Origin of the sequence: Oceanimonas smirnovii ATCC BAA-899, from assembly GCF_000381965.1 — a bacterium.
In the GTDB taxonomy this organism is placed as follows: domain Bacteria; phylum Pseudomonadota; class Gammaproteobacteria; order Enterobacterales; family Aeromonadaceae; genus Oceanimonas; species Oceanimonas smirnovii.
Window position 1 is genome coordinate 1 of sequence record NZ_KB908469.1, and the last position, 57,671, is coordinate 57,671.

At 53.6% G+C, this 57,671-nt stretch carries 49 protein-coding genes and 1 tRNA gene (1 of these 50 running past the window's edge); 29 read left to right on the top strand and 21 right to left on the bottom strand.

The features are described from left to right. The first annotated feature begins 99 nt into the window (after window positions 1-99). From G364_RS0114105 to pglZ, 9 genes are all read left to right on the top strand, one after another. A tRNA-Asp gene (locus tag G364_RS0114105) sits at window positions 100-176 on the top strand. A gap of 373 nt (window positions 177-549) precedes the next feature. Next, window positions 550-978 carry a hypothetical protein gene (locus G364_RS17240; protein ID WP_169336655.1) on the top strand — a complete coding sequence of 143 codons (429 nt, stop codon included), beginning with the start codon at window positions 550-552 and terminating at the stop codon, window positions 976-978. A 16-nt stretch (window positions 979-994) separates the two neighbouring features. Continuing rightward, window positions 995-1,930: a metallophosphoesterase gene (locus G364_RS0114110; protein ID WP_019935794.1), complete on the top strand. Its 936-nt coding sequence runs from the start codon at window positions 995-997 to the stop codon at window positions 1,928-1,930. A 48-nt stretch (window positions 1,931-1,978) separates the two neighbouring features. Further along, window positions 1,979-2,590, top strand: coding sequence for a hypothetical protein (locus tag G364_RS0114115; RefSeq protein WP_019935795.1), 612 nt, complete (start codon window positions 1,979-1,981; stop codon window positions 2,588-2,590). 418 nt (window positions 2,591-3,008) lie between these two features. Next, a complete protein-coding gene (locus G364_RS0114120; protein ID WP_156816524.1) occupies window positions 3,009-3,716 on the top strand; it encodes a hypothetical protein in 708 nt (235 codons plus the stop codon). Beyond that, window positions 3,709-4,257: a BREX protein BrxB domain-containing protein gene (locus G364_RS0114125; protein WP_019935797.1), complete on the top strand. Its 549-nt coding sequence runs from the start codon at window positions 3,709-3,711 to the stop codon at window positions 4,255-4,257. The genes G364_RS0114120 and G364_RS0114125 overlap by 8 nt, the downstream gene beginning before the upstream one ends. Before the next feature lie 15 nt (window positions 4,258-4,272). Then, window positions 4,273-7,713 (top strand): BREX system P-loop protein BrxC, encoded by a 3,441-nt coding sequence (brxC, locus tag G364_RS0114130; RefSeq protein WP_019935798.1) that lies wholly within the window; start codon window positions 4,273-4,275, stop codon window positions 7,711-7,713. A gap of 48 nt (window positions 7,714-7,761) precedes the next feature. Next, a complete protein-coding gene (locus G364_RS0114135; RefSeq protein ID WP_245541434.1) occupies window positions 7,762-11,280 on the top strand; it encodes an Eco57I restriction-modification methylase domain-containing protein in 3,519 nt (1,172 codons plus the stop codon). Next, a complete protein-coding gene (gene pglZ, locus G364_RS0114140) occupies window positions 11,277-13,307 on the top strand; it encodes a BREX-1 system phosphatase PglZ type B (protein ID WP_019935800.1) in 2,031 nt (676 codons plus the stop codon). The genes G364_RS0114135 and pglZ overlap by 4 nt, the downstream gene beginning before the upstream one ends. Before the next feature lie 97 nt (window positions 13,308-13,404). Here pglZ and G364_RS17500 read toward each other — a convergent pair whose 3' ends face one another. After that, window positions 13,405-13,530 carry a hypothetical protein gene (locus G364_RS17500; RefSeq protein ID WP_281163107.1) on the bottom strand — a complete coding sequence of 42 codons (126 nt, stop codon included), beginning with the start codon at window positions 13,528-13,530 and terminating at the stop codon, window positions 13,405-13,407. A gap of 712 nt (window positions 13,531-14,242) precedes the next feature. Between G364_RS17500 and G364_RS16635 the strand changes: the two genes are divergently transcribed. Together G364_RS16635 and G364_RS0114160 are read left to right on the top strand one after the other, a co-directional pair. Continuing rightward, window positions 14,243-14,875, top strand: a complete 633-nt coding sequence (locus G364_RS16635; protein ID WP_019935803.1) for a type II toxin-antitoxin system MqsA family antitoxin — start codon at window positions 14,243-14,245, stop codon at window positions 14,873-14,875. Then, on the top strand, window positions 14,868-15,335 hold the full coding sequence (locus G364_RS0114160) for a hypothetical protein (RefSeq protein ID WP_019935804.1): 468 nt from the start codon (window positions 14,868-14,870) through the stop codon (window positions 15,333-15,335). The genes G364_RS16635 and G364_RS0114160 overlap by 8 nt, the downstream gene beginning before the upstream one ends. 201 nt (window positions 15,336-15,536) lie before the next feature. On the opposite strand, the gene G364_RS0114165 is transcribed toward G364_RS0114160, so the two are convergent. The 4 genes from G364_RS0114165 to G364_RS0114180 form a co-directional block, all read right to left on the bottom strand. After that, a complete protein-coding gene (locus G364_RS0114165; protein ID WP_019935805.1) occupies window positions 15,537-17,399 on the bottom strand; it encodes a DEAD/DEAH box helicase family protein in 1,863 nt (620 codons plus the stop codon). Then, window positions 17,399-19,399 (bottom strand): DEAD/DEAH box helicase family protein, encoded by a 2,001-nt coding sequence (locus G364_RS0114170; protein WP_019935806.1) that lies wholly within the window; start codon window positions 19,397-19,399, stop codon window positions 17,399-17,401. The genes G364_RS0114165 and G364_RS0114170 overlap by 1 nt, the downstream gene beginning before the upstream one ends. A gap of 75 nt (window positions 19,400-19,474) precedes the next feature. Continuing rightward, window positions 19,475-19,912 carry a hypothetical protein gene (locus tag G364_RS0114175; RefSeq protein WP_019935807.1) on the bottom strand — a complete coding sequence of 146 codons (438 nt, stop codon included), beginning with the start codon at window positions 19,910-19,912 and terminating at the stop codon, window positions 19,475-19,477. A 43-nt stretch (window positions 19,913-19,955) separates the two neighbouring features. After that, window positions 19,956-20,165: a helix-turn-helix domain-containing protein gene (locus G364_RS0114180; protein ID WP_019935808.1), complete on the bottom strand. Its 210-nt coding sequence runs from the start codon at window positions 20,163-20,165 to the stop codon at window positions 19,956-19,958. 125 nt (window positions 20,166-20,290) lie between these two features. Between G364_RS0114180 and G364_RS0114185 the strand changes: the two genes are divergently transcribed. From G364_RS0114185 to G364_RS0114195, 3 genes are read left to right on the top strand one after another with little or no spacing between them, the layout of a single operon-like run. Next, on the top strand, window positions 20,291-20,506 hold the full coding sequence (locus tag G364_RS0114185) for a hypothetical protein (protein ID WP_026344925.1): 216 nt from the start codon (window positions 20,291-20,293) through the stop codon (window positions 20,504-20,506). Between the two features lie 10 nt (window positions 20,507-20,516). Then, window positions 20,517-21,695 (top strand): site-specific integrase, encoded by a 1,179-nt coding sequence (locus tag G364_RS0114190; protein WP_019935810.1) that lies wholly within the window; start codon window positions 20,517-20,519, stop codon window positions 21,693-21,695. Continuing rightward, window positions 21,692-22,561, top strand: a complete 870-nt coding sequence (locus tag G364_RS0114195) for a TraI domain-containing protein (protein ID WP_019935811.1) — start codon at window positions 21,692-21,694, stop codon at window positions 22,559-22,561. The genes G364_RS0114190 and G364_RS0114195 overlap by 4 nt, the downstream gene beginning before the upstream one ends. 100 nt (window positions 22,562-22,661) lie before the next feature. Here G364_RS0114195 and G364_RS0114200 read toward each other — a convergent pair whose 3' ends face one another. The 3 genes from G364_RS0114200 to G364_RS0114210 form a co-directional block, all read right to left on the bottom strand. Further along, window positions 22,662-23,195, bottom strand: coding sequence for a hypothetical protein (locus tag G364_RS0114200; protein ID WP_019935812.1), 534 nt, complete (start codon window positions 23,193-23,195; stop codon window positions 22,662-22,664). Window positions 23,196-23,598: 403 nt separating this feature from the next. Further along, a complete protein-coding gene (locus G364_RS0114205; protein WP_019935813.1) occupies window positions 23,599-26,694 on the bottom strand; it encodes a tyrosine-type recombinase/integrase in 3,096 nt (1,031 codons plus the stop codon). After that, window positions 26,679-28,784, bottom strand: coding sequence for a hypothetical protein (locus G364_RS0114210; RefSeq protein ID WP_019935814.1), 2,106 nt, complete (start codon window positions 28,782-28,784; stop codon window positions 26,679-26,681). Before G364_RS0114210 ends, G364_RS0114205 begins: the two co-directional genes overlap by 16 nt. A gap of 1,189 nt (window positions 28,785-29,973) precedes the next feature. Between G364_RS0114210 and G364_RS0114215 the strand changes: the two genes are divergently transcribed. After that, window positions 29,974-30,669: a phosphatase PAP2 family protein gene (locus G364_RS0114215; protein WP_019935815.1), complete on the top strand. Its 696-nt coding sequence runs from the start codon at window positions 29,974-29,976 to the stop codon at window positions 30,667-30,669. On the opposite strand, the gene G364_RS0114220 is transcribed toward G364_RS0114215, so the two are convergent. The 3 genes from G364_RS0114220 to rnk all read right to left on the bottom strand — a co-directional run bounded on the left by G364_RS0114220 (window position 30,655) and on the right by rnk (window position 33,065). Then, window positions 30,655-31,572 carry a LysR family transcriptional regulator gene (locus tag G364_RS0114220; protein WP_019935816.1) on the bottom strand — a complete coding sequence of 306 codons (918 nt, stop codon included), beginning with the start codon at window positions 31,570-31,572 and terminating at the stop codon, window positions 30,655-30,657. The two genes, G364_RS0114215 and G364_RS0114220, sit on opposite strands and share 15 nt — an antisense overlap. Continuing rightward, window positions 31,572-32,528 carry an AEC family transporter gene (locus G364_RS0114225; RefSeq protein WP_019935817.1) on the bottom strand — a complete coding sequence of 319 codons (957 nt, stop codon included), beginning with the start codon at window positions 32,526-32,528 and terminating at the stop codon, window positions 31,572-31,574. The genes G364_RS0114220 and G364_RS0114225 overlap by 1 nt, the downstream gene beginning before the upstream one ends. 129 nt (window positions 32,529-32,657) lie before the next feature. Continuing rightward, window positions 32,658-33,065, bottom strand: coding sequence for a nucleoside diphosphate kinase regulator (gene rnk, locus G364_RS0114230; protein ID WP_019935818.1), 408 nt, complete (start codon window positions 33,063-33,065; stop codon window positions 32,658-32,660). 246 nt (window positions 33,066-33,311) lie between these two features. Here rnk and G364_RS0114235 point away from each other — a divergent pair, with 246 nt between their 5' ends. Then, on the top strand, window positions 33,312-33,929 hold the full coding sequence (locus G364_RS0114235) for an OmpW family outer membrane protein (protein WP_019935819.1): 618 nt from the start codon (window positions 33,312-33,314) through the stop codon (window positions 33,927-33,929). 91 nt (window positions 33,930-34,020) lie between these two features. Here G364_RS0114235 and lhgO read toward each other — a convergent pair whose 3' ends face one another. Next, window positions 34,021-35,232, bottom strand: coding sequence for an L-2-hydroxyglutarate oxidase (gene lhgO, locus G364_RS0114240; RefSeq protein WP_019935820.1), 1,212 nt, complete (start codon window positions 35,230-35,232; stop codon window positions 34,021-34,023). 104 nt (window positions 35,233-35,336) lie between these two features. Then, complete coding sequence (gene glaH, locus G364_RS0114245; RefSeq protein ID WP_019935821.1) at window positions 35,337-36,305, bottom strand: glutarate dioxygenase GlaH; 969 nt, start codon at window positions 36,303-36,305, stop codon at window positions 35,337-35,339. Between the two features lie 166 nt (window positions 36,306-36,471). Here glaH and csiR point away from each other — a divergent pair, with 166 nt between their 5' ends. After that, window positions 36,472-37,161, top strand: coding sequence for a DNA-binding transcriptional regulator CsiR (gene csiR / locus G364_RS0114250; RefSeq protein ID WP_019935822.1), 690 nt, complete (start codon window positions 36,472-36,474; stop codon window positions 37,159-37,161). A gap of 215 nt (window positions 37,162-37,376) precedes the next feature. Then, window positions 37,377-38,282 carry a methylenetetrahydrofolate reductase gene (gene metF / locus G364_RS0114255; protein WP_019935823.1) on the top strand — a complete coding sequence of 302 codons (906 nt, stop codon included), beginning with the start codon at window positions 37,377-37,379 and terminating at the stop codon, window positions 38,280-38,282. A gap of 48 nt (window positions 38,283-38,330) precedes the next feature. Here metF and G364_RS0114260 read toward each other — a convergent pair whose 3' ends face one another. From G364_RS0114260 to G364_RS0114275, 4 genes are all read right to left on the bottom strand, one after another. Next, the gene (locus G364_RS0114260) at window positions 38,331-40,493 is read right to left on the bottom strand and encodes a heavy metal translocating P-type ATPase (protein WP_019935824.1); all 2,163 of its coding nucleotides are present in this window, start codon (window positions 40,491-40,493) and stop codon (window positions 38,331-38,333) included. A 73-nt stretch (window positions 40,494-40,566) separates the two neighbouring features. Further along, window positions 40,567-41,835 carry an O-acetylhomoserine aminocarboxypropyltransferase/cysteine synthase family protein gene (locus G364_RS0114265; protein WP_019935825.1) on the bottom strand — a complete coding sequence of 423 codons (1,269 nt, stop codon included), beginning with the start codon at window positions 41,833-41,835 and terminating at the stop codon, window positions 40,567-40,569. Window positions 41,836-41,908: 73 nt separating this feature from the next. Continuing rightward, window positions 41,909-43,282, bottom strand: a complete 1,374-nt coding sequence (locus G364_RS0114270) for an ATP-binding protein (RefSeq protein WP_019935826.1) — start codon at window positions 43,280-43,282, stop codon at window positions 41,909-41,911. Then, entirely contained in the window at window positions 43,272-43,997 is a 726-nt protein-coding gene (locus G364_RS0114275; RefSeq protein ID WP_019935827.1) for a response regulator, read from the bottom strand. The genes G364_RS0114270 and G364_RS0114275 overlap by 11 nt, the downstream gene beginning before the upstream one ends. Window positions 43,998-44,175: 178 nt before the next feature. Between G364_RS0114275 and G364_RS0114280 the strand changes: the two genes are divergently transcribed. Further along, on the top strand, window positions 44,176-44,640 hold the full coding sequence (locus tag G364_RS0114280) for a hypothetical protein (protein WP_019935828.1): 465 nt from the start codon (window positions 44,176-44,178) through the stop codon (window positions 44,638-44,640). Here G364_RS0114280 and asnC read toward each other — a convergent pair whose 3' ends face one another. Next, complete coding sequence (asnC, locus tag G364_RS0114285; protein ID WP_019935829.1) at window positions 44,641-45,117, bottom strand: transcriptional regulator AsnC; 477 nt, start codon at window positions 45,115-45,117, stop codon at window positions 44,641-44,643. A gap of 136 nt (window positions 45,118-45,253) precedes the next feature. Between asnC and asnA the strand changes: the two genes are divergently transcribed. Continuing rightward, the gene (gene asnA, locus G364_RS0114290; protein WP_019935830.1) at window positions 45,254-46,246 is read left to right on the top strand and encodes an aspartate--ammonia ligase; all 993 of its coding nucleotides are present in this window, start codon (window positions 45,254-45,256) and stop codon (window positions 46,244-46,246) included. Window positions 46,247-46,316: 70 nt separating this feature from the next. On the opposite strand, the gene G364_RS0114295 is transcribed toward asnA, so the two are convergent. Next, entirely contained in the window at window positions 46,317-46,700 is a 384-nt protein-coding gene (locus tag G364_RS0114295; protein WP_395536458.1) for a CBS domain-containing protein, read from the bottom strand. Between the two features lie 238 nt (window positions 46,701-46,938). Here G364_RS0114295 and G364_RS16640 point away from each other — a divergent pair, with 238 nt between their 5' ends. The 9 genes from G364_RS16640 to birA all read left to right on the top strand — a co-directional run bounded on the left by G364_RS16640 (window position 46,939) and on the right by birA (window position 56,432). Further along, window positions 46,939-48,378 carry a sensor histidine kinase gene (locus G364_RS16640; RefSeq protein ID WP_019935832.1) on the top strand — a complete coding sequence of 480 codons (1,440 nt, stop codon included), beginning with the start codon at window positions 46,939-46,941 and terminating at the stop codon, window positions 48,376-48,378. Next, window positions 48,371-48,868, top strand: coding sequence for a hypothetical protein (locus tag G364_RS0114305; RefSeq protein WP_019935833.1), 498 nt, complete (start codon window positions 48,371-48,373; stop codon window positions 48,866-48,868). Before G364_RS16640 ends, G364_RS0114305 begins: the two co-directional genes overlap by 8 nt. Then, window positions 48,865-50,205, top strand: coding sequence for a sigma 54-interacting transcriptional regulator (locus G364_RS0114310; protein WP_019935834.1), 1,341 nt, complete (start codon window positions 48,865-48,867; stop codon window positions 50,203-50,205). Before G364_RS0114305 ends, G364_RS0114310 begins: the two co-directional genes overlap by 4 nt. Window positions 50,206-50,264: 59 nt before the next feature. After that, window positions 50,265-51,281, top strand: coding sequence for a protein-methionine-sulfoxide reductase catalytic subunit MsrP (msrP, locus tag G364_RS0114315; RefSeq protein WP_019935835.1), 1,017 nt, complete (start codon window positions 50,265-50,267; stop codon window positions 51,279-51,281). After that, window positions 51,281-51,877, top strand: a complete 597-nt coding sequence (locus tag G364_RS0114320) for a protein-methionine-sulfoxide reductase heme-binding subunit MsrQ (RefSeq protein ID WP_019935836.1) — start codon at window positions 51,281-51,283, stop codon at window positions 51,875-51,877. Before msrP ends, G364_RS0114320 begins: the two co-directional genes overlap by 1 nt. Window positions 51,878-51,946: 69 nt before the next feature. Then, window positions 51,947-52,408: a hypothetical protein gene (locus tag G364_RS0114325; RefSeq protein WP_019935837.1), complete on the top strand. Its 462-nt coding sequence runs from the start codon at window positions 51,947-51,949 to the stop codon at window positions 52,406-52,408. A 34-nt stretch (window positions 52,409-52,442) separates the two neighbouring features. After that, window positions 52,443-54,359, top strand: a complete 1,917-nt coding sequence (locus tag G364_RS0114330) for a DNA topoisomerase III (RefSeq protein ID WP_019935838.1) — start codon at window positions 52,443-52,445, stop codon at window positions 54,357-54,359. 94 nt (window positions 54,360-54,453) lie between these two features. Next, a complete protein-coding gene (murB, locus tag G364_RS0114335) occupies window positions 54,454-55,482 on the top strand; it encodes a UDP-N-acetylmuramate dehydrogenase (protein WP_019935839.1) in 1,029 nt (342 codons plus the stop codon). After that, a complete protein-coding gene (gene birA, locus G364_RS0114340; protein ID WP_019935840.1) occupies window positions 55,470-56,432 on the top strand; it encodes a bifunctional biotin--[acetyl-CoA-carboxylase] ligase/biotin operon repressor BirA in 963 nt (320 codons plus the stop codon). Before murB ends, birA begins: the two co-directional genes overlap by 13 nt. Here the strand turns inward: birA and G364_RS0114345 are convergent. Both G364_RS0114345 and G364_RS0114350 read right to left on the bottom strand, forming a co-directional pair. After that, on the bottom strand, window positions 56,429-57,502 hold the full coding sequence (locus G364_RS0114345; protein ID WP_019935841.1) for a DUF1513 domain-containing protein: 1,074 nt from the start codon (window positions 57,500-57,502) through the stop codon (window positions 56,429-56,431). The genes birA and G364_RS0114345 overlap by 4 nt on opposite strands. Further along, on the bottom strand, window positions 57,502-57,671 hold the 3' end of the coding sequence (locus G364_RS0114350) for an imelysin family protein (RefSeq protein WP_019935842.1). It continues 829 nt past the right edge of the window; only the last 170 of its 999 coding nucleotides appear in the window; the start codon falls outside the window, past its right edge — the gene reads right to left on this strand; its stop codon occupies window positions 57,502-57,504. The genes G364_RS0114345 and G364_RS0114350 overlap by 1 nt, the downstream gene beginning before the upstream one ends.

Below are 57,671 nucleotides of genomic sequence, written 5' to 3' on the forward strand. Positions count from 1 at the left end.
AGTGAAACGCAACCGCGCCGATGATAGTGTGGCAGCTGCCATGTGAAAGTAGGTCACTGCCAGGCACCCAATTTAGTACTCTGACTATACAGCTTTTGCGGAGCGGTAGTTCAGTTGGTTAGAATACCGGCCTGTCACGCCGGGGGTCGCGGGTTCGAGTCCCGTCCGCTCCGCCACATTTAAGAAGCCCTTAGCTAGTTGATAGCTAAGGGCTTTTTGCTTTTCTAGTTTCAGTAAATCCACACGCCTGCATTCTGTCAAATTCCCTCTCGTGACCAAACCGTGACCATTTTGTGACCCAGCCCCTGTTTTGACCGGAGGTCAAAATTTCCCCAGTGACCTGGCTGAGCATGTGACCCGTGACTGGCATTTTTTATTGTCTCCTTATGGTCATGGTGTTAGTTTTGATTCACATGGAGCCTAAAAGCCCTAAGTGCCGAAAAATTGCCAGTATTAAGATACAAAAAGGCTCTGTTGTTGCGGTAAAACATAGGCCAATCATTTTTCATTGTTAACTACTTGTCTGAAAGTGGTATAGAGAGGCGATGCTTGAAATCTACTTGTGAAGAACGTTATGGCGTGGATGCACTTGATGAGCCGGATAAGCAGTACAGTAAAGCAATGATGACAGGGCCAGATGGAACACGAACATATATAAATGCGTCGATTGGTCCGTGTACAGACATTTTTGAAAATGCTTATAGGACTCTGGTGCGGAGAGAGACAGCGGAAGGTGCGTTAGCGCTGTTCCATGAAATGCGCAAAGAGCATCCTGAAACATGTATGCGCTATATGTACAATGATCCCGAATTGGGTTTTCCTCCATATTGGGAGATCGATCCCGACCCCAAAGCACTAAGAAGACGAATTCATGGTGCTGAGCCTGGCCATGCAACCATGTATGCACTGTTCAAAGCTGGCCTTTCTAAAGAAGAAGCCACAGAGCTTTCTTTGCCATTGCTAGAAGCCAAAGAATAGCGAAAGAGCAGTCAGCATGTATGACCTTATCGGTGATATTCACGGCCATGCCGCTGCGTTGGAGTCTTTGCTGGTAACTATGGGGTACCAGCAAAGTTCAAATGGTTGGTGCCACCCTGAGCGAAAGGTGATCTTTTTAGGTGACTTTATTGATCGTGGGCCGGAGCAGTGCAAAACCGTGGAGATAGCCCGTAACATGGTGGAAAACGGTCAGGCACTGGCAGTAATGGGAAATCACGAGTTCAATGCCGTGGCCTATGCAACACCTGAACCAGACAATCCAGAGCAGTATCTACGTCCACATACAGTCAAGAACTACGAACAGCATCAAGCCTATCTGAGTCAGGTTGGTGAGGGCAGTGACTTGCATCGGGAGCACATTGCCTGGTTCAAGAACCTGCCACTATATCTGGATTTGCCAGAGTTCAGGGTTGTACATGCCTGCTGGCATCCAGCGCAGATACGGAACATAAAACCTTATCTCGACGATAAGCAACGTATCTTGGAGGCTTCCTGGCCCGAACTTACTCGACAAGGTAGCTCGGGCTTTGATGCACTGGAAACCCTGCTTAAAGGGCTGGAAATTATCCTACCCCAAGGGCATCAGTTTTTTGATAAGGATCGCAACCCTCGCTGTCACATCCGTACCGAATGGTGGAATCTTGAGGCTCTTACCTACCGGGAGCTTGCTATGGTGCCGAGTGATGCCATTCCCCAGATACCGGATACTCCTGTGCCAACAGATATGTTGCCGGGCTATGATGGCCATAAACCGGTATTTGTCGGTCACTACTGGCTAACAGGAGAGCCCACCCCGCTTAATGAGCATATCGCCTGCTTGGACTTCAGTATTGCAGCCAAATCCGACGGTAAGCTTTGCGCCTATCGATGGGATGGACAACCACGCTTAACAGCCAAGCAGTTTTGTTGGGTTCCGTATAGAGCAGAGTGACAAGCTTGTTTATATAAAAATAATGAAAAAGACAGAAAGGATATATCTGTGGCAGCACTCATAAAAGAACGAATTTCGGCGTTGCCGGCCGATAAGCAATCAGGCCTGTTGGAGTGGTTGGGTATGATGGACAATGCACCCACCATGGCCTCCGAGCTTGTAGATATTTTGTGCGCGGGTGAGCCTGTGTTCCCTGGCCCAAGTCGGAGTTTGCTTCTCGAAGTGGCAGGCGCTGAGGAGCTAATGTCGCTCGCAACTAGGCTTACAGACATAACCGATGGCTCTACTCGTGAGAGCATATACAGGGTTATCGAAGCTGGAGTACACAGACTCAAGCCCTTGGTCGCGGCTAAAATTTACACGCTGGTGGCAACTTCTCTTTGCACCGACATAGCTAAATTTGATTGTGGCGATAATGTGGAAAAACTGACGATCGTCGCTGGTGTGACTGCTGCAGTAACATCTTGCATCTGTGCTCGTGGTTCTGTGAAACAACCTGAAAATCAGTGTCCGCTTTCTGATGAATTGAAGTCAGAACTTTTTGAAAATATTAAAAACCGTGAGCTGTGGGTAGAAAGTGGAAGTGAAGATCCATGGAAGTTCTGGGGCCTTATTGGCGCTTTGCTGGCCAGTGAAAAAGTAAACTGGCTACTGAAATAGCTCTAAGTCAGCATCATCACGGCACAAGCTCACGGCGCGACACTGACACAAGTTGCCTGCACCCCCTGTATCACGAGAAACACAAGGGCATGCTTCGCAACAGGGCCGCCGAAGAAGCGCCTGAGTCCTTGCTGAAGTGCATGAGCCATCCGTCACTAAATCATTATCAAATCTGATAAGATCGGCCGATGCTTCGGACCTATCCATATAAGGAATATGGACATTTTTAGAGGCAAATTACAGTATATGTTACTTTGCCACCAAGCTCGGTGTGGGATGTTTCAGGTTGCAGGTGTTCGTGTAAAGCACGGATCGAACGTTGTTTTTGAGGATTTGTGCAGTGTCAGTGAGTGAACAGGTGTTAGAACAGCTCGGCTTTAAGTACGGTGTTAGCGGGGCCCATGCTGCGCGAAGCATCATGATTGCAGACCTGAACGAGCTACTGGAACTGCACCCACAAGGTGCGCCACTGCATACTGTTAAAGAGGATATCGTTCACTTTAACGTGCTACACAAAGACACAGCGAATAGTCGTAAGCTCACCTATCGTCACCTGGTTGACTTATACAGCCTTGATACCTGTGTCTGCCTGTATCGTAACTTTTTGAGGGTTTGGGCACAGACCCCCTCTCAGAGCCGGCCTCTGCTGGCTCTTCAGCTGGCATTTTGTCGTGATGCTCTGCTGCGAATTTCAATGCCCATGTTACAGACTGTTGCTCCAGGCGAGACCTACAGCAAACAGCAAACGATAGAGTTGCTGGAGCAACATAACTCTGGTGCCTATAGTCCTTCCTCTATGAATTCGTATGCCCAAAATATCAACGGTAGCCTTACTCAAGCTGGCTTCCTTCAAGGGCGAACAAAAAAAATACGCAGTCAGCCCCGTGTAGCCGCCAGCAATGTGGCCTTTGCTCTGTTTGTAGCCCACTTGCATGGCGAAGATGGCAGCATTGCCTTCAACAGCCGGTGGCTAAAGTTGCTTGGGCTAAATCGAGACGAACTCATAGCGCATGCCCACAGTGCGCACAGCCGAGGGCTTATTAAATTCACACATTCTGGCGACGTTATGGAAATTCGTTTTCCTAACTGGCTAACCGCACACGAGAAGGACATTCTTAATGGCTGACCGTATCAGTAACTTGCTTAGTGAATATGAAAACCATATTAGCCTGAGTTGGCCAGTTGTTGCTTCAGGTGAAGAGCGTTCAATCTTCGCCATTTACAAGCCTGAAGATGAATTGAAATTGCGCGCCAGGGTGGAGGCTTTTGAGCACTTTACTAAGGTACATGGCTACTACTGGCAACTACTCGATATCACACATGCATTTGAACAATGGCTTACAGATCAAGACTATGCTGAAGCCTACTTTGAAAATCCAGAATACTTAGAAGCAAACTACGAGTTCTTCGCAGAAGATCTCGCCCAACAGCTCCGTGAACAGATAAAAAAAGAGAGTGAAAATGATGCCAGCAAGACAGTCGTAGCTTTACTTGGCTGCGGCACATTGTTTGGTATTACTTCCGTTTCAGGATTGGTACGCCAGCTCGCCGACGTGATTCAAGGACGTTTGTTAGTTTTTTTTCCAGGAGAAAAAGACGACAACACCTATCGTTTGCTCGACGCTAAAAATGGTTGGGGCTACTTGGCAACGGCATTAAAGGGTTAAGGATAAAAACTGCTCATGTTAAACAAAGACATTTATTATAACGATCCGACCACTCACCTATTAAAAAACCAGGGTGTGGCCAAGGTAAGTGACAGCCGCGATGCTGAGTCGTTGGCCACACTGGAATATGAACTAAAAACCTTTGTTTGTGATGGTAAATATCAAGAAGGTATTGAGGAGATTTTAAGCCAGTTTGTTAGCTTTTTTAACAGCCGTGATGAGCAGCCTGGCGTATGGATCTCCGGCTTCTTCGGTTCAGGTAAATCTCATCTAGCCAAAATGCTGGCCGCGCTCTGGACCAATGACGATATTGATGGTCAAAACGCCCGTTCATTAGCGGAGCTGCCAGACAGCACCTTAGCGCTTTTTAATAAACTAGATGACATTGCGCTGCAAACGCCAGGTAAACACCATGCGTCTGGCACCATTGGCAGTGCTGGAACTAAAAACGTTCGCTTGGCCGTGCTGGCTCTTTTGTTCCGCTCTCTGGGGTTGCCAGAGCAATATCACCTAGCACGTTTTTGTGTTTGGCTTAAGCAGCAAGGTTTGTTAACTACCATTCAACAGGAGCTGGGAGCGCAACAATGGCGTAAAGCACTGCGTAACCTTTATGTGGCTCCAGATTTACATAAGGCCTTGTTGAAACACATCCCTGATCTGGCCGAATCACCTGTTGCGGTGGGCAAACTGCTGGCTAGCCAGTTTAAGTTAACCAATGAAATCAGTGACGACGACCTACAGCAAACCTTCTTTGATGTGCTTGAAGAAAATGGCGAAGTGCCATTAACGTTGATCGTCATGGACGAAGTACAGCAGTTTATTGGTAATGAAATAGACCGTGCTCATGATGTACAGCATGTGGTTGAGAAGCTTTGTGAGGCACCACAATTAAAATCACGGGTTATTTTTGTGGCAACCGGCCAGAGTGCACTAAGCAGTAACGAAAACCTGCAACGTTTGTTGGGGCGTTTTCAACTGAAAGTACAACTTGAAGATACCGATGTTGACTCTGTAATTCGCAAAGTAATTTTGCAAAAGAAAGAGTCAGCTCGGTCAGCAATTGAAAACGAGCTGAATGGTCACCTGGGTGAAATATCACGCCACCTGCACGGCACTGTGATTGAAAGCCACGCAGCTGACGAGCAACACTTGGTGGCAGACTATCCGCTGTTACCGGTACGCCGCCGCTTCTGGGATAGAGTACTGCACGCGCTGGATGCGACCGGTACCGTATCTCAGTTGCGCACTCAACTGCGAATTGTTCACGACGCCTGTAAAACCACAGCTAATAAACCGCTGGGCAATGTGCTACCGGCTGACTTTATCTACGACCAACTGAAAACGCAGTTGGTGCAAGCCCAGGTTATCTCTAAAGACATTCACGAAACTATTAGCCGCAAAGCCGATGGTGATGCAACCGAGCAGCAACAAGCGCGTGTTTTGGCGTTGGTGCTGTTAATTGGAAAGTTACCAACGGATGTTGATCATGGCATTAGCGCCACAGCGGATTACCTGGCCGACTTAATGATTGAAGACTTGGCCGGTGAAAAATCCACCATACGCCAGCAAGTGCCAAGCTTACTGGAAAGCTTGGTAAAAGAAGGTCTGCTAATGACCTTTGAAAACAGCCTTGGCCATAACGAATATCGCTTACAAACTGCCGAAAGCGCCCAGTGGTACGATCACTTTAAAGCTGAGCGAAACCAGTTAACCGGTAACCCCAACCGCATTGAAAACATGCGCCAAGAACTGATGCAAAATCACGTTCGTCGTTTGGTTGGGCAAACACGCCTCACCCAAGGAGAGAGCGCGGTATCACGGCCATTAATTAGCTGTTTTGATTCAACGCTGCCTGTAGATGCACAAGATAAGCTCTACGTTTGGGTGCATAACGACTCGGAAAAGAACTTTTTGCACGCAGCCCGTGGTGCCACTTCAGAGCAAGCAACCATTTTCCTGTATGTGCCAAACAAGCACCGAGATGATTTGTTCGACGCTATGGTAGAGCTAAAGGCCGCTGAGCAAACGCTAAGCACCAAAGGCACTCCCAAAACCGAAGCTGGGCGCGATGCTAAAGCGGCAATGGAGCACCGCATGACCGTTGCTCAAGGGCGTATTGATGCCATCAATAAAGACATTTTTAACGGCATTCAAATCAAAATGGCCGGCGGTAGTGACGTTGAGGGCGATACACCAGCAGAGCAACTAGAAATAGCTGGCCGCAAAGCGATAGAGCGTTTGTACCCGGAATTTAGCAAGGCCGACGATAAAAAGTGGGAACAGGTCTACAACGCGGCACGTAAAAGCGGCGGCGAAACAGCACTGGATTTGTTGGCCAATAGCAGTGCCGGTGGTCTCGCTGTTACCGAGGCCATCAGCCGTTATCTGGGGGTGGGCAAAACCGGTAAAGAAATTCAGCAGAAGTTCAACAATGCCCCCTACGGCTGGCCAAACGATGCCATTGATGGTGCCTTGGTTGCCATGCTGGCCAGCAGCCAGCTCAACGCCAGTATCAATGGCCAAGGTGTGGATACCAAAACCTTGGAGCGGCGAGATATTGCCAAAGCCACCTTTAAGCCCGAAAAAGTACAGCTCACCAAAATGCAGCTGATCAAGGTAAAAGGCGTGCTGCAGGTACTGGGCCAAACGGTACAACCCGGGCAAGAAGCAAGTGCGGCTCACCCAGCATTGCAAGCGGGTAAAGCGTTAGCGCGTGAAGCCGGTGGTGATGCGCCACTGCCTGCAAGCCCGGCACCCACCTATCTAGACGATATTATGCAGCACTCGGGCAACGAGCTGTTGGCGGAAATTTGTGCCAACCAAGAGCGTATTAAAGCCGATGTGGAAGCCTGGCAACGCAGCAAAGAGCTGATTCAACAGCGCCAAAAAGACTGGCGTGAACTACGTAACTTGTTGCCCCTGTGCCGCGGCATGGCGTTTTATGATGAATTGTTGCAAGAGCAACAGGCCATTATCGATAACCGCAGTTTGCTGGCAAATCCTAACCCGGTAACACCGCTTATCCGCAAGGCCATTTCATCCTTGCGTGATGCCATTGTGCACCACCAAAGCGAGTACCAGAGAGAATATGACCGTTGTGCACTGCAGTTGGAGGCCGACGAGCAGTGGCAACGCTTAGCTGAAGATGCGCAGCGCGAGGTGCTGCAGCAATTTGGCATTACCCAGATGCCAGAGTTAGACCTCACCAATAACGATCGTGTACTAGCAAGCCTGGAAAACTGCAGCCTGGGCCAATGGCATGATCGTACTGCCTCGCTTATGTCAAAGTTCGACCGTGCTCGAGCAGAGGCGGTGCGCCGCTTGCAGCCAAAGGTGCAGGTGGTACATGCACCACGCAAAGTCATTAATGACGAGAATGAGCTCAAGCAATGGCTGGCAGACTCCGAAGCCAGCATTCGTGCCAAGCTAGCCAATGGCCCGGTATCGGTTGCTTAAGAGCAGTGGGCATGAGCAGGCATAGGTAAGAACAAATAGGTAGTAATAATGACAGCAACTTTCGTGCGCCAAGCGTTAAGCAAAACCCTGCGTAACCAGTTAGAAAAAACTGTTACCACAGCTCGCAACCTGGTTGAAAAGGCCGCCCGCGAAGAAATAGAGCGCCTCGGCGTGGGGGAAAGCAGTGCGCCCGGTTACTTGCAACCAGCCGATGCGAAATTACGCACCAGGTTGCGCGCCCATGGCCGTAGCCTGGGTGATGTTAAAGCCAGCGATGGCAGCCAACAAATTGGCCATTTGGTGGGTGAAGTGGCCTATGAACATTGGCACCGCATGCTGTTTGCCTACTTTTTGGCGCAAAACAACCTGTTAATGTGCGAAGGCTACCCGGTTAGCTTGGAAGACTGTAACGAGCTAGCCCCAGAGCTGAACGCCCGCAGTGGTTGGGAGGCCGCAGGCTTATTGGCTGCCGATATGCTGCCCCAGATATTTCGCATCGGCTCACCAACTTTGGCCATTAAACTGCCACGGGATGCCGTGCAGCAGTTAGAGCAGCTGATAACCAGTCTTCACCCGGATACCTTTCAGGCGCAAGACGCCCTGGGGTGGCTGTATCAATTTTGGCAAAGTGAGCGCAAAGACGCAGTGAATGCCTCTGGGGTCAAAATTGGTGCCGATGAGTTGAGCCCGGTTACCCAGTTGTTTACCGAACCCTATATGGTGAGCTTTCTGCTCGATAACGCCTTGGGGGCCTGGTGGGCCAAGCGTAAACTCACTAAAAACGATGTGACCACCACCACCACCGAGGCCGAGCTGCGCCAAGCGGCCAGCGTACCCGGTGTGCCGTTGACCTATTTGCGCTTTGTTAAGCCCAATGCCAGCCAGCCGCCCAGTGAACAAAATGCCTGGGCACCGGCAGCAGGCACCTTTGAGCAGTGGCCAACACAGTTAAGCGAATTAACCGTGATTGACCCTTGCTGTGGCTCTGGCCATTTCTTGGTGGCGGCGTTTTTAATGCTGGTGCCACTGCGTATGGCCGATGAAGGCTTAAATGCCAAGCAAGCCATTGATGCCGTACTTAGCCAAAACTTGCACGGCCTGGAGCTGGACCAACGCTGTGTAGAGCTGGCCGCCTTTGCGCTTGCGTTAGAAGCCTGGCGCTATCCGGATGAAACCGGCAAACCCCTAGGTTACCGGCAATTGCCTGAGTTGCAGTTGGCCTGCAGCGGGGTTGCCATTAGTGCCGCCAAAGGTGAATGGAAGCAACTGGCTAAACAGATTGCTGCGCAAGCGCAGGATGCCAGCAGCAAAGCCTCAACAAGCAACAACCTCAGCATTGCCCTCGACTGGTTACAACAAACCTTTGAGCACGCTCCGGTATTGGGCAGCTTAATTAACCCGCAACGCAGCAAGGCGGCCAATATTGTTAACTGGCCCACCTTGCAACAAGCGTTGAACCAGGCATTGGATAGCAGCAGTGACCAGCCTTCTTTCGAAGCCCAAATTGCCGCACAAGGCCTGACCAAAGCCGCCGAACTACTGAGCAAACAATACAGTTGGGTGATCACCAATGTGCCCTACCTGGCCCGAGGCAAACAAAACGACGTATTAAAAGAGTACTGTGAGCAACACCATGCCAACGGGAAAAACGACTTGGCCACGGTATTTTTAGAACGTTGTCTGCAAATGAACACTCAAGGTGGCCACACCAGTGTGGTCTTGCCACAAAACTGGTTATTTTTAACCAGCTATAAAAAATTCCGTGAACAGCTGCTTAAACAAGATACCTGGAATATGGTGGCGCGTATGGGTAGCGGTGCCTTTGAAACCATATCAGGTGAGGTGGTTAAAGCGATTTTGTTAGGCATTACCCGTGGCCAAACTGATCAAACATTGATGCTTGACTCAGCGGCTGAGCAGAGCACCCATGAGCTGCGTGGCTTGGATGTGGCAGGCTTTAAAACCGCGGCTGAAAAAGCCGAAGCGTTATTGGTGGAAGAGATTAAATCGGTAAGCCAGGCGGGACAGTTGGAGAATCCGGATTGCAGAGTTAGTTTGAATGAGTCGACAGGAGAAAAAAGGTTGGCTGCTTTTGCTGATTTTGCAAATGGAATTCAGACAGGTGATACGCAAAGGTTTGTTCGATGTGTCGCAGAGATACCAAGGCCAACAGAAGATTACCATTTTTACCAAACAACGGTTACATCTACTGCTCACTATGCTGGTCTGAGTCAATTATTGGCATGGAAGCAGAGTGGTGAGTATCTGGAGTTACAGCCTGGTTCTGTTATTCGAGGAACCAAGTCGTGGAATCAGCGCGGTATTTCTATTAGTGCTACAGGTTCTCTCTATGCCACTCTCTACACCGGCGCAAAGTATGACGAAAATACCGTTGTAATATTGCCCACCGACGATGAGTTTTTAGGCAGTGTTTGGGCATATACATCTGATGAATCTTATCATGATGATGTCCGAGGATTGAATCAGACACTGAAGGTGAGAGGCGATTTAGTCCAGGTATTTTTCGATAGGAAAGAATGGACTGAGCAGGAACAACTTAAGTATCCCAACGGCCTCCCTAAGCCCTACACCAACGATCCCACCCAATGGATTTTCCATGGTCATCCTTGCGGTTCAGTGATTTGGAGCGACGAAAACAAATGGACCGAGCAGGACGAACTTCGCATTGATGATACCGTGCTGCACATTGCTACCGCCCGTTTATTAGGCTATCGCTGGCCTGCCGAGCTAGACCCGGAGATGGAACTGGCTGATGAGCAGCGCGCCTGGGTAAATCGTTGCGATGAATTATTAGGCGATTTAGTCGATGACGATGGCATTGTCTGTTTGCCCGCCCTGCGTGGTGAATCCACCGCCGCTTACCGTTTAGAAGCCATGCTGGAAGCCGCCTATGGCGATGCCTGGTCAAACAGCGTGCGTGAGCAGCTATTGGCCAGCGTAGGGGCAAAGTCGTTAGAAGCCTGGCTGCGGGATAAGTTTTTTGAGCAGCATTGTAAGCTGTTTCAGCATCGTCCCTTTATCTGGCAGGTATGGGATGGCGTAAAAGACGGCTTTAGTGCCATGGTCAACTATCATCGGTTCGATGCCAATAATCTGGACCGTTTAATTTATACCTACTTAAATGACTGGATTAGCCAGCAAGCGGAAAATGTAAAGCAGCATGTGGATGGTGCCGAAATTCGCCTGGCTGCCGCCCAAAACTTGAAAACCGAGTTAGAGGCCATTAAACAGGGCGAAAGCGGCTATGACATATTCGTACGTTGGAAGCCGCTGCACCAACAACCCATCGGTTGGCAACCGGATTTAAACGACGGCGTGCGGCTTAATATTCGTCCCTTTATGCTGGCCAAAGACGTCGGTAAAAGAGGTGCGGGTGTGCTGCGTGCCAAGCCCAATATTCATTGGAAAAAAGACCGCGGCAGCGATGTGGCCAGTGCCCCCTGGTATCACTTAGGGTTGGAGTACGGCGGCAAGGAAGGCGATCGCATTAATGATCATCACCTTACCCTGGCGGAAAAGCACCAAGCGCGGGCCAATAACCCATGAAAATTATCGATGTCTTAATTCAGCAGCTGCGCAAGCAAGGCGATAAGGCCGATTTGTTGGCCTTACCACCCAGCGCCATTTTATGGACCGATAAAGATGCGGCGTGGCAGCCGGCCATGCCACTGCTAAAAGCGGCCATGCCAGAATTGCTTGAGCTGGGTGACTACAACCCAGCACAACGCACTGGCCCAGCAGTATGGCTAAAGTGTGTGATCGCCGGGCTCGCCAACCCTCTCGAAACCGATAAGGTGCCGGTTATTTATTTACCCGGCGTATCACGCCGCGAACTCAGAGCCATTGAAAGCTGCCCTGGTCACTTAATTCCGTTGGCCGAGTTGCAATATCGTTCCTGCTGGTGGGCCACGCCCAATAACAACCGTGATTGGAGCCTTACCGCCTTTTTGGCCAACGCTGCAATTGGCTTAGAGCTGGATATCGCTAAAGACAAAACCACCCAGGCCACCTTGGCCCAAGTGCTGGAGCCCTTGTTAGAAGCCGATGCCAGCAGCCTGCAAGGCAAGCGCATTACCAGCGCCGAGTTGCAAGCCTTGGTGGTGGAAGATCCCATTCGGGATCTACTGCACTGGTTAGATAACCCAGCCATTGCCGATAGCTGGCAACCCATGCGCTTAGCGATATTGCAGCAATATTGCCAAAAGGAATATGGGCTAACCGCAGAGAGCGGCAGTCGCACTACCTTTTTGGCCAAGCTTTGTGAACAGCCTGGGCCTGTTTGGTCTGCCCTATGGACTCGTTTTGAAGACATGGCAGAGCGCCTGCCTGGCTTGCTAAAGCAGCTAGAAACCGTTCAGCCCTTGGCGCTAGCGTTAAATCCTGATTGTTATTTATCCTTGGCCTTAGAAGAGGAGCAGCAGCTGGCGAACGCCTTTAGCGCCATGGCCAGCAAAAGCGACTTGGAGGTGGATGCCGAGATCACTCAGCTGCATCAGCAGCAAGCGGGTAGAGCAGAGAGTTTGTGGTCTCGCCTGGGCTATACCGTATATGCCAATGCCCTAGAGCATTTGGCAATCTTGGTTTCATTAAAAAACAAACCCTTTGGTGGCCCCGACTTAGACGTTATGGCCAGCGCCTATCAGCGCGAGTTTTGGCAACTCGATTACGCGGCTTTGCAGGCCATGGCTTGTGCTCAACATGATAGCCAACGTGCGGTTATTGATGGTGTGTTATCTGTGGTGTACACCCCTTGGCTTGAGCATAAAGCCGAGCACTTTCAGCACTTAGTTAAACAGCTAGGCTACCAGCGTCGCGATCGCGATATTGAAGAGCCGGCCGCTGCAGGTTACCAAGCCGCAAGCCAGGTGGTGTTTTTTGTTGACGGCCTGCGGTTTGACGTGGCCAGCGAATTTGTTAAAAGCCTAGCGGCCGATTATTCGGTACAGCTATCGGCCCAGTGGTCGGCCTTGCCATCATTAACTGCAACCGCCAAAGCCGCGGTCACTCCCATTCGAGACTTGCTCGATGGTGATGTGGACAACAGTAACTTTATTCCTAAGGTATACAGTAGCGGCAGTGACCTTTCATCAACGAACTTCAAAACGTTGCTTCAGCAACAGGGTTGGCAATATTTAGATGGGGTGGAAACCGGCGATCCTACGGGCTTGGCCTGGGTGCAAACCGGTGATTTGGATAAAGCAGGCCATAAAGAACAAATGCGTTTACCCAGCCGAATTGATGACATTTTAAGCGAAGTTAGATCGCGCATTGATGGCTTAAAACAAGCCGGCTGGCAACATATTCGCATCGTGACTGACCATGGTTGGCTATGGGTGCCCGGTAAAATGCCCAAAGCAACCCTTGCTAAAAATGCCACCAGTGAGCAAACCCCGCGCTGCGCTATTTTAAAAAGCACTGCCACCAGCGAGCAGGTCACAGCACCCTGGTACTGGAATAACCATGTGCACATTACCTTTGCCCCTGGCATCAGTGCCTTTCGCGCCGGCTTACACTATGACCATGGTGGCTTGAGTTTGCAGGAGTGTTTAACACCGGTGATTGATATTCATTAGTGTGTTTTTATTCAGCCGGCGGTGGCATGATAAGTACCGTTGCCGGCGTTCTATGACAAATTCATAGTGAAGCTCTCATCAACTTAATCACATGTGATTAGGCGTACTGGATCTTGTTCGGGGTAACCATGGCATCAGCGGCCAGCTGGGTTGCCCAGTGCTGAGCTTCATAATCAAAGTTCAGAGTGCCCAGCTCATCCAACGCCTGCGAAACGATTGGCACATTCTACTCTGAGGACTCGGCGATATTCATTAGCGCGCGCACTCTCCATCAGACCCAGATGGGAAGTGTTTTGGTTGTAAATAACGCCAGTAATCCCATATTTTTCAGAAGCTTAAGATTGATTAATGCGAAGCGTAAAGTTTCAATACTTTTCATAGACAGTTGGAGCTGGTCTGCGCAACCTAGCTAGCTTGTGGTACTCTACGGGAACTGAGATTCACGTGGCTAAACGATGTTAGCGCCATCAAATTTTTCATAGAATAACTGGAAAAAGTTACCATAATGGTAAACAATGTTAGTGCCTACCAAGGCCAACTACCTGGGCAAGGTGCTACAGATACTCAGCGCTTAATCCCAGGTCCAATCTACTCCGCAGCCGATGTGCTCGCGGTACTGTCTTCAGGGAGCACCATTCCATGGACAAGAGACTGCACAAGAGATTTGCAAGATCTAGCTTTTGATGATGGTGACATCCAAGAACTGATTCGAGCGGCTGTACAAGAAGGCTGCTACATCAACTCTCAATGGTGTGTTCAACGCCCCACTGGCCCTTGGGCAGCATGTGATGCCTACCAACTGAGCCGGCAGGAGTGGAATCAGTACGCACACAAAGAGTTGCGCGTTGATTACTATGTAAAATTTGCGATAGGCAAAACCGGCAAAATACTGCTCTTGGTTTCGGCACACATGCCTACGCGTTAGGAGGTCTACGATGGCTGCAAAATTATGCCCGATCTGTGAGTCGGGTAATCTGCATCCTCACAGTGAAATGGTCGAAGTGGAATTTATGGGGCACAAAGCGATGCGGCCCAGCCTCTACTCGGTCTGTGACGCCTGCGGTAGTGAACAGGCTACAGCAGCTGATCTGCGTCATAACAAGCGTGACACTATTGCCTTCAGAAAGACCGTTATGAAGCTTCTCACCGGCGCAGAAGTCAAAGCCCTGCGTAAGCAATGGGGCTTAACACAAGAAGAAGCCGCCCGAGTATTTGGTGGCGGCCCTGTTGCCTTTGCCAAATATGAGGTTAATGATGTTGTACAATCAGAATCTATGGATAAGTTACTGCGTGTTGCTCAAGCTTTTCCAGAAGTGTTAAGCAAGCTTAAGAAAGATGCGGGTGTTCAGGATATAAAGCCAGAGAGAGACCTGATTGGTGTCGGTATCATCGCACATGCAGCCTTTAAAGAGATTTTGAAAGATATTACAAACTCTCTTGATAACAATGAGGATGATGAACAGTGGAATCATACTCAGTCTGACGTATACAAGCTAGATGATTATCGACCAAAGAAAGAAGAAGTTAAAAATATTTTAAACTATCAGCAAGAGGCGGGCTATGCCTAATAAAGCTGACCAACAATTACAGCAAGCTATTGAGGCCTTGGCAATAGAAGATGTATATCTATATTCAAGCCAGGCCAGCTGCACAGATAACTTTGACCCGAAATATGGTAATGGGGTTATTGAGCTTAAGGTGCAACATATGCGCAAGCTCAAAGAAGTGCAGTTATTAACGCTTGATGATAAGCGGAAAATTTTACGTGTTCAGCTACAGCTAGGAACTCGACTGGTCAAACCAGTAGAAGCAACGCCAGTTGAGGTCATGGCTTTTATAGAAGCGACCTTTATTGCTGAATACGTTCTTAAAGGTGATCTCCCCGAGGACTGCATTCAGGCATTCGCCAATAAAAATGTCAGCTATCATATCTGGCCATATTGGCGCGAGTTTGTAAGTTCACAATGTGAAAAAATGCATCTACCTAGAATTGTGGTACCAACCATTCAAGTGCCACGGTCACAATAAATTACTAACGACAACATGAAGGTGGCTTTTGGCCGCCTTCATGTTTACTTGTCACTACCCTTCACTTTTCGCTTTCACCTAATCCTTTATTTTCACTAAGCTTATCACCTAGAAATAATGCGTCATATAAAAATTAAAGTTATATCAAAATCTTGCGTAGCTTTATTTACAAAAATAGAGCAGTGATAGTTTTTTCAGTTGTCAGTCAAAAACTGAACTGCCGCCCTGCTTTTCTTTACTTGGGGTTTCGTAAAAACATTCTGTCTTTTCACCCCGCTCAAACAGTATTGCAATACTGTTATCATTCTCAATGCCTAACTCGGCGCATAGCTCTTCCATCTCATACAGCTCTATGGCGCGTTTAAACTTCTCTACTTGAGCCGAGAGGTTATATACGCTAAAGATCACAGCATAAACGCTTTTATCTTCAACGCTTTCACCACCACCCGGATTGACCAGGGTTTCGTAATCAATATGGGTGCCTTCTTCCAGCTCTCTTAAATAGTGGAGAGTGCGATATCGCGCAGAGCTCATGCTATTGCTGAAATCATCAAAACTAACGCCATTAACCCACTGGGCTTTAATCCAGTTTCTATCACGCCCACGCAATGCTCGATTTGTTTTTATCACTGGCCCTTCATCGTCGAGCAAGGTGTCACGAATAATGTTAGCTGCCTGCTGCAACTGACGGTTTTGGGTAAATTGTTCAGGAGTGAAAGAATTAGAATCTAGCTGAAGGGGCACAATGGCCACATCACCAACCTGGTAGCGAGTTTGAGCTGCTAGCTCCTCGGTGTGTGGTGTTGCTTGTAGCGGAATGTCACTTAAACCACGGTCAAATCCCTGGATTTCATAGCGCTCACAAATACGCTCAAAAGTGCTGCGTATTGCCAAAAGATCTGGCTCAGAATTAGCGAGCTCTAGGTGTGCTAAAATTTCGCTATAGGCGCTAATCGCATCGAGGTTGGTAAAGTGCAATGCTTTGTTATTGTTATGATAACCGCAAGCACGGCCGATGTTGGCTTGTACTACAGCGGCGATATTGGCTACTGTGCTGTCCCAGGTGGCTAGCAGATGATGCTTCAGTGTTTGGCCAAAGTTGATGCCGGCTCTGAAGCTTGCCACGGTAATTGCAATAACCTTCTCATCAAAATCAATGGCGGCTTCACACTCTCGCTTAAACTCAGCCAATGAGGTGAGTTCAGTTTCATCAACGCCCTTTAAACTCTGTCCGATGATGAAAACCTGTTCAGGTGAGTAACCAGCCTTAATGCAAACATTTTTTGCCTCTTGGGCATTATTGGGAGGCACCCGTATCAGCGCCCAGCCAGGGCCTGAAAAGCTTTCTAAGTGTTGAAACAACTGCCGCCGCATTAGTGAGTCGTTACAAAAATTGCGTTGATCTGGTGCAATTTTGATGATCTGCCGGTCGTGGTGCATTTGGCGAATACCACGGTACTCAGCGCTGGCCTTATGAAACACAATAGCAGTGTTGAAGTTGTGTTTTAAGATGGAGTCTTCACCGGTAGAAAACAGTGCGCTGAACGGCGTTGCCGAGACAAAAACGACTTTACCCTGTAGGTTTTCTTGCTCAAGGTAGTTAAACACACCTTTATAGCGAATTGCCGACTTTGCCGAGCCATAGTGGCATTCGTCAATAATGATCAGTTTGGGTGGGTGTTGTTTAAAGTCGCGAGCAATTGCTGAGCGAAAATGAGTAAAGTTACTGACTACGGTATTGCGGGCGGGCAGGAGATCTTCTTGAGCTTGCTCAAGTAGGGCTGTATCCGCCATGGTAACCAGGTAGAGCACATCTTTCAGTTGCTGTTTATCGCATAGTTGCTGATCGTTCAGGCTGTTGCGTTGTAAACAGGCCAGAGCCAGGGCAATGCCGGATTTACCCGATTGCATTTCAGCGGCTAACACAACGGCCCTGGAGCCGCTGTTGAGTTTTTCAAAGGTTCTTTTTGCCGCTTGGTGTTGGTGCTCGAAGGTGTGTGCCGTCAACGCGCTGTTAACGCGTTGACGGTGTTTCTCGGCTTGGAAAGTGACTCCTGACTGCATTAGGCAAACACAACGTCAGGTATGCCAGTGAACTGGCTTTCATCGTTGACCGAGCCTTCAGACTCCGGCAGTTGGTTATGGTTGATTTTCGCCTGAGTGGTTACGTTATCGAATGCGCCCTGTGCGTATAACACCACAATGGTATTGTCTTCGGGCACCTCTAGCAGCGTTGCAATCTCTTTCATATCGGCTTCGCTCATTTGAGTTTTGGCCACTTTACGGCGAGATTGGTTATAGCGGCTAAAGATAGTAGCAGTGACAGCTTTGCTAGCTGAGTACTCGCCGTTACCTGGCATGACTACTTGGTTATATTCAAGTGGCTCGCCTGCTTTTAATGCTTCAATGAAATGCAGGGTGCGCTCTTTCATGGTACCCAGTTTCAGTGCTTTTTCCGGGTTATCATAGGTGTCGCCGTTAACCCATTGGGCTTTTACCCAGTTCTTTTGGGCACCACGCATGGCCCGATGGCCCTTAAGCCGCGGACCTGCATCTTTGAGGTACTCTTCACGAATAAGGTGCAGAGCTTTGATAAATTCACCATTCTTGGTGTATTGCTCGTAGTCTGGGGCTTCGTCAAGCAGTTGTAATGGCACGACCGCATATTCGCCGGTACGGTAAGTTTCAACATCGCCAATTGGACGACGTTTCTTGCGCTTGACGGTAAGGCCTACATCCAAACCCTGAACATTATGCTCATCACATAGCTCGTCAAAAAATTCGCGCAAACCATCAAAATTTGAAGCGCCAAACTCGTTAGTGTTCTCTTCTAAAAAGTTGAGCGAGTCAGCATAGGCTTGAACCGCAGGCAGGTTGGTGAAGTGCAGTACTTGGTGGTTACTGTGATAGCCACAACCACGGCCAATGTTTGCTTGCACAACGGCGGCTACGCTGGCGACAGTACTATCCCAGGTAGAGATCAGGGTGTTTTTCATACCGCCGAAGTTAATGCCTGCGCGACAACCTGCCACGGTAATAGCAATAAACTTCTCATCGAAGCCTTCGGCATTTTCGTACTCACGTTTAAAACGTTCAATCTCGGTTTGATCGTCTTTTGGGATCCCTTGCAGTGATTTACCGATGATAAAGATATTTTCTTCAGGCACGCCTTCGTTGATAAAGAACGATTTAGCATCGTTTACCGTACCTGCAGGCACGCGCACCAAAGACCAGCCATCGCCTTGGTGGGCTTTGAACTTGTCCATGAACTTATCGCGCGCTGACGAAGAGGTAGTAAAGTTACGTTCGTCATCCACCAGTGGCTGCACTAAGCCAGCTTTCAGCATTTCGCGAACACCGAAATACTCATCGCTAGTACGGTGGAACACCAGCTTGGTGCCAAAGCTTCTTCGTAGTATCGAGTTCTGGGCCGCTGTTTCTGCTTGTTGCTTCGCTTCCGCCTCCACAGCAGTATCACCGGCTAACTGCGCTTCTTCTGCAATTTCAATCGCCTCATCATAGGCTTGCTCGGCTGCATAGAGTGCGCCGAATGGTGTGGCAGATATAAAGACGATTTTACAGTCAGTGTTCTCTTCCAAGTAGTCAAACACACGGTTATAGCGTATGGCGTTGATGTTGGAGCCGTAGTGGCATTCATCAATGATGATCAGCTTGGGCGGGCAGCCTTTGAAGTGTGACTCAATATCGCTCTCGAAGCGATTGAAGTTGGTGACGATTGCATTCTTGGCGGGTTTAAGGTCATCCTCGGCTTGCTGTAGCAGCGCTGTATCCACCATGGTCAGCATATAAACAGTATCTTTAAGTTGAGCGCGATCAGTGATGGCTGCATCAGATAAGCTCAAACGTTGCAGGCATGCTAGAGCAACCGAAATACCTGATTTACCTGCTTGCATCTCAGCTGCGAGTACAACAGCGCGAGTATTGTCATCAAACGCATTAAAGGTCTTTTTGGCGGCTTCACGCTGATGCTCATGCATGCTGTCAGCATTTAGTGTGTCATGTACCTTGTCTCTCATTTTATCAGCGCGTGTCTGGGCAGACATAGTGAACTCCTTATCCCTTTTTATATTTTGAATAGCCCACAGGGGGATGCTTAACAGGCACCACCCTTTTCTTTATTAACCGGTGATCGGCTTCACCCGGGGAACGAAGCGCTCAGAAGCATCCTCCAAACCATCATACTCTACCCACTCTTTCAGCAGCGCCTGATTCAGATCGATAAATTTCCTGACGCGGTTGAGTAGGTCGGCCGGAGCATCCGCTTCGTTTCGGTACTCACTGCCTTGAACAGCGAACCAGTGTCCTTTTATCTTGTCTTCGGTCCCGATAGAAAAGACTTTCCTAGAAGCGCCCCATGCCTTACCTACGGAGACCTTGATACGATACGGGCTGTGTTGTCCGTCATCATCTGCACGTCCGCAATAAATGACAACACCCCCTATCCCTGTTCGCGTGGGTGATAGGTTAGCCATTTCAAACAGGTCGTAAGGAGCAAGACCCTCGACTTTCTCGAACTGCCGACCATTGTGCATCTTGTTCAAGTTATTCTGTGGCATACCCTACTCCCATACAAAAGCAAAAAGCTACGCTTGAATGCGTTTATGAGCTCGGCTTCTCCAGCTCAAACAGCTCCCCCACCTCTATCTCCAGATACCTGCACAGCTGTTCAATCACATCCAGCTCTACCCTGGTCGCGGTCTCGTTGTAGAGGCGGTGCAGGGTGTTTCTGTTGATACCGGTTTCCCGGGAAACCTCGGCAATTTTCTGCTTCCGTTCGCCCAGTATGCGGGACAGGTGGCACTTAATCATTTCACCTCCAAAGAGAAAAAATACCCACAGCAGTGATAAATGACTTGCAATGGTGCTTATGTGTGCTAATTTCTCTCCTGTAGGTCATTTTTGTTCGGTGTAGAGAAAAAAGCGAGGGTTTGATTATGGCACATACCTATCTCACAACTGAAGAGCTGTCTGCCCGTATCAAGTACGACGCGCGCACCATCCGCCAGTGCCTCAAGGATTCAGTGCTGTTCGAGGGCGTGCATTACATTCGCCCCTTTGGCGGCCGCAAGATCCTGTACATCTGGGAGCGGGTGGAAGAGTCCATGCTGCAGGGGGCATCCGCCCAGGATCTGATCCAGAGCATTCAGTAAGGAGGACGTTATGGGTGCAGTGAACGGCCGTGACGGCCGCCTTTATCTCGATTTTCGCTTCCGTGGCAAGCGCTGCCGGGAGCAGACCAAACTGGCTGATACGCCGGCCAACCGTAAAAAGCTCGGTAAGGTGCTGGCACTGATTGAGCAACAGATCCGGGCCGGCACCTTTGACTATGGCCATCATTTTCCCAACAGCCCCAAGGTGGAGCAATTCCGGCAACTGGAGGTACTGATCCGCCAAAAGGCGGTGGGCGGTGAAATGGACTTCGCCAGTTTTGCCGGCCAGTGGCTGGACGAAAAGCGGGTGGAGTGGCGCGACAGTCAGTATGAAACCGTTGAAGGCATTTTGCGCTGCCATCTGGTGCCGGCGTTTGGCGAAATGGCCATGGGTGCCATTACCAAAAGTGACATTCTGGCGTTACGCATGAAGCTGTGTCAGGCGAATGCCGTTACCGGCAAGCGGCTGTCACCGTCACGTATTAACCACATCATGACGGCTCTGCGCATGATCGTGAATGAGGCGGCTGAGCGGTTTGAGTATGAGAGCCCCTGGCGCAACATCAAGGCGCTGCCCATGCCCCGGGCCGAAGTGCAGCCTTTTACCCTGGAGGAGGTGCAACTGATTTTGTCACGGGTGCGACCGGACTTTCGGCCTTATTACACGGTGCGCTTTTTTACCGGCATGCGCACCGGCGAAATTGACGGCCTGACCTGGGACAACGTGGACTTTGCGGCGCGCAAAATCCACATCCATCAGGCGCTGGTACGGGGCAAGCTGGAGAAAACCAAAACCAGCAGCTCTTACCGCAGCATCGCCATGTCCCAGCGGGTGTATGACGCTCTGTTTGAACAGTGGGAGCAGACCGGCGAGAAAAGCACTTATGTATTCTGCGCCCGCAACGGCCAGCCGCTGAATCACCGTAACGTCACTCGCCGGGTGTGGTACCCCCTGCTGGAATGGCTGGAGCTGCCCAAACGCAACCCGTACCAGACCCGACACACGGCAGCCACTCTGTGGCTGGCCGCTGGTGAAAGCCCGGAGTGGATTGCTCGCCAGCTAGGTCATGCCAACACCAGCATGCTTTTCCGGGTCTATTCCCGCTATATCCCTAACCTGGTGGGCCGGGACGGTGCAGCCTTTGAGTCACTGCTGGATGAAGAGTTTGAACTGGAGGATGAAGCATGAATCCCATGGTAATGACACATCAACGGCCCCAACTACTGTGGGCCAGCCAGTTGTTTGACGATGGCGCGCTGGCGTCATGGCAGTTCAGCGCGCCGGCGTGGCACTGCTCCCTGTTGCTGTTCCCCTGGCAGATGCAGGGCGTATGTCCCGAGGGCCAGTGGGTGCTGGCTGAACTGAACGGCCAGGATGAACAATGTCAGCTTGGTTCGGTGCAGACGCTGCCGGCTGTGGTCGGCCGGCAGCAAGTGGAGCGTCAGCTGGCCTGGCTGCCCGAGCCGGAACAGTCATTGCTGATGGATGTGTGGAGCATGCTGGCGGTAATTGACGATAAGGTGTTGCAGAATTTCTTGCTGGATATTCTGTCTAATGACGCCATCATGGCTCCTTTTTGCCAAAGCCGGGCCAGCCACCGGCATCATCACGATCAGCGCGGTGGTCTACTGGCCCATAGCCATGAAGTGGCCATGACCGCAGCCATGCTCTGCAGCCAGTATGGTTTGGGCAAAAACAGCATCTGGGTGGCTTTTGTTGGCGGGTTGCTGCACGACATCGGCAAAATTCGGCTGTATTACAACGAGAATGCCGGTATCTGTGGGCAACATGAATCATTTAATTTCCTGGTGCTGGGGCAGCAGCTGGAGCAGCTGCGGCTAGCTTCGCCCAAGGTATTTGAAGCGCTGAGTGCCTGCCTCTCGATTAAGGTTGGACAGTATGCCGATCCCTACCAAGTGGCCAATATTGTGCGCATGTGCGACCGACTGTCGGCTGAGGTCAGCAATTGGAAAAATGCTTTTGCCCGGGTACCGGCGCACTTCTGGTATGCCCGCTGTCCACGGGATCAGCAGTGGTACAAACGGCTGGGGTAGGGAGTTATGGGGAGGAGAGGAACGGGCAGACTAAAAATCTGCCTGTTTTTATTTTTCTACAGAGTTAAGTTGACTTCTATTGAGCTTTTTTTAAGTGTTTTTAGTCTGTGACCTTTAATATGGTTTGATATTCAACCTTTACATCAATCCAGATGGAGCCAATTCTGAATATATTAGCCCAACCCAATTCAGTGCGATCGTACAGGCAATAATATAGCCAACAGTGATGTTCATGTTTCAAGGGGTGATCATAGAGCTGAAATTTATTGTGATTTACATTGTCAGCAATATTCCAAATTTCTCTTTTATGCTTTCCCATATGCTTGCCGGAGGCACATAGCTCTACTATGATATTATCATCTTCATCACTAAAGTATTGATCTTCATTGCTTAAAACAAATGTAACAACACACTCTAGCTCATAATCATTTACCCAGTCGTTTGGGTTATTTAATTTTTTCTGACAATCTTTTCTTAGTCTTGCCACTTCGCTGCCTATTTCCTTTTCAATGTCAGATAGCTGAGTATTCAATTTGAAAAGAAATTTTTTTTGTTCTTCAGAGAACTGTTCAGGCTCTATCGACCACTCCTCTATATATTGAACATATTCATCTCTCGAATTGCGGCATATCATGTATTCACCTTTTTAATTGAAGTCAGCTATTAGGCGGGAGCCACGATGGGATGGACCAGGGGAAGAGACTGGTTCTCCTATCTGGCTAACAGGTGATCGTCGCGTTGCTGTCAACTCGTGAACAACAACCACACGATTGCCTGACCCTGAAGGCAACTGCCCTGATTTCGGCTCTATGTCTTTTCGTTCCATTCTGACGTGTCAGGATGATAATTCAATTGAGTCTATTAAGTTTGCTCTGCTTTGCGGGAAAATATCGGTCAGAATGTGAACTTAGGCAACTGGCAACAAAGATTTGGGGGATTTTTGAGCTTGTGGAGTAGGGCTGGGCCAAATGCAAGGCTAATCGGCTCAGTAAATGAGCAGTCCAAATAATTGCTTCGGATAACGCACTTTGTGGTGGTCAACTGGCCCGTTCGGCTTCTTCTTGCCAAGCTGCGATTTCCTCAGCGGAAAAGAGAATAATCGCAAGCCGGTGCAGCACTATACGCAGACTGTGGGATGAATATCCTGCTTTGCTGGCCTCTTTGCGGTCGGCTTCCTCCTGATGTCGCAGGATCAGCCAGCCTGAGCCTTGTTCAAAGCGGGCTTTTTGCTTCATGGGATACGGCTGAATGTTCAATGGGCCACAATGCCAGTTTTTAATGATATCTCTGTCGGTGTACCGTAACTGTAACTGCCAGCGCGGCCAGTCAAACAGCTGGGAAGCAATGGTCATGTAGCGGCGAAAGGTCTCCGCATCGTCAAAGCGCACACCCGATCGTGAGCTGTTGCAATGAGTCAGGGTATAGCGGATCAGCCAGTCCAATTTTTCCCGCTCCTGAGGAGACTGATAGAGTTTTCTGCAGCCAGCCAGCGCTTTGGCCACATCACGTTTTTCTGCCACACCCACCGGCTCGGGGGGCAGCAGTTGGTGTCGTCGACTGCGGGGGAACAGCCGTGGAAGTTGCTTTTCGGTGGTCAGTGCTCGTAATGCCAGGGCGCTTTGATGCCACTCTTCTATCTGTTCGGTACTCAGCTGATAAAACCAGGCGATTTCCCGGTGATCATAGCCGGCCTGAATTTTGCTCAGCACCGCCAGCATGGGTTCGTATTGGCGTTGTTTTACTGGTTGTAATGATGCGTTAATGCTGGCGGCGCAAGAGGCTCTGGGCGAGGTAGCGGGTCGAATATAGCGATTCAGTCGCTTGCATAAAAAGCCAGCCGTGTTGGCCGGCGTAATGACTTGTTTTCCCCTGTGACGCAGACGGATACGGTGGGGCCGTAAACCGAGCAGCACTTGTGCCTGATGGCTGGTGAGTTCGCGGCGGTGTTGCTGCAGATACAGCCCCAGCAGCAGATCGGTGAAATGCAGGTAGGTACTGAGGCTGATTTCGGGGCTGCTGTGGCCAGCAAAGGCCGCCAGTGCATGGTACCTGTCTCGCAAACGTCCGTGCCCTGTAATGAGGGTACGGATCTCCTGGCGCTTGGCATCGTCATAGGGAAGCAGTGCATCCACGCAGGTCGGCAGACGCAGTTGATCGGTGTGCAGCAGCAGTTGCAGGCGCGAAAGCGCACTGTGTCGCAGATGGTAGAGGCGGAAGTAGAGACCTCCGCTCAGATCTTTCAATAGGGTGCTCACCGCCAGCGAAAGCGGAGTGATATCCAGTTGCTCAAATTTGTTTTCAGCTGTTTGGTGAAAGAACAGCTCATTGTCACTTTTGCTTTTAATGCGCTGCTCGCTCAGGTAATGACGAACCACATCGGCTTCTTCAGCGGTTAGTAAAGGAAACAGGGGGACTTTGCGTAGTCCGGCTTCGGTTTTATTGTTGCCATACCGGTTGTTCCTGATGAATAACCAGCCGGTTGGGGATGGCTCAATGTCACTCAAACGCAGCTTGGCCAGTTCACCCGGTCTCAGCCCGGTACGGTAGGCCATGATGAGAAAGCAGATATACGTTCGTTGCAGGTGGGGATCGAGATTGCCAAAGCATTGGAACTGTTTCAGCAAGCCACCAAAAAGTGGTTCGTCCACAACTGCTGCACTGACATGAACGACGCTATCGGTGCCTAGTATCAGGGGCTCTGGTAACGGAGGAAAGCCGAGTTGTTGTACGCCAAACACATGCAGATCTTCCAGGCGCCCTGCCTGATACTCTCGTGCCTGCTGTTTACGAGGCCGGTTCAGCAGGCTCAAATACAGATCGTGAAATTCCTCCCCACTGTAGCTGAGCAGATCCTCTTCATCGGTGGCCATTAGCCAGTCGGCCGCAATGGCATCAAAATAACGCTTTGCGCTCGAGACGGCATTGTCACGCTCTGCAAGGTGATTGATCAGCCAGTTAACCAGCGTTGCCTCGGGCAACAGAAGTCTTTCATTACTGATCACCTCCAGTTCTTCAATGACGGCGCGTTTGCTTTTGGGACGGGCTCGGTCTTGCTGAAACACTTCTCGTAATCGGGTCAGCAGGTAAGGCTGCGAGCGTCGCCCAACCGGCTTGCCGACTGGCCGGGGAGTGAGTTTCGGGAAGCGGGTAAAACGATGAAAATCCTGCTCATTACAGGTGAGCAGAGCCGGGCGTAACAACCGCTGCCAGTAGTCGTATGGCAAGCTGGCGCTGGGTTGTCTGCCGGTGGCGTATTCAACCAACACCTGTGGCAGTGATACGCCGTCGAGGTGCTCTGCCACTGTTATCCCGCCGGTGGCGAGCTGAGTGAGCGAGCAGTGAATGCCAAGCTCTTGCTTTAGTAAGAACAGGCACTGCTCCGGAGTAATCGGCGGTTGCCAGTCTCTGGGTTTGTGTTTCAGAAACTGCCTCAATAGTCCCAGGCTGATCGGATCAGGCGCATAAAGCACTTCGCAATGAGGTAACCGCTCGTTGGTGCCTGGATCATCTACATATAAGTTGCTGGGCTGGCCTCGGCCAGGTGCAGGCTCCAGCACCAGCCAGCAAGCTTCATTATTGCCCCTCAGCGGACGAGGCTGGTGTAGTGCCTGAGCCAGTGCAGGCCAGAGTGCCGGTCGGCCGAGGCCACCATAGAGCACCATCGACAGTAACAGCCGTGCAAACAATACATCAGGATCATTTGTATCTTCCTGCAAACGCTCAAGCCAGTGATGTTCGGCTTCAGCAATCAGGTGGGAGCTGTGCTGCCAGCGCAAGGTACGGGAAGGCCGGCGGCGACGTAATGTGATGTAAGGATCCGGTACCTGTACCGACCAAATCCCCTGACGATTACCGATTTCCAGTTGTTTGCAGATAAAGCTGTAGGCGTACCGGTAAGCCCCTTCACTCTTCAGCTCCTGCTGTAACAGTGTATCGATTTGCGGCCAGGCCTTATCAAAGTCAGTATCAATAGGTGGGATTTGCAGCATGCTTGGCAGATGCTTTCTGAAAATGGCCATAGCAGCACGCAGGATCTGCGCATCCCGCTGTTGACGCTTGGCCTGACGATGTTCTCGTCCCAGCATGGTCATCAGTGCCGGCTGGGATGGAGGAAGGATCAGCGGATTGTCCATCCGGGAAGCGCCTTAATCTGATGTTTTTTTAGTACGGATTCAATCACTTCTGCCAGCTCGCGACATTCTCCCATGCTGACGAAACTGTGCCGCCCCATAGCTTCTTCTCCAATCTCCTCGTGACCCATCCAGGAGTCGATGAGCTCTGGGTTAACTTTCTGTTTTGCCAATTCTGATCTCAGGTGGTGACGAGCCCAGTTTTTGGCCCAGGGCAGGCAAGGCGCTGGCAGCTTTGCCAGCAAGGACGGAGTGAAATCTGCAGGCTCCTGACTACCTTGTCTGTCCTCAAATGCAAACAGCAGGTTACCCGTACCATCCAGCGCCTGCTGGCAACGCGCTGCAAGATCCGGAGCCTGAAAGCGGCTATAAATACTTAGCTGGCGCAGATGCTCCAGGTAGAACTCCACCTGCCTGGCGGCGGTAGCAGGGATCACCAGCGTTCTGGCTGACAGACCATGCCTTCTTTCCTTATCCGAGATCCACCAGGTGCGCTGGTAGGGATTGAAATCACTCAGTTTGCCCATCGGGGCGGTCACATCTCGATGACCCGTCGAGAAAGTCAGCAGCGCCCAGACGTAATAGACATAGCGATTATGAAAGGCCCTGATGTCAGCTTCGGGCTCGATGGCGTCTGCCAGCATGATGAAGATATGTTGCAGTATCTCTGATGGCACATATAACCGGCTGCCCAGGTTATTGTTTTTTTGAGCTCGAACCGGGAGACCCGGGCTTTGTTCAGCCATGGCAAAAATGGCATTTACGTACCGGGTGTGATGCTCGAGCGCATCACCTTGAGACAGGTGACTGTATGACAACGCGGGACGGGACTTGTGTGATTCACCGCGAAGCAGGGCAATGATAGCCCTGTCCGCCCCCTGATTCAGTAACCAGTGTTCCAGATATCGCACTATCAGACCTGGCGTCAGCCTGGTTTTGTGTACCTCATTTATCGGTTTCAGCCACTCTCGTATTTCGCTGGGAGTCGGAGCGCTCATGGATGGATAAAATCGTTTAACCCAGTCGTGCAGCTGGATGGGCAGGGGACGGAAAAAGTAATCCGATACTGCCGGCAGTATCGGGTTCAGCTCATTTGGCTGACTGCTTGCCGGAACGTGATGAGTAAGCCGAATAGATGGATGATTATCGACTATCTCCAGCAATTGCTCCTGATTGGCCCGTGCATGAAGCCAGGCGGGATCCCGCCCCGTAACCAGGGCCAGCAGCATCCAGCCGGCCAGCACATCTTGCTCCTTTAGCTGCTTCAGGCAATGCAGCACCAGATGTTGAATGTCCCACTCGCTGGCTTGATTGTAACTGCATGGCAGCGATTGCTGACGGCTGGAGAGCTGCTCTGCCAGACGCTGGCCTTGTATGGCTTTCACAACCAGTGCTTTCTTGCGTCTTAATGGATCTTTAACCCTTAGCGTGTTGCCAGGAGTAATTCGGGCTGGCTCATCGGCCTGCTGACTATCTGGCGTTTCCGGTGTGAGCTGAAGTAGCTGAACATCAAAACCTGATTCATCTGCAGGCTCCAAGGGGACCGTAGTGATGATTTCTGGTCGCTCGAAGGTCAGGTTTACCCTGCGCTTGCGAACAATGCCCTCGATCTGATGCGCTGCATTACGGATGACGACGGACAGATAGCCTCGCTCCTTATCCAGCTTATAGTTCGGATATTTCAGCTTAAGTACTTCCAGCTCTTCGCCGAGATCGATTAGAGAGTCGGTGCTGGTCGTTCTTGGCAGAAACTGCAGTAACGGCGCATGCTTGGCGCTGGTAGCGATTTGTCGGACTTCCCGCAAGGCGGACTCAATACCTGAATCTTGGTGTCCCAGAATATGCACCTGACAGCAGCACAGCAGGATCACCCCAAGCCATTCTTCAAACTTTTCGACATCCTCTACTGTGTGCAAGGGGGCGCATAGCGCCGCTGCATAGGGTGCTTCCGTCAGCAGTTTCTGATTTTTTATCCAGTCAAAAGTCTGCTGATAAGTGCCGGTGTCAGGCATGGGCCATTGAGCCAGTGCCTGTAAGCGCTGTTCCATATGGTCGGAAAACAGCGGCAGGTGCTGCTGAAACTGAATCAGCATGGGAGAGCACACTTGCGCAAAGCGCAGAAAGACGATTTTCCGGTGAGCTGTTGGTAGTGACGGTGGGGCAATGATTTTACTGAGATATCCCCGCCGGGCGGCGAATGGGCTCAGCTCAGTCATCTGGCGGACTCCACAGCTTGCTGAGTTCTGTAATCACATCGGATGTTGAGCTGGGGATGCTGGCTCTGTTTTTTTGTTCCCGACGTCGCCGCTGCTTGCGCTGAGTCATCAGTGTATTGTGAGCTCTGCCTGTCCATGCTGAGAGCATGCGGTCTGTGAGCTTGTCTGCGCCCAATAACTCTTGATGCAAATCCGCGGACATATGAGCAGCCAGCGTATCTCTGATCTCTGACAGGCGATCCGGATCTACTGACTGTATTAAAGAAGATATCACCGAACGCCAGGCTGCTTTTTCTATCTCCGAGGTAGTTATGTGATGCTCAAGGTAGGAAATCAATTGAGTGCCGTTGGGGGGCCTGTGTGATGGCCAAATAAGCACTGGCCATAGTGGGGCGAACAGCTGAAACGTGCGCGGCGACTTCTTCTTTTTCGAAGTGTCATCCTCTTCCTCTCCCAGTATTACTGCATGGAGAGTTTCCCGGCTGAGTTCCGAGATCAAGGGCTCTGGCAAGACAGATGCGTTAACCCAGCGGGGGTAAATGGTGCACCATTCATATGCTGCCCGGGCGGCAGGATGAAGCTCTACACGGTCTGATGAACGCACTTTTACTATCGCCGGCACGGTATTCCCCACTCATTTGGTCATGATTTATACTGTGCGCGGCGGACTCATGTAGATCAAATCTTGCATCTAAATTTGTGTGGTTTTTGTGACCGTGACCACGAGGTAGATCTTGATTGATGCAAAATCCGCGAAACTGGACATCGATGTCAAATCTTTTTATAACAAAGACTTACGCTTTATGTAGAATGGTGTATATTAAGATTATCTGACTGGCACGGCCTGTCACGCCGGGGGTCGCGGGTTCGAGTCCCGTCCGCTCCGCCATCATACAAAAGCCCTAACCTTACGGTCGGGGCTTTTTTCATTTCCGGCTGCGCCGGACTTGCTGGATGAGGTCGGTGCTGCGCACCTCAGCCTTCAAACACGGTTGCGGGTACCTTTCAGGGCTGCCCTGCTTGCGTAAAATTCCGTACAATGCTCGCCTTGTTTCAAGGGGGACTCATGTCTATCAATTACAACAAACTGGTGTTCTGGAACCTGGCGGCGTTTGCCGTGCTGGGCAGCTGGTTCTGGCTGCCGAACCACGGTTTCTGGTTCGGGCTCGACAAGGCGGTGTTTTATTTCTTTAACCACAAGCTGGGAGAGAGCCAGACATGGGTTAACCTGATCGCGGCACTCAACAACCGGGCCTTTGATGGCGTGGCGCTGCTTGCCATGGGCGCTGTGTATTACAGCTTCTATCGTAAGGGAGACTCGGAACAGCGCCGGCGGCTGGTGATCATCGGCGTATGCATGCTGCTGACCGCAGTCGGGCTAAACCAGCTGGGACGCGCCATTCCGGTGGAGCGCCCCAGCCCGACCCTGACCTTTGACAACGTGCTCAGGCTGACCGAGCTGGCACCGTTCAAGACCAAGGATTCCTCCGGTGACAGCTTTCCCGGTGATCACGGTCTGATGCTGATGATCTTTACCGCTTTCGCCTGGCGTTTTCTGTCCTGGAAAGCCGGCCTCTGGGGTTGTTTATTTGTGGTGGTGTTCTCTGCGCCTCGTGTGATGGGCGGGGCGCACTGGTTTACCGATATTTATGTGGGTGCCTTTGCCGTGGCGGCCTTTGGGCTGGCCTGGTTGTTGCAGACCGGACTGATGGACGCTCTGGTAAGGAGAATACAGGCAGTCCTGCCGTCACGAGGCCGCTGACGTTTCCTTTCTTTCCAGCAGGGCCGGCAGCTGGCGAATGAGCCAGCTCTTGGCCTTGCCCATGGCATCTCTGCGCCAGGCCAGTACCACATTGGCACTTTGTGGTGCTATGCCTGCCACCGCTTTCAGCTCTCCTTGCTCCAACATATCTTCAAGCCAGCTCAGAGGCAGGGTCGAGATCCCCAGCCCGGCCCTGAGCGCACTTATCTTGTCTTGCATGGTGCTGACGGTCAGGCGCGACTGCTTGCTGAATAAATGATAAGTGAGTGCAGGCTTATTGCGTGCCGTGTCAGCCACGGCAATAGCGCGATATTTCTGCAGCGTTTCGTCACTAAGCGGGGCCCTTTCCTGATGAATGGGATGAGCAGGGTGAGCAACGTAAATAAAGCTTTCCTGATAGAGCTGCTGCGTTTTAATGCTGCTATGTACCGGCAGATCATGTTGTAGCGCAGCAATCGCCAGATCAGCCCTGCCAGTTTCCAGTGCTTCCCAGCTGCCAGCCAGAATCTCATGAGACAAGCGGATATCGGTATCAGTCTGTTGCAGCAGGGCTTCGAGCGCCGGAAACAGGTGATGACAGGGCAGAATGCCGTCAACTGCTACGGTCAGACTGGTTTCCCAGCCCCGCTCCAGGGCCTGAGCACTTTCTACCAGCTGACTGGATGCCTGTAACAGATGGCGTCCCTGTTCCAGTAACAAACGTCCTACTGGCGTAAAGCGGGTTTTGTGGCCTGAACGATCAAACAGGGTTAAATCCAGCTCGTCTTCCAGTTTCTGAATGGTATAGCTGAGTGCAGAGGGTACCTTGCCCAGCTCATCGGCAGCAGCGGCAAAGCTGCCTCTGCGTTCAATGGCGTCAAGCACTCTCAGTGCATCCAGGGTCAGGGCTTTTTCCCGTTGCATCAAAATTCTCCCAGGGTGCTGAGCAGAGTTGCACCCAGACTGGTGGTCAGCAGAGATCCCAGAGTGGTGACTGCAATAATGTTGGCTGCCAGCACGGCGTTGCCACCCATGGCCCGGACCATAACGTAACTGGCGGCGGCGGTAGGTGACGCGTTGATCAAAAACAGCATTACCAGCTCGGCATCTCTGAATCCTATTGCCCAGCCTCCCAGGGTAATAAATCCCGGCACCAGTATCAGCCGCAGCAATGTAATCACAGGCAACAGGCCGGTGTCTTCTCTGCCGGATTTCAGACTGAGGCTGGCTCCGGTACATAGCAGTGCAAGCGGTAGTGTCATTTGAGCCAGTGATGCGCCGGTTTTCATGAAGATATCTGGCAGTTGCCAGCTGCTAAGAGCAAAGGGCAGGGCGGCAACAATACCAATAATCAACGGATTTTTAACAATGCCAAGCATAATGGCGGCGGGGCGTACTGCGTCACCGGTATTCAGACTGCGGCTCAGGGTTATCACCGCCAGAATATTAAACAGTATGGTCAGACAGGCCACATAAAACGCCATGGCGGCAACGCCCTGGCTGCCATAGGCATTGTTGACATAAGCCAGCCCCACTATGCCCATATTGGCACGAAAAGCTCCTTGTACCAGAATGCCACGCAATGATCTTTTGGGTGTCAGGCGGGTGGCCAGCAACTCCAGTAGCAGGAATATCAGTAAGGTAGCGGCAAAACCATATACAATCAGTCCCGGGCTGGCCATCTTACTGATGTCGGCACTGACAATACTGGTGAACAGCAGCACCGGCAGTGTGATGTTAAAAACCAGCTTGCTGGCCCCATCGATAAAGCCTTCATTCATCATCTGCGTGCGACGCAGAAAGAAGCCAAGCAGTAATAACAGGCAGATAGGACCGGTAATTGACAGGGAAAACAGCAGGCTGTTGGCCAAAGCATTCATATTGTAATGAGTATGACGGAAAAATCAGGGATCAAGCATGCAGTGACCGGGCCCTGTACGCAATATCAATGCCAGAGAAGCGTGAAGTCAGCAAACGAAAAAAGGCGCATGAAAGCGCCTTTTTTCGTTTTATGACTGATAATCTCCGGCCCGCTCGGGCTGATACTCCACATCGGTAATGGTAACTGTCAGCGGCCTGCCGTTGGGACCGGGCCATTCAATGCATTGGCCCACAGACAAACCAAGCAGAGCGGTACCAATGGGTGCCAGCACTGAGATTTTGTCTTTGCTGCCATCCATGTCGCGCGGAAAGCAGAGAGTCTTGGTAAAGGTTTCATCACTTCCTGCCATACTGAAACGGATCACCGAGTTCATGGTGACAATATTATCCGGCATCTCCTGAGGGGTGACGATAGTCGCCCGTTCCAGCTCGTTTTCCAGCCGGCGCACTGCATCCGAGTCGGGTTGTTTGTCGAGCAGCGCCTCAAGTCGGGCAAGATCGAGAGTAGAAATTGTTACAGGCGGCAATTGAGCCATATTAACCTCCAACCAAAAAAATCAGGCAACGCCCAAAAAGCGCTGCCTGTATTCAATGACTAAAGATATACCCTAAGAATTCAGATTTGACCAGTAGCGCTCATGGCTATTTTTTCTGTAAGGAAAAGTTCCGTGGCTTGAGGCGAAAACCGCCCTTAGTTTGCGTTAAATCAAAAAAGTTCCGTAGCAGTTCGGGCAAACTGCTCTCAGTCGAAAACATCTTGATAAACATATTAAGGACAGAATATGAAAAAAGTTGCTCTTCTGGTCGCTGCCGCCCTGATGGCCCCTTCCGCTGCCTTTGCTCACCAGGCCGGTGATATTCTGGTTCGTGGCGGTGCTGTGACTGTGTCTCCTAACAGTAGCGGTGACAATGTACTGGGTACAGGTAACCTTGACCCTAATACTAATACTCAGCTCGGTCTGACCTTTTCTTATATGGTTACCGATAACTGGGGTGTGGAACTGTTGGCCGCAACTCCGTTTTCTCACTCTGTCAGTACTCAGGGACTTGGCGAAGTAGCAAAGATCAAGCACCTGCCACCCAGCCTGATGGCTCAGTATTACTTTGGTAATGCCCAGAGCAAGGTGCGTCCTTATGTAGGTCTGGGTGTGAACTATACCGTTTTCTTTGATGAAGAAGCGAGAGGCGCACTGGCAGCTGCTGGCTCTCCTGTTGATCTGGACGATTCCTGGGGTGTAGCTGCACAAGCCGGTCTGGATATGAAGGTGACGGATAACCTGTTTGTTAACGGCTCTGTCTGGTATATGGATATTGATACCGATGTAAAAACCGACCTTGGAACCTTTAAAACCGAAATTGATCCCATTGGTCTGATGGTGGGTCTGGGTTATCGTTTCTGATTGATTTGCAATACGGGTTGAGAGGGACTAAACCTCGGCAGTGTTTTTTGGGCAGACCATGGGTCTGCCCTTTTTTATTACCGGAATATCATCAAACAGCTGCAACCGGCAGTTCTACCTGCGCTTTTATTTTATCAACAATATAGCCGCCAATAGGAATGGCAGAAGTGGCTGCCGGCGACGGTGCATTACATACATTCAGGGTGCGTCTGGTATTTACAAACAAAAAGTCGTCTACCAGGTTGCCGTCTTTGGATACAGCCTGAGCGCGAATACCTGCCGGATAGGGGGTAAGGTCACTCAGTGCCAGGCTGGGGCAGTATTTGCGTACCAGTTCCAGATAGCCGGCCTTGTTGATGGAATTTTTCATCTCGGTCAGGCCGGGTTTCAGGTTTTTCATCAGTACTTTAAGAATGCCCGGATAAGTGAGCATCTCAAGAGTATCGCTAAGGGAAATATCCCGTTTGTTATAACCTTCGCGTTTGAACGCCAGCACCGCATTGGGGCCCACGGTAACGGTGCCGTCGATCATGCGGGTCAGGTGCACGCCCAGGAAGGGCATGTTCGGATCCGGAATCGGATAGATCAGGTGGTTTACAATCTGATTATGCTCAGGCTTGAGCAAATAATACTCACCACGGAAGGGACAAATCTTGAATTCGGGCTGCAGGCCCAGCATGCGCACTACTCTGTCGGCCATCAGGCCGGAGCAGGACACTAGGAATTTACCCTGAAAATCACCCTGGCTGGTTTGCACCACCACCTGCTCGGCTTCTTCCTTCAGGCCGGTTACTTCTGTGCTGTAACGAATTTCGCCACCCAGCCGCTCAAACTCCTTGCCCATGGCCGCGGTCACTTTCTTGTAATCCACAATGCCGCTGGACGGCACAAAAATGCCGCCCACGCCGGTAATGTTGGGTTCGCGCTCCTTGAGCTCGTCGGCATTCAGCCAGTAGCGCTCCAGACCATTGGCTTCGCTTCTGTCCCACAGCGCCTTCATGCGCTCCATTTCCAGCTCGTTGGTGGCTACCAGCAACTTGCCGCACTCATCAAAGGGAATGTCATGCTCACGGCAGAACGCCTTGGTAGCGCGGTTACCCTCAAGGCAGAATTTTGCCTTCAGGCTGCCTGGTGTGTAGTAAACACCGGCATGGATAACACCGCTGTTATGACCGGTCTGGTGCCGGGCCGGGCCACTTTCCTTTTCTACCAGCAACATTTTGCTGTCGGGGTAGGTTTTTTTCAGCTGCCAGGCGGTAGACATGCCGACGATACCGCCACCGATAATAATAAAATCAAACACTGTGCTGCTCACTCTTTGTTAGAGAAGACAACGCCGGGGCGGCCCCGGCGGTCTTAAATCATTGTTTTTAATATCAGGGTGCCGTCGGCACTCTGTCAATGGCTTTAGCCCTGGCGTGGATTTTTCAGGGTTTTGGCGTGAGTAAAGTAACCCCGCTGACGCATCAGCTCACGGCGCAGGCCGTCGTGGGCAGTAAACTTGTCACGGCCGTGCAGCCAGAAATGGTTGTTGATCAGCAAAAATGAACCGGTAGGCACGCGCACCGACAGCCGGTGAGCACTGGTTTCCAGCGCTTCAGACAGCTCGGCCAGCCAGACGCCTTCTTCATAGTTCTTGGGCTGCACAAACTGGTCAATGTAAGACATGATGGGCTTGCCACTACGATCGGTATCGAACACGGCGTGGAACACATCCTTGGTGGTGTTCTTGCTGGGTGGTGCTGCCCAGCGCATCACGCGGCGAGCCATAGGATCGGCATAGAAGCGGTCCAGGTGCTCCCAGTCGTCCAGGTGCAGCAGCAAAGAGTTACCGCCTTCCATATTCTGCTCATCAATTTTCAGCATCAGCACATAGTCGGTGTCCTGCTCCACAAAGGTACCGTCGTTGTGCAGCTCCATCACTCTGTGCGCCTGACGCAGGTAGCTGTCGGAGGCATCCTTGTTCTGTACCACAAAGCGGGCGTAGTACTGACCGCTCATGGCATCGAAATTGGAGCGGCCGAACAGATGGGCAACCGCAGTGGTGAATTTGACCATGTCTTCGGCCTGCTCAACCTTGTCCAGACCTTCCGGGGTGATCAGCAGGCCACCTGTGTTGCGGTCCACCAAGGTATTTACCAGCAGCGGCTGCAGTGCCTGACCACACAAATCGTTCAGGATCTGGGCAACCCGAAAGCGCAGAAAAGACTTGTATTCCAGCGCTTGCACCGGCCATTCGGCAGTGGCCTTCAGGTAGGCGTTCACGGTGTGCTCGTCAAAGCGCAGCTCCAGCAGGCGCTCAGACTGGGCAGAGGGTGCCAGGCTAAAACCCTGGTACTGGTGATTAACAAAATCGGCGGTAGCAATGTTAGACATCTTGGGGGCTTCCTTGTAATGACACTGTGTTGATGAATGCGATTAATGTCGCTTTATATATAAAATGTCGACATTTTTGATTTGTGTCAATTATTAGTGGTGATTTTATGATCTCCGTTACAATTTCGTTATAATGCGCACCATTCATTCACAGTGAGACATCATCATGAGCAACCCCGAGGCTCCGCGGGAGAACCTGGCCCGCACCGCCTACCAGCAACTGAAACAGGACATTATTGAGAGCCACTTCGGCCCCGGCGAAAAGCTGCTGATGAGCGGCCTTAAAACCCGTTATGGCCTGGGAGTGAGCCCGCTCAGGGAGGCACTGTCGCAGCTGGTATCGGAGCGGCTGGTCACGGCAGAGAGCCAGCGTGGTTTTCGTGTCAGCTCCATGTCGGTGGCCGAGCTGCAGGATATTTATGACGCCCGCGCTCAGCTGGAAGGCCTGATCGTGGAGCTGGCCATGACCCGGGGCGACGATCTTTGGGAAGCTGGGGTGGTGGCGGCACATCATGCCCTGGCCAAGGTGACTCAGCTTAATTCGGTGGAAGATCAGCTCGATCAGTGGGATGGCCGGCATCAGGCTTTTCATGAGGCGGTGGCTGCCGGCTGCAATTCGCCCCAGCTGCTGGTGGTACGCCGCACCCTGATGGATCAGGCTGCCCGCTACCGGTATTTATGGCTGAAACGCACCGTGTTCAGTGAACAGGCACTGGCCGATAAGCAGCAAGAGCATCAGGCGTTGCTGCAGGCCATATTGGCGCGCCAGCCAAAAGCGGCGGCCATGATGCGGGAGCATCTGCAAAGTCCGGTGCCCATCATTACACAAGTGCTGGCTGAGCAGGGTATCAGCTGAATCAGCCCGGCTGTGTTTGCGTGTATTTACTGGTTTTTTACAAGAAGATCTTGCTAACTCAAGTCAAGACGTGTAAATATTCAGACATTCAGATGTCTAAACGTCTTAATGTGCCACTACGGCTCATAAGTCAGCCGCTGGTTTACAGCAGGTGCGGTGATATCAAGGCATAATGGACTCACTTGAAGTAAGCAGTAAGTAATCAGGAGCAAATCATGGGTTTTCACAGTGCGCGTCATGTTGAAGCGCTGAATCAGTCGCTGTCCGAGCTGAATGGCGATATTAATGTGTCATTTGAGTTCTTTCCGCCCAACAGCGAACAGATGGAACAGACCCTGTGGAACTCCATTGAGCGACTGAAAACGCTGGAACCCAAGTTTGTATCCGTGACTTACGGTGCCAACTCCGGCACCCGGGACCGTACCCACAAGGTCATTAAAGACATTCAGGAAAAAACCGGCCTGATTGCCGCTCCGCACCTCACCTGTATTGATGCCAGCCGCGACGAGCTGCGGGGCATTGCCCGGGACTACTGGAACAGCGGCATTCGCCAGATAGTAGCCCTGCGCGGTGATCTGCCCGAAGGCATGGAAAAACCCGATATGTATGCCGCCGATCTGGTCAGCCTGCTAAAGGAAGAAGCCGACTTTGATATTTCGGTAGCCGCCTATCCGGAAGTGCATCCGGAAGCCAAAAGTGCCCAGGCCGATCTGCTCAGCCTGAAGCAGAAAATTGATGCCGGGGCCAACCGGGCCATTACCCAGTTCTTTTTTGACGTGGAGTCTTATCTGCGGTTTCGGGATCGCTGTGCCACCGTTGGCATAGACGCAGAAATTGTGCCGGGCATTCTGCCGGTATCCAACTACAAAACCCTGCTCAAGTTTGCCGGTTTCTCCAATGTGCGTATTCCGCGCTGGATGCACCAGCGCTTTGAAGGCCTGGATGATGATCAGAATACCCGTAATCTGGTGGGTGCCAGCATCGCCATGGATCAGGTCCGTGTGCTGAGCCGGGAAGGGGTGAAAGACTTCCATTTCTATACGCTTAACCGCTCCGAACTGACCTATGCCATCTGTCACAGCCTGGGTGTGCGGCCGCCGGTGGCCACCGCTGCCGAGTAAGCGCCTTGTCAGTAAAAGCCCCCGGCAACGCGGTTGCCGGGGGCTTTTTTATGGCCGAAAGCGCAGCAGCCGCAGGGCGTTGAGGGTGACTAACGCAGTGGCACCCGTGTCGGCCAGCACCGCCAGCCAGAGGCCGGTGACGCCGGTAATGCTGGTGATCAGAAACACCGCCTTGAGCCCCAGCGCCAGGGTGATGTTCTGGCGAATATTGGCACTGGCGGCCCGGGACAGCCGCACCGCGTCGGGCAGCGCCGTGAGCCGGTTGTGGGTGAGGGCAGCATCGGCGCTGTCCAGCGCGACATCCGTGCCCTGACCCATGGCAATGCCGATGCTGGCCTGCTTCAGGGCCGGGGCATCGTTAATGCCGTCGCCCACCATGCCGAGGCAATGCTGCTCACTGAGCCGGGCCACCTGCTCCAGCTTGTGCTCGGGTTTAAGGCCGGCACGGTAGTCCATGCCAAGCTCAGCGGCAATGTGCCGTGCGGTTTGCTCATGATCACCGGTCAGCATCAGACTTTTTACTTTCAGCTTGTGCAGGGCGGTCATGGCGGCTTTGGCATCCTGGCGCAGGGTGTCTTGCAGCGCAAGCAGGGCGGCAATCTGCTGATTAACCACCAGCACCACCAGGGTGCAGGCGGCGGCCCGCAATCGCTCCATATCGGCGATTTGCTGAGGGCTGAAGTCGGCTTCGGGTAAATAAGACGGCGCACAGAGCAGCACCGGCTGGTCTTGCCAGCGGCTTTGAATGCCGGCCCCGGGCAGAGTGTGTTTTTCACCGGTTTCCAGTGCTGCAATCTGCTCCTGAGCGGCAGCATTGACCAGGGCTCTGGCAAGAGGGTGGTGAGAGCCGCTTTCCAGCCCGGCGGCCAGCGCCAGCACCTGCTCCCGCCCAAAACCGGCATACAGGCACAGCTCCCGCAGCACCGGCTGCCCCTGCGTCAGCGTGCCGGTTTTATCAAAGGCCAGCATATTCACCTTGCCCAGTTGTTCCAGCGCGGCACCGCCCTTGATTAACACACCCATGCGGCTGGCCGCTGCCAGTGCCGAGGTAACTGCCGCCGGGGTGGAAATTACCAGGGCGCAGGGACAACCAATCAGCAGCAGCACCAGACCGCGATAAATCCAGGTTTCCCAGTTACCGGCAAACAGCAAAGGCGGCAGCACCGCCACCAGAGCGGCGGTGGCGATCATGGCGGGGGTGTACCAGCGGCTGAAACGGTCAATAAAGCGGGCGATGGGTGCACGGTTGGCGTCGGCGTGCTCCATCAGATGCAGAATGCGGTCCAGGGTGCTGTGGCCGGGTTGTGAGGTTACCGTTAAGCGCACCGACTTATCCACCACCAGGCTGCCGGCGGCCAGCTGAGCGCCGCGCTCATGCTCCACCGGCACAGACTCGCCGGTAATGGCGCTTTCATCAAAGGCAGCCTGCGCATTCAGCAATATGCCATCGGCGGGCAGGCGACCGCCGGGGTGCACTTCTATTTCATGGCCGGGTTTAAGCTCGCTGACAGCCACTTCCCTGATGCCCTCGGGAGTGATCAGCCGGGCTTGCTCCGGCACCAGTGCCATCAGGGTTTTTACGCCCTGGCGGGCCTTGCCGGCGGCCAGGTTTTCCAGCTGCTCGCCAATGCCGAACAACAGCAGCACCATGGCCGCTTCGGCGGTTTCTCCCAGAAACAGGGCCCCGCTGGCGGCCACCGCCATCAGCATTTCAATGGAAAACGGCGATCCGCTGCGGGCCAGCCGCCAGGCCTGACGCACTATGGGCACCAGCCCCCAGAGTGTGGCCAGGGTAAACAGCCAGGGCGTGGCCGCCGGCCACAGCAGCCGGGCCACACCGGCCAGCAGCATCAGCAGCAGCAGGGTTAACAGGAAGAAATAACGCCGCCAGAAAGGCACGTCTGGGGCCGAGGGAGCCTGATCATTAAAGGGAGTAAAACCGGCGGCGTGAATGGCTCTGATTACCTGTTCCCGGCTGCCTTCAGCAGTCAGTCGCACCCGCAGCCGCTCGGTGGCAAAGGCGACCTCGGCGCTGTGCACACCGGGCAGGCGCTTAACGGCGGTTTCTATTTTGCCGGCACAACTGGGGCAGTCCATGCCGTGAATGCGCCAGCGATGCTCGGTGGTATCGGCGATGGGGGCGGCAGCACCGCCGTCATGGCCGACGGCGGTGGATTGATGACAGCTGTTTTGATCACAGCAGTGACGCATGACTGACTCTCCTGATAACACACTGTTGTCAGTGTAAACCCTGGAGTCAGGTCAAGAGTCAACCGGGCAATGCTTACGCCTTCAGCGCCTGTTCCAGGTCGGCAATAATGTCGTCGGCATGCTCAATGCCGATGGACAGACGGATCATTTCGGGCTTAACGCCGGCCTGGGCCTGCTCGGCGTCGCTCATCTGGCGGTGAGTGGTAGAGGCGGGGTGGCAGGCCAGTGATTTGGTATCGCCAATATTCACCAGTCGCTTTATAAGCTTGAGCGCATCATAAAAACGCACACCGGCTTCATAACCACCCTTGAGGCCAAACGACAGAATGGCCGAGGGCTTGCCCTGCATAAACTGCTGCGCGCGCTCATAATCGGGATGACCTTTCAGACCGGCGTAGTTCACCCAGCCTACCGCGTCGTGCTGCTGCAGATACTCAGCCACCTTAAAGGTGTTTTCTACATGGCGCTCCATGCGCAACGACAGGGTTTCCAGCCCCTGCAGCAGCAAAAAGGCGTTGAGCGGGGCCAGGGCACTGCCGGTGTTGCGCAGAGGCACTGTGCGGGCGCGGGCAATAAAGGCGGCGGGGCCAAAGGCCTCGGTATACACCACACCGTGGTAAGCGGCCTCTGGGTTGCTGAACTGAGGGAAACGCTCCTTGTGTTCGGCCCAGGGGAACTTGCCGCTGTCCACAATAATGCCGCCCAGGGAGTTGCCGTGGCCGCCAATGTATTTGGTAAGCGAGTGCACCACTATGTCGGCACCAAACTCGATGGGCTTGCACAGCACCGGCGTGGCCACCGTGTTGTCCACCACCAGCGGCACGCCTTGTGCGTGGGCCACATCGGCCAGGCCTTTAATATCAACCACGTTGCCTGCCGGGTTGCCGATGCTCTCGCAATATACCGCCTTGGTGTTGGCGTCGATCAGTTTGGCAATGGCTTCGGGGCTGGCGTTGTCGGCAAAGCGCACTTCAATCCCCATATCCGGCAGCATGTGAGCCAGCAGGGTGTAGGTTCCGCCATAGAGCTGGGGCGTGGTGACTATGTTGTCGCCGTTTTTGGCCAGGGTGATCAGGGCATAGTGAATGGCGGCGCTGCCGGCAGACACCACCAGGCCGGCAATGCCGCCTTCCATGGCGGCCACCCGCTGCTCCAGCACGTCGTTGGTGGGGTTCATGATGCGGGTATAGATATTGCCCGGCACTTCCAGGTTGAACAGATCGGCACCGTGCTGGGCGCTGTCGAATTCATAGGCTACGGTCTGATAAATGGGCGTAGCCACGGCCTTGGTGGTGGGATCCGTGGTGTAGCCATGGTGAATGGCCAGAGTTTCGTCTTTCATCAAAAAATTCGTCCTTGTGCTTTGGTCGGGTTTTCCAATGTAGGCAGTTTGCCGAAGGGAGTAAAGGCCGGAGCTAATGCGGCAGTAATACCGTGGCCAGCAGGCCACCCCGGGAGTGATTGCTCAGGTGCAGTTCGCCGCCGTGCTGGTGTATTAAGGTGCGGGCAATGGCCAGCCCCAGTCCGATGCTGCCGTCTTCCAGATTGCGGGCGCTGTCCAGCCGGGTAAAGGGTTTGAACACTTCCTCCAGCTGATCCTCGGCAATGCCGGGGCCAAAGTCACGAATAAGAATGCGAATATGACCGGGCTCGTCCAGCAGCCGCACTTCCACTCTGTTGCCGTATTTAATGCCGTTCTCCAGCAAGTTCTGCAGAGCCCGGCGCAGTGCCTGGCTGCGGCCATGAAATAAAATGGGCTCGCGTTCTTCCAATATCACCTTGTTGCCGGCGTCCTGCAGATCATCACACAGGCTCTGCACCAGGCTGGACAGATCCAGGTCCCGCATGGGCTCGTCCTGGCCGTCGTCCCGGGCAAAGCGCAGGGTGGCATTGAGCATTTGCTCCATCCGTTTCAGCCCCTGTTGCAGCTTGTGTTTGTCTTCCCCTTCGGGCAAAAACTCGCAGCGCAGCTGCAGGCTGGTCAGTGGTGTGCGCAAATCGTGAGAAATGGCGGCCAGCATGCGGGTGCGGTCGGTGACAAAGCGATCCAGCCGCTCCTGCATGCGGTTAAAGGCAGAAAGGGTATCGCGAATTTCGCTGGGACCGGTTTCCGGCAGCGGCTCGGCCTTGTCGCCCCGGCCCAGTTGTTCGGCCCGGCGTGCCAGCTGTTTAAGCGGCCGCGTAATGCGTTGCAGCAGCCAGATCATCAGACCGGTGAGCAGGGCGGCCAACAGCCCCAGGGACAAGATAGCCCTGAGCGACCAGCCGGTATTCTCTGCGTCAACCAAAGAGGTGAAATGCAGCCAGACGCCTTTATCCAGCTCAATACCACCATAAAGACGAATATCGGTACCATGCTGGTGATGAGGGCGGCGCTGGCGTGATTCTGACAGAGGAGGCAGAGCATGGCCGCGTCCGGTTTCGGCATTAATATGAATGGCAAGGGGGGCCGGATAGCCCAGCCGGTTGCGCACGATGCGCTCAAACACCGGGTTGCGCTCACCGTCTTCGGGCGGCTGCCGGCTCAGGCTCAGCAACAGGGTTTCACTGCGGCTGGCGCGCAGTACTTCCTGCTGCAGCTCGGGAGGCGACTGATGTAATAAGCGGGTGACCGCCATCAGCCGCTGCAGAGTAAAGCGGCTGTTTACCAGCCCCAGTGCTTCTTCCCGTTCCAGCCGGTAAATTTGCAGGCTTACCAGCTGCACCAGCGCCAGGGCGCACAAGGCCACCAGAATAATCTGGCCGGTGAGGCTGCCCAACCAGAAGCGCAGCCGCTGCTTAATCTTCATGGTGCACATCCGCTGCCAGCATATAGCCGCCGCCCCAGATGGTTTTGATCAGCTCCGGATTTTTGGAGTCGGTTTCGAGTTTGCGCCGAAGCCGGCTGACCAGGGTGTCGATGGCCCGGTCAAAGGCCTGGGCTTCCCGGCCCCGGGCCAGATCCAGCAGCTGATCCCGGCTCAGCACTCTGTTTGGGTGCTGGGTAAAGACGTGCAGCAGATCAAACTCGGCGGTACTCAGGCTGATAGTAATACCATTGGGGCCGGTCAGCTCCCGGCGTGCTGTGTTCAGCAGCCAGTGCCCAAAGCGTAATTTTTTTGGCATATCGGCAGTGTGATGATGCTCGTTACCATGCTGGCGGCGCAGCACCGCCTTGATGCGGGCCAGCAGTTCGCGCGGATTAAAGGGTTTGGGCAGGTAATCGTCGGCCCCCATTTCCAAGCCGATAATGCGATCCGTGTCTTCGCCCATGGCAGTCAGCATTATAATGGGCACCTGATTGCCCTGGCCTCTGAGTTCCCGGCACAGTGTCAGGCCGTCGTCGCCGGGCAGCATTAAATCAAGAATAATAAGATCGGGCTGGTGGCGGGCCAGATGCTGGCGCATGGCATGGCCATCGGGCACCGCCTGCACCCGGTAGCCATGCTGCTCCAGAAAGCGACGTAATAAATCGCGAATTTCTCCGTGATCGTCCACCACCAGTAACTCTTTACTCTTGTTCATTGTGCTCTCCTGCCATACCGGGCTCAGTATAGGTGCCGCCATGGCGGAAATAATGTCAAAGTGTGTCAGTGTGCGGCGTTGTGACACTTTGTTGCAAAAAACGGCCTGTCCGACACAGTTTGCTGACAATCTCCTGCTTTACTGAATAGCGTATTCATCAGTTCGGGAGAACATTATTATGAAAACTCGTCACACTGCTTTGTTACTTGCCGCCAGTTTACTGACCCTGCCCGCTTTGGCTGTGGCTGCTCATCATGGAGGCGAAGGCAGAGGCCCCATGGCTGAAGAATGCCACCATGGCCAGATGAAAGGTCACCACGGCAAGGGCCATGGCTATCATGGCAAGCGCCACCATGACGGCAAGGCCATGAGCCCGGCCCGCTTTGAGCAGCGACTCAAGGCCCGCATGGAAAAACTGGAAACGCCCGAGCTCAAGGCTCAGTTCATCAATACTCAGAAAGCCCGTCTGAATATGATGGAGCAAAAGCAGCAGCTGCACCGGCTGATGGCCGAACAGCGGGCCGGCAATGAGACCAATGAAGAGCTGAAAACGGCCATGCTGGAAAAGATTGCTGCCGACAGTACGCTGAAACAGCAAAAGCTGAAACTGATGCACGATGCTCTGAACACGCTGGAAAACTGATCAGGGGGTGACGTCTCTGTCGATGGGCTGCTGCAGTGAGATCAGCGTTTCGGTAGACTGAATCTCCTCAATCGGCTGCAGGCGGTGGATCAGTACCTGCTGCAGCTCGTCAATGGAGCGGGTCATGACCTTGATAAAAATATTGTAATGGCCCGTGGTGTAATAGGCTTCCACCACTTCTTCCAGCGCCTCCAGCTGCGCCAGCGCCCGCGGATAATCCCGGGCGCTTTTTAGTATGATGCCAATAAAGCAGCACACATCGTAACCCAGCTTCTTGCCGTTTACCTGTACGCGGGTGCCTTCAATAATGCCGGCCTGCTTCATTTTTTCTACCCGCACATGAATGGTGCCCGGGCTCACCTGAAAACGCTTGGCCAGCTCCGCATAGGGCGTGCGGGCATTGTCCATCAGTGCCCTCAGAATGGATTTGTCCAGATTGTCGATTCGATAATGTGCGTCGCCTTTTTCCATGTGCATTTATCAGATCCTTAAAAAAATGGCTTTGTATTAGTGAATTTAAGATCATAAAGGAGTTTTTGCCAGTGGTTGTTGAATTTGATGTTTGTTTCCATGATTATTCTTCAAAACCAATCAGCAAGCTCAGGTGAATGAGATGAAAAAAGCTTATATTGAACGTCAACGCCAAATCCGTTTTGTGAAAGAGTATTTCTCCGGCCAGCTGGCGCAGCAGCTCAATTTGCTGGAAGTTCAGGCTCCTATTCTCAGCCGTCTGGGCGATGGCATGCAGGACAACTTGTCCGGTGCCGAAAAAGCCGTACAGGTAAAAGTAAAGGCCATTCCCGGCGAGCGTTATGAAGTGGTGCACTCCCTGGCCAAATGGAAGCGTCATACGTTGGGACGTTTTGGCTTTGAGCCGGGTGAGGGCATTTATACGCACATGAAGGCACTGCGCCCTGATGAGGATCGCTTAAGCCCCATTCACTCCGTGTATGTGGATCAGTGGGACTGGGAGCAGGTGATCAGCGCCGAACAGCGCCATGAAGGTTATCTGGTACAGACCGTTGAGCGCATTTATGGTGCCATCAAACGCACCGAGCAGGCCGCTGCCGACGAGTTTGGTATTACCCCCTTTCTGCCTGAAAAAATTCATGTATTGCATGCGGAAGAGCTGCTGGCCCGTTATCCGGAGCTGGATGCCAAGGGCCGTGAGCGTGCCATTGCCAGGGAAATGGGTGCCGTCTTCCTGGTGGGTATCGGTGGCAAGCTGAGCCATGGCGACAGCCACGATATGCGCGCCCCTGACTATGACGACTGGTCTACTGAAAGCAAAACCGGCCTGGCCGGCCTCAACGGCGACATTCTGGTGTGGAACCCGGTACTGGAAGATGCTTTTGAGCTGTCTTCCATGGGCATTCGAGTGGATCAGGAAGCCCTGCGTCGTCAGCTGGCGCTGACCGGTAACGAAGACCGCGCCAGCCAGGAGTGGCATCAGGCACTGCTGGCCGGCGGCCTGCCCCAGACCATAGGTGGTGGCATCGGTCAGTCCCGTCTTGCCATGCTGCTGCTGCAACTCAGCCATATCGGCCAGGTACAGTGCGGTGTATGGCCGGCCGAGCTGAGCGCAACCGTAGACGATCTGCTGTAACATAACCGGGCACAGCAACCAAAAAGGGGGCACTGATACAGTGCCCCTTATTGTATCCGGTCAAGAATGATCAGGTTGCCAGACAGGTCTTCAGCTGATTGTTTAAAAAGCTCATGACCTGATGGCGGGTGACCATACCAATCACCTTTTTGCCTTCTACTACCGGATACAGCTTGGGTTTGGGCCCGCCCATGGTGCGGGCCAGTTCAAATACATCGGTATCTGTGGTGACGCTGAGCGGATCCTGGCGCATCAGGTCAGATACCACGACCCGGTTATCGCAGTGATAGCTGGCACCCAGCAGTTTGGGAATGCAGTCCTGCTCCGACAGAAAACCAATCAGCTGTCGCTGGTTGTCGACCACCGGCAGCCCGCTCAGACCCGAGTCCAGCATGCGATCCAGTGCTTCCGACATCGACATGTCTGCGGTCAGCATGGGCACACTGTGCCGCATAATTTCACCCACTGTTGCCATGGTCATTCTCCCTTAAGTAACTGATATACCGATTGTGGCAGGCATTGCTCCGCTAAGCCAATCGGCGGTCCCGTTGTTATTGATAGCTAATACAGCAAGCCCGATATCAGCATAGTCCGAGGGCAAATACGTCATCCAGTACAATACCTGCTCAGCCTTTAGCGCTGATTTTGTTATTCTGGCCTGCTTATCACCAGCATTAAGGAGCAAGGAGCGAATGTCAAAAGCGGCCAGGGGATTTGCACCCCGTTCATTACTGCGCCTGGTTCTTATCGCTTTTATCCTGGTATTGCTGCCGCTTATTTTGCTGGTCATTCAGAACAGCCGCACCCTGGAACAGGTTAACCGGCTGGCGGAAGAGGGCATACAGAGTGCGGTTATCGACACGCGCCGCGCCTCGGACATGAATGATCTGGCGCTGGATATGGAAAGGGCCATTCGGCGCTATGCGGTGCTGGAAGTGCCGGATCTGCGGCTGCATTATCTGCGGCTGCTGGAGCGTTATCGTATTGAGATGGAAGCACTGCTGAAGGTGGTGGATGCCGGTGAGCTGGATGCGTCACTGCGGGACCAGCTGATAGAGCTGGTGGACCTGGCTCAGGCCAGCGGTGCCGACATTCGTGAACGGGTAGGCATTTTTGATCTGTTCAGTCAGGCCAATGTAGAGCTGGACCGGCTGGCCCGGGAGCAGATTGATGTGCGTATCAGCCGCATTCGCGAGCAGGTGGCGGAAGTGCGCCGGCGCATGTGGCTGCTGAGCGGTGGTCTGGGTGGTGCCAGTCTGGTGCTGGCGCTGCTGTTTACCTATCTGATTATTCGCCCGGTACGTCAGCTTGAAAAACGTATTCTGGGGCTGGGAGACGGCATGGCACCCGATGAGCGTCCCATCAGTGGCCCCGCCGAGCTGGTGGAGCTGGGCGAGCGGCTGCGCTGGCTGCATTACCGGCTGAGAGAGCTGGAAGCCCAGAAATTGCAGTTTTTACGGCATTTATCCCATGAGCTGAAAACCCCCCTGGCCAGTCTCAGGGAAGGGGCCGACTTGCTGGCGGAAAAAGTGACCGGCCCGCTGACCGCTGAGCAGGAGGAAATTTGTGAGCTGCTGGTAGATAACAGCTACCGGCTGCAGGGCCTGATTGAGCAGCTGCTGGACTATAACCGCATTCAGCAGGTGCAGGTCTATCATCAGCCGGTAGATCTTAAGCCCCTGCTGAATGAAAGCCTGGATGCGCATCGCCTTGCCATCGAAAACAAGGGCATGACAGTACAGCTGGAGCTGGATGATGAGCAGCCTCTGGCCGATAATCACCGGCTGCGGCTGGTGCTGGAAAATCTGATTTCCAATGCGGTTAACTACGGCGATAAAAACGGCAGCATTCACATTTATACCCGAGCCTGTGAGCAGGAGTATGTGCTCAGTGTGGCCAACACCGGTCAGTCCATTCCCGAGGCGGACAGAGAGCGTATTTTTGAGCCTTTTGTGCAGGGTAGTCAGGAGCGCAAAGGCGTGCTGAAGGGCTCTGGCATCGGGCTCAGTATTGCCCGTGAGTCGGCCATCAGTATGGGTGGCCGGCTGACACTGGATTCTACCAAAACCGGGTGGGTTCGATTTGAACTGGGTCTGCCCTTACATGAGAGCAAGGAACCAAACCATGACTAAATTTCTGGTCTCCGGCGTGCTGGCACTGTTCCTTACCGGCTGCAGCAGCACCGGACTTTTCTCCTTTGGAGAGGAACAGATGCCCAAGATGCTGGAAGGCAGCAGCCATGATGATTTGATGTACTGGCTGGAGTTGTCGCATACCATAGTGCAGAGTGCTGAAGCCGAGCGTCTGAATGAAATCAAGCAGCTGCAGCAGTCACCCGCCCAGGATGAACTGGTGCTGGCACTCTGGCTCAGTCACCCCAAGGCCAACCTGGCTCAGCGTCAGCAGGCGCAGCAGCTGTTTGCCAGGGCGCTGCCCGGCGTTAACACTCGTCTGCAGCAGTTTTTTGCCATTCATCAGAGCTACAATCGAGAGATGATTACCTTTAACCGGGTGATCACCGACCGCCAGCAGCAGATTAATGTACTCACCCAAAAACTGAATGAGCTGGCCACCATTGATGAGCAAATCAGTGAACGGCGTTATCAGGGAGGTGAACAATGACCCGCAAGGCCCGCATTCTGCTGGTGGATGATGATGCCAGCTTGCTGAAATTGCTGGGATTAAGGCTGCGCAGTGAAGGCTTTGAGGTTGCGACGGCCACTTCCGGTGCCGAAGCGCTGGAATGGCTGGAGCAACACAGGCCCGAGCTGGTGCTCAGTGATTTGCGTATGGACGGCATGGACGGCCTGGCACTGTTTGATCGCATTCAGCACAAGCATGTGGGGCTGCCGGTGGTGATTATGACTGCCCATGGCTCCATTACTGATGCCGTGTCGGCTACTCGTTCCGGTGTGTTTGGCTTTCTCACCAAGCCAATTGATAAAGAAGCCCTGCGTCAGACCATTAACGAGGCGCTGGCGGTGTCTTTGCCGGCTTTTGAAAACGACTGGCAGCACGACATGCTGACCCGCAGCCCGGCCATGACCGGCGTGCTGGAGCAGGCCCGGCGCATTGCTCCGCTGGATATCAGCGTGCTGATCACAGGTCCGGCAGGGGCCGGTAAGGAGCTGATGGCGCGCACGCTGCACAAGGCCAGCCCGCGGCGGGATCACCCCTTTATGGTGCTGAACTGTGGCTCCCTGACCGAGCCTTTGCTGGAGTCCGAGCTGTTCGGCCACGTGCGCGGTGCCTTTGACGGAGCCGATGCCGACTACTCGGGGGCATTAATTAATGCTCATGGCGGCACCTTGCTGCTGGAAGAAGTGGATGAACTGCCGGTCCGGCTGCAGGCGCGGCTGCTGCGCGCCATGGAGCAGCAGGAAGTGCGCCCCAGGGGCAGTGAACGCAGCATTACCACTGATGTGCGGGTGCTCTCGGCCACCAGTCGTGACATGGTGGATGCCATGGAGCAGGAGCGCTTTCGGGAGGATCTGTTCTATCGGCTGAACGTGGTGAATCTGGCACTGCCGGCGCTGAAAGAGCGTCCGGAAGATATTCCGCTGCTGGCCCGGCACTTTCTGGAGCAAATTCGCCAGCGCCAGACCACTCAGGTGACCGGCTTTGCCCCCGAGGCGCTGTCGTTACTGGCGGCGGCCCACTGGCCGGGCAATGTGCGCGAGCTGCGCAATCTGGTCGAGCAGGCGGTGGCCATGGCGTCGGCACCGGTGATCAGTGCCCAGCTGGTAGAAAGCATTCTGTCTGCCAGTGATGAGCAGTTTCCTACCTTTAATGAAGCCCGGGCCGAGTTTGAGCGCATGTACCTTAACAAGATACTGCGCATGACCGATGGCAACGTCACCCAGGCGGCGGGGCTGGCCGGGCGCAACCGTACCGATTTTTACAAACTGCTCAGCCGCCATGGCATAGAAGCCGGTACCTTTAAGCGCAAGAGCAGCTGACGAAAGTTTTTTCCGCGTATCATGCTCTTTGTATACAAGTTTCGTCTGCAGGAGTATTCATGTTAATCAGGGTTCGCAAAAAGTCTGAGCTGAAAGAGCATCAGGTTACCCCGGAAGCCATCTATAAGCAGCGCCGTCGCATTGTACAGGGGCTGGGGCTGGGTGCAGCCGCGCTCAGTCTGCCCGCCGGTGCCAATGTGCTCAGCAACCTGCTGGGCAAAGACGAGCCGGCCGCCGTCAGTGATTTTGGCCGCAAGCCACTGGTGTTCAGCCAGCCTGATGCCTACCAGCCGGCGCTGACGCCCACCGCCGAACAGGTGGCCACCAGCTATAACAATTTTTTTGAATTCGGTACCGACAAATCGGATCCGGTGCGGTTCGCTCAAGGGCTCAAAACCGAGCCCTGGACCATTGAAATTGACGGCGAAGTAGAAAAGCCCCAGACCATAGATGTGTGGGCCTGGATGGAAAAACAACAGCTGGAAGAGCGCATTTACCGCCACCGCTGTGTAGAAGCCTGGTCCATGGTCATTCCCTGGCTGGGGGTGCCTCTGGCCAGCATTATCAAGGCGGCCAACCCTACTTCCAAAGCCAAATACGTGGCCTTTGAAACCCTGTACGACCCCGAGCAGATGCGCGGCCAGGCCTCCCGCTATGTGGGCGGCGGCATTGATTACCCCTATGTAGAAGGGCTGCGCATGGATGAAGCCATTCACCCGCTCAGCATGCTGGTGGTGGGTATGTATGGCAAAACCCTGCCTAACCAGAACGGTGCACCGGTGCGGCTGGTAGTACCCTGGAAATATGGCTTTAAAGGTATCAAGTCAATTGTGCGCATCAGCCTCACCGAGCACGAGCCACCCAGCACCTGGAACAAGCTGGCTTCTTACGAATATGGCTTTTATGCCAACGTAAACCCCAACGTGGATCATCCGCGCTGGAGCCAGGCCAGTGAGCGCGCCATTGGTGCCGGCGGCCTGTTTGGCAGCGAGCGCAAACCCACGTTAATGTTTAACGGCTATGAAGAAGAAGTGGCCTCACTGTATGCCGGCATGGATTTGAGGAAGTTCTACTGATGCGACTGGATGCCACTCGCCTGCGCTGGTTGCGGGTGCTGGTGCATGGGCTGGCGGTGTTGCCGCTGCTGTGGCTGCCCTGGGGCTTTTCCGCGGGTTATTTCAGTGCCGATCCGGTGCCCGAGCTGCTGCATTATCTGGGTATCTGGGCGTTGCGCCTGCTGCTGTTAACCCTGTGCATTGCGCCCCTGGCCAGGCGTTTTCGCCTTGGGGCTCTGGTGCGGCTGCGCCGGGCGGTGGGGCTGTGGGCCTTTGCCTATGCCAGCCTGCATCTGCTGGCCTGGATGCTGCTGGACCTGCAGCTGGCCTGGGGCCTGATTGGAGAAGAAATTATCAAGCGCGGCTTTATTACGCTGGGCATGGCCGCCTGGCTGGTGTTGCTGCTGCAGGCCATTACCTCCACTCAAGGCTGGCAGCGCCGGCTGGGCAAGCGCTGGCAAATTCTGCACAACTGGATTTATCCGGCAGTAATAGTGGTGTGCATCCACTTCTGGTGGTCGGTTAAATCCGGCTGGATAGAGCCCTTTATTTATTTGCTGGTAGGGCTCTTGTTGCTGTCGCTGCGGCGGGAACGGCTGACCCGGTTGTTTCGCTGATCCTGTGCTGCGTAAGCGCTTTTCCGTTACACTGGCGGCAATTTATATTTTGCCGCCATGGAGTAACCGATGGACGATCAACTGTGGGCTGTATGCTACCTCGATGAAGGCATTGCCTTGTCCGTTATCAGCCGCAAAGAAACCCGCTGTCAGTGGCTGGCCGGCGAGAACCAGGCCAGAGAATTTATTCTTACCGATTACCTGCATCATGTGGCCGAGCTGGGCGAGCTGGACCCGGATCAGCACCTTGCCGCCCGTGAGCGCTTTGAACTGCTGATGATGCAGTTTCCTGATCCTCAGGTTCTCACCGAATACCTCAATGACCTCACCACAGATCTGACCCGTATTGTCTGGTTCGGGCCGCTCGCTGCGCTGGCCGAAGACTATTCCGACTTTGCCCTGGCCCTGCGTGCCCACTACTGGGACGAATATGGCGAAGACGACGAAGATCCGGTAACGCCGGTGCCCGAGGCCGACTGGCCCTATCTGGTAGAAGCCATGGACGACTTTTTGCTGAACGAGGAATACTGAGTTGCTGGCAGCGTGCTGATCCGGGAGAAAGCGGGTGATTCTTTATATTGCTGAAAAGCCAAGCGTGGGCCGGGCCGTGGCCGATGTGCTGCCCAAGCCGCACCAGAAAGGCGACGGTTACATTAAAACCGCCAACGGTGATGTGGTGACCTGGTGCATTGGCCACCTGCTGGAGCAGGCCGAGCCGGAAGCATACGATCCTGAGTTTAAAAAATGGCGGCGTGAGCATTTGCCCATTGTGCCTCTTGAATGGAAGCATGTGGTAAAGCCCGCCACCAAAAAGCAGTTTACTGTGGTAAAAAAGCTGATAAAAGACGCGGATGTGCTGGTAAATATGGGCGATCCGGACCGGGTGGGGCAAATTCTGGTTGATGAAATCATCAATTACTGCGGAGTTCCGAAAGCCAAGCGCGAAGCCGCTCAGCGTTGCCTGATCAGCGACATGAACCCCGATGCCATTAAGCGCGCGCTGAATAACCTGCGGCAAAATACCGACTTTATTCCTCTGGCCACCTCGGCCCTGGCCAGAGCCCGGGCCGACTGGCTTTATGGCATTAACATGACCCGTCTGTGCACCCTGCAGGGGCAGGCATCGGGCTATCAGGGGGTGCTCTCGGTGGGGCGGGTGCAAACCCCGGTGCTGGGGCTGGTGGTAAACCGGGATCTGGAAATAGAAAACTTTGTTTCCAGGCCCTTCTATGAAGTGTTTATCGATCTCAAAACAGCAAAGGATCAGACTTACACCGCAAAGTGGAAGCCCAGCCCGGCTTGTGCGCCCTATATGGATGAAGACGGCCGGGTATTGTTAAAAAAGCTGGCCGAAACCGTGCTGACAAAAGTGGTGGGCCAGCCAGGCACAGTGATGGCCGTGACCGAAGAGCGCAAAAAACAGGCACCGCCTTTGCCTTATAACCTGTCTGCGCTGCAGATAGACGCCTCCAGACGGTTTAACCTGAACGCACAGAAAACCCTGGATATCTGCCAGCAACTGTATGAAAGGCACAAGCTCATTACCTACCCCCGTTCCGACTGCCGCTATCTGCCCCAGGGCCACTACCACGACAAACAGACAGTAACGGCGGCCATTGCTAGCACCTGCGCCGCGCTGGGCACTGCCGTAACGAATGCCGATCTTTCTGTTAAGTCAAAGGCCTGGAACGACAGCAAGGTAGGCGCGCACCATGCCATTATTCCCACCAGCCGGCGCCTGGACGGCAGCCGCCTGTCGGCCGATGAACAAAAAATTTATGAGCTGGTGGCCCGGCAATATCTGATGCAGTTTTACCCGCACTTTCAGTATCAGGAAAAACAGATTGATACTGAAGTTGGCGGCGGCACCTTTATCAGCAGGCAAAAAGAAGTGGTGGATAAAGGCTGGAAAGCGCTGTTACCCGAGCGCAAATCCAGCACCGATGATGACGAATTTTCGGCGATAAAACTGCCCGATGTGGCCAGGGGAGAAGGGGTTTTGTGTGTGGACGGCCGGCTGGATGAAAAACAAACCTCACCACCCCGTCACTTTACCGATGCCACCCTGCTCGCGGCCATGACCGGCATTGCCAGATATGTGACCGATACCGAGATTAAAAAAGTGCTCAGAGACACAGACGGCCTGGGCACGGAAGCTACCCGGGCCGGCATTATCGAGCTGCTGTTCAAGCGTGGCTTTCTCACCAAACACGGCAAGGAGATCCGCGCCACCGACGTAGGCCGCCGGCTTATTCAGTCGTTGCCGCAAGCCATGGTGCTGCCCGACATGACAGCACACTGGGAAGCGCAGCTGGAAGCCATTTCTGAAAAGCGCATGAACTATGGCCAGTTTATGCAGCCCATGCTGGAAGGTCTCGGCACTCTGATCCATCAGGTAGAGCAAATCCGGTTTGACGGATTGAAAGGGCTGGGCAAGGCCCCGCGCAAATTCCGGCCACGCAAAAAAGCCAGAACCAGGTAAAGCCGACCACGGATGGCGCACAGCGCTGCACTTTGGTTAACCCTTGCGGCGTCTTGGGGTACACTGCAGCGGCATTTTTTCAGGATTTTACACCATGCCGAGCAACGCCCATTCCCTTTTGCCCTTTAATACCTTTGGCCTGGCTCAGAGCGCCAATAACATAGTGACGCTGCACCACAGAGATCAGCTGGCGGAGCTGGCCGAGCATATCGGTCCGCGGCTGATGGTGGGCGAGGGCTCCAACCTGCTGTTTACCGCGCCTTTTGAGGGGCAGGTGGTGGTAAACCGGCTCAAGGGCATTCACGTCAGCGATGCCGGTGATGCCTGGCGGCTGACGGTGCAGGGCGGGGAAAACTGGCACCAGCTGGTGTGCTATTGCCTGGAGCACCATATGCCCGGGCTGGAAAACCTGGCGCTGATCCCCGGCACTGTGGGGGCGGCCCCCATTCAGAATATTGGTGCCTATGGCGTTGAGCTGTCCCGCTTTTGTGAGCAAGTAGAAAGTTACCACTGGCACAGCGGCGAGACGCACCTCTGGTCTGCACAAGACTGCGCTTTTGGCTACCGCGACAGCGTGTTCAAGCATGCTGCCAAAGGGCAGCTGATTGTCTCGGTCACGCTGTTGCTGCCCAAGGTCTGGCAGCCGGTGCTGGGTTATGGTCCGTTGGCGCAGCTGGGTGAGCAGGCCACGGCACAGCAAATTTTTGAGCAAGTATGTGCCACCCGCCAGGCCAAGCTGCCCAACCCCGCCGAGCTTGGCAATGCCGGCAGCTTTTTTAAAAACCCCAAGGTTATTCCGGCCCAGGCCGAGGCGCTGAAGCTGGCCTGGCCCGAGCTGCCGGTGTATCCGGCCGAAAACGGGCTGGTCAAGCTGGCTGCCGGCTGGCTTATCGACAAGGCGGGGCTGAAGGGCACTGCGGTGGGTGGCGCAGCCGTGCATGAGCAGCAGGCGCTGGTGCTGGTGAACCGTGGCGGGGCCAGCAGTGAGGATATTTTGCGGCTTGCCGCTTTGGTGCGAGACAGAGTGGCTCAGCAGTTTGGTGTGCAGCTGGAGCCTGAAGTGCGCATGATTGGCCCTTATGGTGAAACCCATCTGGACGAGGCGCTGTCATGGCTGAACTGACGCCGCTGCGAGAACGTCTGCTGCGCCACCTGGCTGATGGCCAGTTTCATTCCGGCGAACAGCTGGGCGACGCTCTGAGCATCAGCCGGGCGGCGGTCAGCAAGCATGTGCAGGCACTTAAAAGCCTGGGGCTGGATATTTACAGCGTGAGCGGCAAGGGCTACCGGCTGGCAGTGCCGCTGCAACTGCTGGACGCGGCCCGGCTCAGCCGGGAGCTGGCACCGGCACGGGTAGAGGTGGTGCCGGTCATCGGCTCCACCAACCAATATTGGCTGGAGCAGACAGAGCAGCTTAACAAGGGCGATCTCTGTTTGGCAGAATGTCAGACCTCGGGCCGTGGCCGCCGAGGCCGCAGCTGGATCTCGCCCTTTGGTGGTCAGCTGGTCATGAGCATGTACTGGCGGCTGGAGCAGGGCATGGCGGCTGCCATGGGTCTGAGTCTGGTGGTGGGCATTGCGGTGGTGGAAGCGCTTGAACGCGCCGGCTTTGGCGGTGTGGCACTGAAGTGGCCCAACGATCTGTATCTTAATGGCCGCAAGCTGGCGGGCATATTGGTGGAAATGTCCGGCACCGCCGGTGGTCCCTGTCATCTGGTCATTGGCATGGGGCTGAATATGGTGCTGCCCCAGAGTGAGCAGGATAAAATTACCCAGCCCTGGGCCGAGCTGGCGGAGCTGGGTGACATTACCGATCGCAACGGCCTGGTGGTTGCGCTGGCTACGGCCTGGCAGCAGGCACTGGTGCACTTTGAGCAGGAAGGCATTGCCGGCTTTCGCGAGCGCTGGAACCGGCTGGATTATTTTAACGGCAAGCCGGTGCGGGTGCTGATGGGCGAGCTGCAGGTGCACGGCACCGCCCGGGGCATAGATGAACAGGGCGCTCTGCTGCTGGAGCTGGAAAACGGTGACATCAAACGCTATCTGGGCGGAGAAATTTCCCTGCGCGGCTAGCCAATCAGCGACCAGTGGTTGTCCCATTGCCAGGGTGAGTAGAAGCGGGTTTCTTCACCCTGCGCATTGAGTTGGCTGATGCCGCCCATGCCACTGCCCAGCCAGATGTCGCCGTTACTGGCCGAGGCACCCGAAGCATCGGGCAGGGGTGCAATGCGAATCAGCTCACCGCTGTGTCTGTGCCACAGGCCATAGCAGTTGCCCGGGGGTGAGGTGGCGGCAATATGGTCATTGGTCACCGCAATGCTGGCGATGTAATGATTGAAGCGGGCCCAGTCCAGGGGCTCGCCACCCAGCGGCTGCAGTGCCTGGCCCCGGCGGTGGCGCACTATCAGCGGCGGATAATCGTCGGGGTTGCCGCGATACTGCTGGCCGGTAAAGACTTCGCCGTCGTGAGTGACCGCCAGATGGCGAATGGACAGGTGTTTATCCACCAGACTGCGTTGCTCCAGAATATCGCCATTGGCAGCTTTCAGATAACACAGGCTGGGATGCATGGTGTCCAGGTTTAATGGTTCCCGGCCCTGAGTGTGCACGCCGCCCACGCCCACCACCAGGTTGCCGTCGGGCAACAAACAGATTTCATGAGGGCCCAGACCAAAGCCCGAGAACTCATCCACCTTGGTCAGCTGTTCTTCCTCAAGCTTGTAAACACCGATAATGCCCTCGCTGGTGCTGCGTACCCCTTCGGTGGTGTACAGCAGCCCGCCGTCAGCGCTGAACACGCCGTGGCCGTAATAGTGGCGCTCGGGATCGGCATCGCGCAGCTGCAGCAGTGTGCCCTGTTCATGGTTAAACAGCGCCAGGTAAGCCCCGGGGCGGCGGGCATGGCACACCGCCAGCGGCAGAAACGGATGTGCCGCCATGCCATGGCCCCGGGCCGGCAGCGGCAGCTCATAGCGCAGGCTGCCATCCAGGTTCAGTGCCTGCACCACGTAACGGTTGCCGTCCCGGCGGCCGCCGCCCACCAGATAGCGGCGCGGACCAGCGGGCAGGGCACAGCCCGCCAGTCCCAGACTGCACAGTACGCCGGCGGCAGACAGCCCCTTTAAAAATTGCCGGCGCTGCATCAGTCACCGTCCGTGGCATTAAAGCCAAGGCTGATCCCCAGTGCCTCGGGCAGGCGCAGTTTGAGCTTGCTGCCCAGGCGATCAAAGGAAAGTTTAAAGCGCAGCAGGGCGGCGTAGTTATCACCTTGCAGCCAGTGGGCCAGGCTGTCGCCTTCGGGCAGGTGAGCCA

What these genes read in the sequence shown, in the direction of transcription:
- G364_RS0114110 (WP_019935794.1), top strand. Translation starts at nt 995, where the DNA reads ATGTATGACCTTATCGGTGATATTCACGGCCATGCCGCTGCGTTGGAG.
- G364_RS0114120 (WP_156816524.1), top strand. Translation starts at nt 3,009, where the DNA reads ATGATTGCAGACCTGAACGAGCTACTGGAACTGCACCCACAAGGTGCG.
- G364_RS0114125 (WP_019935797.1), top strand. Translation starts at nt 3,709, where the DNA reads ATGGCTGACCGTATCAGTAACTTGCTTAGTGAATATGAAAACCATATT.
- brxC (WP_019935798.1), top strand. Translation starts at nt 4,273, where the DNA reads ATGTTAAACAAAGACATTTATTATAACGATCCGACCACTCACCTATTA.
- G364_RS0114135 (WP_245541434.1), top strand. Translation starts at nt 7,762, where the DNA reads ATGACAGCAACTTTCGTGCGCCAAGCGTTAAGCAAAACCCTGCGTAAC.
- pglZ (WP_019935800.1), top strand. Translation starts at nt 11,277, where the DNA reads ATGAAAATTATCGATGTCTTAATTCAGCAGCTGCGCAAGCAAGGCGAT.
- G364_RS16635 (WP_019935803.1), top strand. Translation starts at nt 14,243, where the DNA reads ATGGCTGCAAAATTATGCCCGATCTGTGAGTCGGGTAATCTGCATCCT.
- G364_RS0114160 (WP_019935804.1), top strand. Translation starts at nt 14,868, where the DNA reads ATGCCTAATAAAGCTGACCAACAATTACAGCAAGCTATTGAGGCCTTG.
- G364_RS0114165 (WP_019935805.1), bottom strand. Translation starts at nt 17,399, where the DNA reads ATGCAGTCAGGAGTCACTTTCCAAGCCGAGAAACACCGTCAACGCGTT.
- G364_RS0114170 (WP_019935806.1), bottom strand. Translation starts at nt 19,399, where the DNA reads ATGTCTGCCCAGACACGCGCTGATAAAATGAGAGACAAGGTACATGAC.
- G364_RS0114175 (WP_019935807.1), bottom strand. Translation starts at nt 19,912, where the DNA reads ATGCCACAGAATAACTTGAACAAGATGCACAATGGTCGGCAGTTCGAG.
- G364_RS0114180 (WP_019935808.1), bottom strand. Translation starts at nt 20,165, where the DNA reads ATGATTAAGTGCCACCTGTCCCGCATACTGGGCGAACGGAAGCAGAAA.
- G364_RS0114185 (WP_026344925.1), top strand. Translation starts at nt 20,291, where the DNA reads ATGGCACATACCTATCTCACAACTGAAGAGCTGTCTGCCCGTATCAAG.
- G364_RS0114190 (WP_019935810.1), top strand. Translation starts at nt 20,517, where the DNA reads ATGGGTGCAGTGAACGGCCGTGACGGCCGCCTTTATCTCGATTTTCGC.
- G364_RS0114195 (WP_019935811.1), top strand. Translation starts at nt 21,692, where the DNA reads ATGAATCCCATGGTAATGACACATCAACGGCCCCAACTACTGTGGGCC.
- G364_RS0114200 (WP_019935812.1), bottom strand. Translation starts at nt 23,195, where the DNA reads ATGATATGCCGCAATTCGAGAGATGAATATGTTCAATATATAGAGGAG.
- G364_RS0114205 (WP_019935813.1), bottom strand. Translation starts at nt 26,694, where the DNA reads ATGGACAATCCGCTGATCCTTCCTCCATCCCAGCCGGCACTGATGACC.
- G364_RS0114210 (WP_019935814.1), bottom strand. Translation starts at nt 28,784, where the DNA reads ATGCTGATTCAGTTTCAGCAGCACCTGCCGCTGTTTTCCGACCATATG.
- G364_RS0114215 (WP_019935815.1), top strand. Translation starts at nt 29,974, where the DNA reads ATGTCTATCAATTACAACAAACTGGTGTTCTGGAACCTGGCGGCGTTT.
- G364_RS0114220 (WP_019935816.1), bottom strand. Translation starts at nt 31,572, where the DNA reads ATGCAACGGGAAAAAGCCCTGACCCTGGATGCACTGAGAGTGCTTGAC.
- G364_RS0114225 (WP_019935817.1), bottom strand. Translation starts at nt 32,528, where the DNA reads ATGAATGCTTTGGCCAACAGCCTGCTGTTTTCCCTGTCAATTACCGGT.
- rnk (WP_019935818.1), bottom strand. Translation starts at nt 33,065, where the DNA reads ATGGCTCAATTGCCGCCTGTAACAATTTCTACTCTCGATCTTGCCCGA.
- G364_RS0114235 (WP_019935819.1), top strand. Translation starts at nt 33,312, where the DNA reads ATGAAAAAAGTTGCTCTTCTGGTCGCTGCCGCCCTGATGGCCCCTTCC.
- glaH (WP_019935821.1), bottom strand. Translation starts at nt 36,305, where the DNA reads ATGTCTAACATTGCTACCGCCGATTTTGTTAATCACCAGTACCAGGGT.
- csiR (WP_019935822.1), top strand. Translation starts at nt 36,472, where the DNA reads ATGAGCAACCCCGAGGCTCCGCGGGAGAACCTGGCCCGCACCGCCTAC.
- metF (WP_019935823.1), top strand. Translation starts at nt 37,377, where the DNA reads ATGGGTTTTCACAGTGCGCGTCATGTTGAAGCGCTGAATCAGTCGCTG.
- G364_RS0114260 (WP_019935824.1), bottom strand. Translation starts at nt 40,493, where the DNA reads ATGCGTCACTGCTGTGATCAAAACAGCTGTCATCAATCCACCGCCGTC.
- G364_RS0114265 (WP_019935825.1), bottom strand. Translation starts at nt 41,835, where the DNA reads ATGAAAGACGAAACTCTGGCCATTCACCATGGCTACACCACGGATCCC.
- G364_RS0114270 (WP_019935826.1), bottom strand. Translation starts at nt 43,282, where the DNA reads ATGAAGATTAAGCAGCGGCTGCGCTTCTGGTTGGGCAGCCTCACCGGC.
- G364_RS0114275 (WP_019935827.1), bottom strand. Translation starts at nt 43,997, where the DNA reads ATGAACAAGAGTAAAGAGTTACTGGTGGTGGACGATCACGGAGAAATT.
- G364_RS0114280 (WP_019935828.1), top strand. Translation starts at nt 44,176, where the DNA reads ATGAAAACTCGTCACACTGCTTTGTTACTTGCCGCCAGTTTACTGACC.
- asnC (WP_019935829.1), bottom strand. Translation starts at nt 45,117, where the DNA reads ATGCACATGGAAAAAGGCGACGCACATTATCGAATCGACAATCTGGAC.
- asnA (WP_019935830.1), top strand. Translation starts at nt 45,254, where the DNA reads ATGAAAAAAGCTTATATTGAACGTCAACGCCAAATCCGTTTTGTGAAA.
- G364_RS0114295 (WP_395536458.1), bottom strand. Translation starts at nt 46,700, where the DNA reads ATGCGGCACAGTGTGCCCATGCTGACCGCAGACATGTCGATGTCGGAA.
- G364_RS16640 (WP_019935832.1), top strand. Translation starts at nt 46,939, where the DNA reads ATGTCAAAAGCGGCCAGGGGATTTGCACCCCGTTCATTACTGCGCCTG.
- G364_RS0114305 (WP_019935833.1), top strand. Translation starts at nt 48,371, where the DNA reads ATGACTAAATTTCTGGTCTCCGGCGTGCTGGCACTGTTCCTTACCGGC.
- G364_RS0114310 (WP_019935834.1), top strand. Translation starts at nt 48,865, where the DNA reads ATGACCCGCAAGGCCCGCATTCTGCTGGTGGATGATGATGCCAGCTTG.
- msrP (WP_019935835.1), top strand. Translation starts at nt 50,265, where the DNA reads ATGTTAATCAGGGTTCGCAAAAAGTCTGAGCTGAAAGAGCATCAGGTT.
- G364_RS0114320 (WP_019935836.1), top strand. Translation starts at nt 51,281, where the DNA reads ATGCGACTGGATGCCACTCGCCTGCGCTGGTTGCGGGTGCTGGTGCAT.
- G364_RS0114325 (WP_019935837.1), top strand. Translation starts at nt 51,947, where the DNA reads ATGGACGATCAACTGTGGGCTGTATGCTACCTCGATGAAGGCATTGCC.
- murB (WP_019935839.1), top strand. Translation starts at nt 54,454, where the DNA reads ATGCCGAGCAACGCCCATTCCCTTTTGCCCTTTAATACCTTTGGCCTG.
- birA (WP_019935840.1), top strand. Translation starts at nt 55,470, where the DNA reads ATGGCTGAACTGACGCCGCTGCGAGAACGTCTGCTGCGCCACCTGGCT.
- G364_RS0114345 (WP_019935841.1), bottom strand. Translation starts at nt 57,502, where the DNA reads ATGCAGCGCCGGCAATTTTTAAAGGGGCTGTCTGCCGCCGGCGTACTG.